Origin of the sequence: Sphingomonas sorbitolis, from assembly GCF_036663875.1 — a bacterium.
In the GTDB taxonomy this organism is placed as follows: Bacteria; Pseudomonadota; Alphaproteobacteria; order Sphingomonadales; family Sphingomonadaceae; genus Sphingomonas.
In genome coordinates this window covers 602,651-660,321 of the sequence record NZ_JAXOJS010000002.1, presented here as the reverse complement: position 1 = coordinate 660,321, position 57,671 = coordinate 602,651, and the positions used below count along the sequence as shown (strand labels likewise).

The 57,671-nt window shown below is 66.9% G+C and carries 51 protein-coding genes, 1 tRNA gene and 1 riboswitch (2 of these 53 running past the window's edge); of the genes, 34 read left to right on the top strand and 18 right to left on the bottom strand.

Annotated elements, in window-relative coordinates; all coding sequences use genetic code 11:
- Positions 1-537, bottom strand: the 5' end (the start) of a protein-coding gene (locus U1763_RS08345; RefSeq protein WP_443026903.1) for an efflux RND transporter periplasmic adaptor subunit. Its footprint begins 687 nt before the window's first position; the window shows 537 of its 1,224 coding nt (coding positions 1-537); its start codon is at positions 535-537; its stop codon lies beyond the left edge, outside the window.
- Between the two features lie 547 nt (positions 538-1,084).
- On the opposite strand from U1763_RS08345, the gene rpiA reads away from it, so the two are divergent.
- The 14 genes from rpiA to U1763_RS08275 all read left to right on the top strand — a co-directional run bounded on the left by rpiA (position 1,085) and on the right by U1763_RS08275 (position 15,923).
- Positions 1,085-1,759 (top strand): ribose-5-phosphate isomerase RpiA, encoded by a 675-nt coding sequence (rpiA, locus tag U1763_RS08340; protein WP_332754830.1) that lies wholly within the window; start codon positions 1,085-1,087, stop codon positions 1,757-1,759.
- A 69-nt stretch (positions 1,760-1,828) separates the two neighbouring features.
- Positions 1,829-3,919, top strand: coding sequence for a transketolase (gene tkt, locus U1763_RS08335; protein ID WP_133018638.1), 2,091 nt, complete (start codon positions 1,829-1,831; stop codon positions 3,917-3,919).
- Complete coding sequence (tal, locus tag U1763_RS08330; RefSeq protein WP_133018639.1) at positions 3,919-5,043, top strand: transaldolase; 1,125 nt, start codon at positions 3,919-3,921, stop codon at positions 5,041-5,043. The genes tkt and tal overlap by 1 nt, the downstream gene beginning before the upstream one ends.
- 127 nt (positions 5,044-5,170) lie before the next feature.
- On the top strand, positions 5,171-6,154 hold the full coding sequence (gnd, locus tag U1763_RS08325; protein WP_332754829.1) for a phosphogluconate dehydrogenase (NAD(+)-dependent, decarboxylating): 984 nt from the start codon (positions 5,171-5,173) through the stop codon (positions 6,152-6,154).
- A gap of 8 nt (positions 6,155-6,162) precedes the next feature.
- On the top strand, positions 6,163-6,978 hold the full coding sequence (locus U1763_RS08320) for a Cof-type HAD-IIB family hydrolase (RefSeq protein ID WP_332754828.1): 816 nt from the start codon (positions 6,163-6,165) through the stop codon (positions 6,976-6,978).
- On the top strand, positions 6,975-7,718 hold the full coding sequence (locus U1763_RS08315; protein ID WP_056055166.1) for an HAD-IIB family hydrolase: 744 nt from the start codon (positions 6,975-6,977) through the stop codon (positions 7,716-7,718). The genes U1763_RS08320 and U1763_RS08315 overlap by 4 nt, the downstream gene beginning before the upstream one ends.
- A 22-nt stretch (positions 7,719-7,740) precedes the next feature.
- Positions 7,741-8,208 carry a GreA/GreB family elongation factor gene (locus U1763_RS08310; RefSeq protein WP_332754827.1) on the top strand — a complete coding sequence of 156 codons (468 nt, stop codon included), beginning with the start codon at positions 7,741-7,743 and terminating at the stop codon, positions 8,206-8,208.
- Complete coding sequence (locus U1763_RS08305) at positions 8,208-8,390, top strand: hypothetical protein (RefSeq protein ID WP_332754826.1); 183 nt, start codon at positions 8,208-8,210, stop codon at positions 8,388-8,390. Before U1763_RS08310 ends, U1763_RS08305 begins: the two co-directional genes overlap by 1 nt.
- 529 nt (positions 8,391-8,919) lie before the next feature.
- Positions 8,920-10,092, top strand: a complete 1,173-nt coding sequence (locus U1763_RS08300; RefSeq protein ID WP_332754825.1) for a BaiN/RdsA family NAD(P)/FAD-dependent oxidoreductase — start codon at positions 8,920-8,922, stop codon at positions 10,090-10,092.
- A 57-nt stretch (positions 10,093-10,149) separates the two neighbouring features.
- Positions 10,150-11,919 carry a DEAD/DEAH box helicase gene (locus U1763_RS08295; RefSeq protein ID WP_132895547.1) on the top strand — a complete coding sequence of 590 codons (1,770 nt, stop codon included), beginning with the start codon at positions 10,150-10,152 and terminating at the stop codon, positions 11,917-11,919.
- A 297-nt stretch (positions 11,920-12,216) separates the two neighbouring features.
- Positions 12,217-12,687: a YaiI/YqxD family protein gene (locus tag U1763_RS08290; protein ID WP_132895546.1), complete on the top strand. Its 471-nt coding sequence runs from the start codon at positions 12,217-12,219 to the stop codon at positions 12,685-12,687.
- Positions 12,688-12,910: 223 nt separating this feature from the next.
- The gene (locus U1763_RS08285; RefSeq protein WP_443026896.1) at positions 12,911-14,209 is read left to right on the top strand and encodes an Hsp70 family protein; all 1,299 of its coding nucleotides are present in this window, start codon (positions 12,911-12,913) and stop codon (positions 14,207-14,209) included.
- Positions 14,206-14,868: a spermidine synthase gene (locus U1763_RS08280; protein WP_132895545.1), complete on the top strand. Its 663-nt coding sequence runs from the start codon at positions 14,206-14,208 to the stop codon at positions 14,866-14,868. The genes U1763_RS08285 and U1763_RS08280 overlap by 4 nt, the downstream gene beginning before the upstream one ends.
- A complete protein-coding gene (locus U1763_RS08275) occupies positions 14,865-15,923 on the top strand; it encodes an AbrB family transcriptional regulator (protein WP_132895544.1) in 1,059 nt (352 codons plus the stop codon). The genes U1763_RS08280 and U1763_RS08275 overlap by 4 nt, the downstream gene beginning before the upstream one ends.
- A 124-nt stretch (positions 15,924-16,047) precedes the next feature.
- On the opposite strand, the gene U1763_RS08270 is transcribed toward U1763_RS08275, so the two are convergent.
- Complete coding sequence (locus U1763_RS08270; RefSeq protein ID WP_132895543.1) at positions 16,048-17,373, bottom strand: sigma-54-dependent transcriptional regulator; 1,326 nt, start codon at positions 17,371-17,373, stop codon at positions 16,048-16,050.
- On the bottom strand, positions 17,370-19,154 hold the full coding sequence (locus U1763_RS08265) for a sensor histidine kinase (protein WP_332754824.1): 1,785 nt from the start codon (positions 19,152-19,154) through the stop codon (positions 17,370-17,372). Before U1763_RS08265 ends, U1763_RS08270 begins: the two co-directional genes overlap by 4 nt.
- Positions 19,155-19,359: 205 nt before the next feature.
- Between U1763_RS08265 and U1763_RS08260 the strand changes: the two genes are divergently transcribed.
- From U1763_RS08260 to U1763_RS08245, 4 genes are all read left to right on the top strand, one after another.
- Positions 19,360-20,703 carry a dicarboxylate/amino acid:cation symporter gene (locus tag U1763_RS08260; protein WP_443026895.1) on the top strand — a complete coding sequence of 448 codons (1,344 nt, stop codon included), beginning with the start codon at positions 19,360-19,362 and terminating at the stop codon, positions 20,701-20,703.
- Between the two features lie 66 nt (positions 20,704-20,769).
- Positions 20,770-22,308 carry an alginate export family protein gene (locus U1763_RS08255; RefSeq protein WP_332754823.1) on the top strand — a complete coding sequence of 513 codons (1,539 nt, stop codon included), beginning with the start codon at positions 20,770-20,772 and terminating at the stop codon, positions 22,306-22,308.
- Between the two features lie 259 nt (positions 22,309-22,567).
- Positions 22,568-23,764: an acyl-CoA dehydrogenase family protein gene (locus U1763_RS08250; RefSeq protein WP_307089381.1), complete on the top strand. Its 1,197-nt coding sequence runs from the start codon at positions 22,568-22,570 to the stop codon at positions 23,762-23,764.
- A 4-nt stretch (positions 23,765-23,768) separates the two neighbouring features.
- Positions 23,769-24,851, top strand: coding sequence for an acyl-CoA dehydrogenase family protein (locus U1763_RS08245; RefSeq protein WP_332754822.1), 1,083 nt, complete (start codon positions 23,769-23,771; stop codon positions 24,849-24,851).
- A 105-nt stretch (positions 24,852-24,956) separates the two neighbouring features.
- On the opposite strand, the gene U1763_RS08240 is transcribed toward U1763_RS08245, so the two are convergent.
- Positions 24,957-25,274, bottom strand: coding sequence for a hypothetical protein (locus tag U1763_RS08240; RefSeq protein ID WP_132736294.1), 318 nt, complete (start codon positions 25,272-25,274; stop codon positions 24,957-24,959).
- Positions 25,275-25,315: 41 nt separating this feature from the next.
- The gene (locus U1763_RS08235) at positions 25,316-26,230 is read right to left on the bottom strand and encodes a LysR family transcriptional regulator (RefSeq protein ID WP_332754821.1); all 915 of its coding nucleotides are present in this window, start codon (positions 26,228-26,230) and stop codon (positions 25,316-25,318) included.
- A gap of 107 nt (positions 26,231-26,337) precedes the next feature.
- Here U1763_RS08235 and U1763_RS08230 point away from each other — a divergent pair, with 107 nt between their 5' ends.
- A complete protein-coding gene (locus U1763_RS08230) occupies positions 26,338-27,864 on the top strand; it encodes a CoA-acylating methylmalonate-semialdehyde dehydrogenase (protein ID WP_060527230.1) in 1,527 nt (508 codons plus the stop codon).
- A gap of 94 nt (positions 27,865-27,958) precedes the next feature.
- On the opposite strand, the gene U1763_RS08225 is transcribed toward U1763_RS08230, so the two are convergent.
- On the bottom strand, positions 27,959-28,270 hold the full coding sequence (locus U1763_RS08225) for a GIY-YIG nuclease family protein (RefSeq protein WP_132895537.1): 312 nt from the start codon (positions 28,268-28,270) through the stop codon (positions 27,959-27,961).
- 128 nt (positions 28,271-28,398) lie between these two features.
- Between U1763_RS08225 and U1763_RS08220 the strand changes: the two genes are divergently transcribed.
- The 4 genes from U1763_RS08220 to mmsB all read left to right on the top strand — a co-directional run bounded on the left by U1763_RS08220 (position 28,399) and on the right by mmsB (position 32,575).
- On the top strand, positions 28,399-29,544 hold the full coding sequence (locus U1763_RS08220; protein ID WP_332754820.1) for an acyl-CoA dehydrogenase family protein: 1,146 nt from the start codon (positions 28,399-28,401) through the stop codon (positions 29,542-29,544).
- Between the two features lie 115 nt (positions 29,545-29,659).
- Complete coding sequence (locus U1763_RS08215) at positions 29,660-30,703, top strand: enoyl-CoA hydratase/isomerase family protein (RefSeq protein ID WP_332754819.1); 1,044 nt, start codon at positions 29,660-29,662, stop codon at positions 30,701-30,703.
- 91 nt (positions 30,704-30,794) lie between these two features.
- Positions 30,795-31,571: an enoyl-CoA hydratase gene (locus U1763_RS08210; protein WP_332754818.1), complete on the top strand. Its 777-nt coding sequence runs from the start codon at positions 30,795-30,797 to the stop codon at positions 31,569-31,571.
- A 128-nt stretch (positions 31,572-31,699) separates the two neighbouring features.
- Complete coding sequence (mmsB, locus tag U1763_RS08205) at positions 31,700-32,575, top strand: 3-hydroxyisobutyrate dehydrogenase (protein WP_332754817.1); 876 nt, start codon at positions 31,700-31,702, stop codon at positions 32,573-32,575.
- A gap of 3 nt (positions 32,576-32,578) precedes the next feature.
- Here mmsB and U1763_RS08200 read toward each other — a convergent pair whose 3' ends face one another.
- From U1763_RS08200 to U1763_RS08160, 9 genes are all read right to left on the bottom strand, one after another.
- Complete coding sequence (locus U1763_RS08200; protein WP_332754816.1) at positions 32,579-32,977, bottom strand: MAPEG family protein; 399 nt, start codon at positions 32,975-32,977, stop codon at positions 32,579-32,581.
- A 37-nt stretch (positions 32,978-33,014) separates the two neighbouring features.
- Complete coding sequence (locus U1763_RS08195; protein ID WP_332754815.1) at positions 33,015-33,236, bottom strand: hypothetical protein; 222 nt, start codon at positions 33,234-33,236, stop codon at positions 33,015-33,017.
- Between the two features lie 85 nt (positions 33,237-33,321).
- Positions 33,322-34,695, bottom strand: coding sequence for an MATE family efflux transporter (locus tag U1763_RS08190; protein ID WP_332754814.1), 1,374 nt, complete (start codon positions 34,693-34,695; stop codon positions 33,322-33,324).
- A 463-nt stretch (positions 34,696-35,158) separates the two neighbouring features.
- The gene (locus U1763_RS08185; RefSeq protein ID WP_332754813.1) at positions 35,159-36,247 is read right to left on the bottom strand and encodes an extracellular catalytic domain type 1 short-chain-length polyhydroxyalkanoate depolymerase; all 1,089 of its coding nucleotides are present in this window, start codon (positions 36,245-36,247) and stop codon (positions 35,159-35,161) included.
- 123 nt (positions 36,248-36,370) lie between these two features.
- Positions 36,371-37,630 (bottom strand): adenosylmethionine--8-amino-7-oxononanoate transaminase, encoded by a 1,260-nt coding sequence (locus U1763_RS08180; protein WP_332754812.1) that lies wholly within the window; start codon positions 37,628-37,630, stop codon positions 36,371-36,373.
- Entirely contained in the window at positions 37,627-38,244 is a 618-nt protein-coding gene (gene bioD, locus U1763_RS08175; RefSeq protein ID WP_332754811.1) for a dethiobiotin synthase, read from the bottom strand. The genes U1763_RS08180 and bioD overlap by 4 nt, the downstream gene beginning before the upstream one ends.
- The gene (locus tag U1763_RS08170; protein ID WP_332754810.1) at positions 38,241-39,362 is read right to left on the bottom strand and encodes an 8-amino-7-oxononanoate synthase; all 1,122 of its coding nucleotides are present in this window, start codon (positions 39,360-39,362) and stop codon (positions 38,241-38,243) included. Before U1763_RS08170 ends, bioD begins: the two co-directional genes overlap by 4 nt.
- Positions 39,363-39,790: 428 nt before the next feature.
- Positions 39,791-40,426, bottom strand: coding sequence for a 2-dehydro-3-deoxy-6-phosphogalactonate aldolase (locus U1763_RS08165; RefSeq protein WP_332754809.1), 636 nt, complete (start codon positions 40,424-40,426; stop codon positions 39,791-39,793).
- A complete protein-coding gene (locus tag U1763_RS08160; protein ID WP_332754808.1) occupies positions 40,423-41,286 on the bottom strand; it encodes a 2-dehydro-3-deoxygalactonokinase in 864 nt (287 codons plus the stop codon). Before U1763_RS08160 ends, U1763_RS08165 begins: the two co-directional genes overlap by 4 nt.
- A 208-nt stretch (positions 41,287-41,494) precedes the next feature.
- On the opposite strand from U1763_RS08160, the gene U1763_RS08155 reads away from it, so the two are divergent.
- Complete coding sequence (locus U1763_RS08155; protein WP_443026894.1) at positions 41,495-44,662, top strand: helicase-related protein; 3,168 nt, start codon at positions 41,495-41,497, stop codon at positions 44,660-44,662.
- A 29-nt stretch (positions 44,663-44,691) separates the two neighbouring features.
- Here the strand turns inward: U1763_RS08155 and U1763_RS08150 are convergent, their stop codons facing one another.
- Positions 44,692-45,555 carry an N-formylglutamate amidohydrolase gene (locus U1763_RS08150; RefSeq protein ID WP_332754807.1) on the bottom strand — a complete coding sequence of 288 codons (864 nt, stop codon included), beginning with the start codon at positions 45,553-45,555 and terminating at the stop codon, positions 44,692-44,694.
- Positions 45,556-45,667: 112 nt separating this feature from the next.
- Between U1763_RS08150 and cpdR the strand changes: the two genes are divergently transcribed.
- The 8 genes from cpdR to alr all read left to right on the top strand — a co-directional run bounded on the left by cpdR (position 45,668) and on the right by alr (position 54,735).
- Positions 45,668-46,045 (top strand): cell cycle two-component system response regulator CpdR, encoded by a 378-nt coding sequence (cpdR, locus tag U1763_RS08145; RefSeq protein ID WP_055881295.1) that lies wholly within the window; start codon positions 45,668-45,670, stop codon positions 46,043-46,045.
- A 44-nt stretch (positions 46,046-46,089) separates the two neighbouring features.
- Positions 46,090-46,164: transfer RNA gene (locus U1763_RS08140), tRNA-Val, on the top strand.
- 94 nt (positions 46,165-46,258) lie between these two features.
- Positions 46,259-48,343, top strand: a complete 2,085-nt coding sequence (locus tag U1763_RS08135) for a TonB-dependent receptor (protein WP_332754978.1) — start codon at positions 46,259-46,261, stop codon at positions 48,341-48,343.
- A 316-nt stretch (positions 48,344-48,659) separates the two neighbouring features.
- Positions 48,660-48,858, top strand: a riboswitch (cobalamin riboswitch).
- A gap of 115 nt (positions 48,859-48,973) precedes the next feature.
- A complete protein-coding gene (locus U1763_RS08130; RefSeq protein ID WP_332754806.1) occupies positions 48,974-50,872 on the top strand; it encodes a TonB-dependent receptor plug domain-containing protein in 1,899 nt (632 codons plus the stop codon).
- A complete protein-coding gene (locus U1763_RS08125; protein WP_332754805.1) occupies positions 50,869-51,681 on the top strand; it encodes an ABC transporter substrate-binding protein in 813 nt (270 codons plus the stop codon). The genes U1763_RS08130 and U1763_RS08125 overlap by 4 nt, the downstream gene beginning before the upstream one ends.
- A 157-nt stretch (positions 51,682-51,838) precedes the next feature.
- Positions 51,839-52,807 (top strand): FecCD family ABC transporter permease, encoded by a 969-nt coding sequence (locus tag U1763_RS08120; protein WP_332754804.1) that lies wholly within the window; start codon positions 51,839-51,841, stop codon positions 52,805-52,807.
- The gene (locus U1763_RS08115; protein ID WP_332754803.1) at positions 52,798-53,577 is read left to right on the top strand and encodes an ABC transporter ATP-binding protein; all 780 of its coding nucleotides are present in this window, start codon (positions 52,798-52,800) and stop codon (positions 53,575-53,577) included. Before U1763_RS08120 ends, U1763_RS08115 begins: the two co-directional genes overlap by 10 nt.
- A 102-nt stretch (positions 53,578-53,679) precedes the next feature.
- Positions 53,680-54,735, top strand: a complete 1,056-nt coding sequence (alr, locus tag U1763_RS08110) for an alanine racemase (protein WP_332754977.1) — start codon at positions 53,680-53,682, stop codon at positions 54,733-54,735.
- 11 nt (positions 54,736-54,746) lie between these two features.
- Here alr and U1763_RS08105 read toward each other — a convergent pair whose 3' ends face one another.
- Both U1763_RS08105 and U1763_RS08100 read right to left on the bottom strand, forming a co-directional pair.
- A complete protein-coding gene (locus tag U1763_RS08105) occupies positions 54,747-55,931 on the bottom strand; it encodes an acetyl-CoA C-acetyltransferase (RefSeq protein ID WP_332754802.1) in 1,185 nt (394 codons plus the stop codon).
- Positions 55,932-55,964: 33 nt separating this feature from the next.
- A complete protein-coding gene (locus U1763_RS08100; protein WP_332754801.1) occupies positions 55,965-56,960 on the bottom strand; it encodes an alpha/beta fold hydrolase in 996 nt (331 codons plus the stop codon).
- A gap of 77 nt (positions 56,961-57,037) precedes the next feature.
- Here U1763_RS08100 and phaR point away from each other — a divergent pair, with 77 nt between their 5' ends.
- Together phaR and U1763_RS08090 are read left to right on the top strand one after the other, a co-directional pair.
- Positions 57,038-57,580, top strand: coding sequence for a polyhydroxyalkanoate synthesis repressor PhaR (gene phaR / locus U1763_RS08095; protein WP_107961437.1), 543 nt, complete (start codon positions 57,038-57,040; stop codon positions 57,578-57,580).
- Positions 57,581-57,583: 3 nt separating this feature from the next.
- On the top strand, positions 57,584-57,671 hold the 5' portion of the coding sequence (locus U1763_RS08090) for a hypothetical protein (protein WP_332754800.1). Its footprint extends 98 nt past the window's final position; only the first 88 of its 186 coding nucleotides appear in the window; its start codon is at positions 57,584-57,586; its stop codon lies beyond the right edge, outside the window.

The following is a 57,671-nucleotide window of genomic DNA, read 5'->3' as shown; positions in this document are numbered from 1 at the left end:
CTTGAGGTTGATCTGCGCCGTCTCCAGCGCGGCGCGGGTCTGCGCGACCGAGGCGGTGGCCTGGCGCGAGGTGGCGACCGCGTTGGTGTAATCCTGCTTGCTGATCGCTTCCATCTCGGCGAGCGGCTTGTAGCGCTGTGCGAGGATGGTCTGCGCCTGCTGGTTGGCGCGTGCGCTTTGCAGGTTGGCCTGCGCTTCGTTGGCGGCGGCGCGATAGAGGCGCGGGTCGATCTCGTAGAGCGGCTGGCCCTTTTTGACGAGCGTGCCCTCGGTGAAGAACCGCCGGCGGATGATGCCGGTGACCTGGGGACGGACGTCCGAGCTTTCGAACGCGGTGGTGCGGCCGCTGAGTTCGGTGGTCATCGCGACGCTGGTCGGCTGGACGACGACATAGCCGACGGTTGGCGTGCCTTGGCCCGGTTGGCCGCCGCGGCCCGCCTTGCCCTGGGCCTTGTCATCGCCGCCGGAGCAGGCCGCGAGCGCCAGTGCGGGGACCAGCAGGATGGCGCACTGCCGCGCTGAAAATCGTGTGGCTATCAAGTTTGGTAATCCGCGATCATGTGTTGGTCGGGCTAAACCACGAGGATGTACCAGAAGTATGTCAGTTGAAAAGCAGGGGTGAGAAATAGGGAAGAAAGAGTAACCTGTTTGACTGGTTGGGGGTGTTTTGAGGGGTGGGGCTCTCGACAACTCACAAAAGCTTGTTTCCCCGCGAAGGCGGGGATCCAGACTGGGCTCCCGCCTTCGCGGGAGAGCAAGGAGGGGTGTGCTCCCGCACCCACACGCACGACCATGCAGCCACGGCATTCGAGAACCACCGCACCACCCCGGCGGAGGCCGGGGTCCAATTGGAGAGGTCGTGGTAACGAGGGATGGCGCTTCGTTAGCAACGTTCCCCAATTGGGCCCCGGCCTTCGCCGGGGTGGTGGGTGGGTGGGGGGCTCGCCCCCTTGCGCGCATCCCATCATCCTGACGAAAGTCAGGATCCAGAGTTGCGAGGGGATCGTTTGTGGCTCTGGGTCCTGACTTTCGTCAGGATGACGGTTGGTTCGTTATTGCGATGGATGTTTTCGGGGCGGCTGAGATGATCGATGACGACAAGAAGGCCGCGGCTGTTGCTGCGGTGGCGGAAGTTCGGGACGGGATGCTGGTCGGACTCGGAACCGGATCCACTGCGGCGTTCGCAATCCAGGCGCTCGGCGATCGCGTGGCCCAAGGTCTGCAAATCCACGCCGTCGTCACCTCCGAAGCCTCCGGCAAGCTCGCCCGCGAACTCGGCATCGAGATCCTCGACTTCGCCGCCATCGCCCATGTCGACCTCACGATAGACGGCGCCGACGAGATCGACTCCCGCTGTTTCGCGATCAAGGGCGCAGGCGGGGCGATGCTGCGGGAGAAGATCGTCGCCGCAAGCTCGGCACGGATGGTCGTGATCGCCGACGGCTCCAAGCGCGTCGACCGGATCGGCGCGGCCAAGCTGCCGGTCGAGATGCTCCCCTTCGCCAGCGCCTACGTCAGGCGCGTGCTCACCGACATCGGCGCCGCCCCGATCATCCGCGACAACTACCGGACGGACCAAGGCAATCTCGTCGTGGATTGCCACCTCGCGACCCTCGAAGATCCCCGCGCGACCGCCGCCGCGCTTGCCGCGATCCCCGGTATTCTTGGCCACGGGCTGTTCCTCGACGAGGTCGACGCCGCGTATATTGCAACGAACGGCGTCGTTACGCGACTGGAACGGACGGGTGCATCCGACTAAAGGCATCCTATGTTGGCAACCAGATCGGATGCGCGGCGTTCGGTCACCGTCTAGAGCGAGGCTTCTTCCATGACCGATACCGCAACCGCCCCCACCAAGGCGGACCCCAAGCTGCACGAGGATGGTTCGCCCGAACGCCTCGCGATCGATACTATCCGCACGCTGTCTATGGACGCGGTGCAGAAGGCCAATTCGGGCCATCCCGGCACGCCGATGGCGCTGGCGCCGGTCGGCTACACGCTCTGGTCGAAGTTCCTGCGCTACGATCCCAAGCACGCCGACTGGCCCAACCGCGACCGCTTCGTGCTGTCGGTCGGCCATGCGTCGATGCTGCTCTATTCGCTGATCCACCTCGCCAAGATCGAAGAGATCGACGCGGACGGTAACAAGACCGGCAAGGAGGCCGTCAGCCTCGCCGACATCGAACAGTTCCGCCAGCTGTCGTCGAAGACCCCGGGTCACCCCGAATATCGCCACACCACCGGCGTCGAGACCACGACGGGTCCGCTCGGCCAGGGTTGCGGCAATTCGGTCGGCATGGCGATCGCCGAGCGCTGGCTCGCGGCGCGCTACAACAAGGATGGCTTCACGCTGTTCGACCATGACGTCTACACGATCTGCGGCGACGGCGACATGATGGAGGGCGTCTCGGCCGAGGCCGCGAGCCTCGCCGGCCACCTCAAGCTCAGCAACCTGTGCTGGATCTACGACAGCAACCACATCTCGATCGAGGGCGCGACCGATCTCGCGTTCGACGAGGACGTCGGCCTGCGCTTCGACGCCTATGGCTGGAACGTCATCCACATCGACGACGCGAACGACACCGCTGCGCTGAGCCGCGCGATCGAGACGTTCAAGGCGACCACCGACAAGCCGACCTTCATCGTCGTGCATTCGGTGATCGGTTACGGCAGCCCCAAGGCGGGCAGCGAGAAGGCGCACGGCGAGCCGCTCGGCGAGGAGAATATCCGCCTCACCAAGCAGGCGTATGGCTGGCCCGAGGACAAGTCGTTCTACGTGCCCGACGGCGTGATCGAGCATTTCAACGGTGCGATCGCCGAGCGTGGCGCCAAGCTGCGTGACGAGTGGGTCGCGCTGACCGACAAGTATCGCGGTGCCTATCCCGAGCTGTCCGCCGAGCTCGACCTGCTGCTCAAGGACGAGCTGCCCGAGGGCTGGGATGCCGACATCCCGACCTTCGAGGCGGATGCCAAGGGCGTCGCCAGCCGTGACTCGGGCGGCAAGGTGCTCAACGCGATCGCGGCCAAGGTGCCGTGGCTGATCGGTGGTTCGGCCGATCTCGCGCCATCGACCAAGACTGACATCAAGGGCCAGCCCTCGTTCGAGGCGGAGAATTACGCCGGCCGGAACTTCCACTTCGGCATCCGCGAACACGGCATGGGCGCGATCGTCAACGGCATGGCGCTGTCGCATTTGCGTTCGTACGGCTCCACCTTCCTGGTGTTCGCCGATTACATGCGCGCGCCGGTGCGCTTGTCCGCGATCATGGAAGTCGGCGCGATCTGGGTGTTCACGCACGATTCGATCGGCGTTGGCGAGGATGGCCCGACGCACCAGCCGATCGAGCATCTCGCCACGCTGCGCGCGATCCCCGGTCTCGACACGATCCGTCCGAGCGACGCGAACGAAGTCGTCGCCGCATGGAAGGCGGTTCTGAAGGACGCCAGCACGCCTGCCGCGCTGATCATGTCGCGCCAGGCCCTGCCGACGCTCGACCGGACCAAGTACGCAAGCGCCGATGGGCTCGAGAAGGGCGGCTATGTCCTCGCGGATAGCGACGGCACGCCCGACGTGATCCTGATCGCGACCGGCAGCGAAGTGTCGCTGGTCGTCGAGGCGCACGAGAAGCTGACCGCGGACGGCGTGAAGAGCCGGGTCGTGTCGATGCCGAGCTGGTATCGCTACGAACTGCAGGACGCCGCGTACAAGGAAAGCGTGTTGCCGCGCGAAGTGCGCGCGCGCGTCGCGGTCGAGATGGCCGGGTCGATCGGTTGGGACCGTTATGTCGGGCTCGACGGCGCGACCGTGACGATGTCGACCTTCGGGGCTTCGGCACCGCTCGCCAAGCTGCAGGACAAGTTCGGGTTCACCGTCGACAATGTCGTCAAGGTCGCCCGCCAAGTGATGGAGACCAAGTGATGGGTGCGCTCAACGATCTCGAAGGCTTCGGCCAGGCGGTATGGCTCGATTTCGTCGACCGGAAGTTCCTGGAGGCCGGTGGTCTCCAGAAGCTGGTCGACGAGGACGGCCTGACCGGCGTCACGTCGAACCCGTCGATCTTCGAAAAGGCGATGGGTCACGGCGATGCGTATGATTCGACGCTTGCCGAGTACGACAAGCAGCATGCCGGCGCGGCGACGATCGACCGCTACGAGCATCTCGCGATCCAGGACATCAAGGCGGCGGCGGAGACGTTGAAGCCGGTCTATGACAAGCTCGACGCGAAGGACGGCTATGTCAGCCTTGAGGTGTCGCCGTACATTTCGGACGATACCGACGCGACGATCGCCGAGGCGAAGAAGCTGTGGGGGATGGTCGACCGGCCGAACCTGATGATCAAGATCCCGGGGACGCTCGCGGGTGGTCCGGCGATCTCATCGACGATCGCGAGCGGGATCAACGTCAACGTCACGCTGTTGTTCGCGCTCGACGCGTATATCCGCGTTGCCGAGGCGTATGCGGCAGGGCTCGAGGAGCGCGTGAAGCAGGGGCAGCCGATCGACAAGATTGCCAGCGTCGCGAGCTTCTTCGTCAGCCGGATCGATTCGTCGATCGACAAGGAGATCGATGCGCGTCTGGAGAAGGGCGATGCCGAGGCCGACGCGCTTAAGGCGGTCCGCGGCAAAGTCGCGATCGCCAACGCGAAGATGGCGTATCAATGGTATCTCGACTTCCTGAAGTCGGATCGCTGGCAGGCGCTCGCCGCCAAGGGTGCGCAGCCGCAGCGTCTGCTGTGGGCGTCGACCGGCGTGAAGGATCCGAGCTATCCTGACACGCTCTACATCGACACGCTGATCGGCAAGGACACGGTCAACACGATGCCGCCCAAGACCATGGACGCGTTCCGCGACCACGGCACCGCGGCGGAGACGATCACGCAGGACGTCGAGGGCGCCAAGCACACGCTCGCCGAAGCCGAGCGGCTTGGCCTCGACCTGAATGGCGTGACCGGCAAGCTGGTCGAAGAGGGCGTCGCCTCGTTCGTGAAGGCGTTCGACGACCTGCTCGGCTCGATCGCCAAGAAACAGCCCGCGACGGCGTAAACTTCTGCTCCCTCTCCCTTTCGGGGAGAGGGCCGGGGTGAGAGGCGCCACGAGCGCTGCCCTCCCCAACTGCCCCTCACCCCAACCCTCTCCCCGGCGGGGAGAGGGGGTAAGCAAGGAATTCCCCATGAAGATCGGACTGATCGGCCTCGGCCGGATGGGCGGCAACATCGCGCGCCGGTTGATGAAGGACGGCCATGAGGTCGTCGCGTTCGACCGCGATGCCGAAGCCGTGAAGAAGCTCGCCGCCGATGGCGCGATCGGTGCGGACTCGCTCGACGACATGCACGCCAAGCTCGACACCCCGGCGATCTGGTGGGTGATGGTCCCCGCGGGCGAGCCGACCGAGAGCACCGTCCAGGCGATCGCCGCGAAGTCGAATTCGGGCGATATCATCATCGACGGCGGCAACAGCTTCTACAAGGACGACGTCCGCCGCGCGAAGGAACTGGCCGAGAAGGGCATCCACTATGTCGACGTCGGCACGTCCGGCGGCGTGTGGGGCCTCGAGCGCGGCTATTGCATGATGATCGGCGGCGACAAGGAAACCGTCGACCTGCTCGATCCGATCTTCGAGACGCTCGCGCCGGGCATGGGGACGATCGTCCGCACCCCAGGCCGCGTCGAAGGCCAGGCCGATCCGCGCGCCGAGAAGGGCTATATCCACGCCGGCCCCTCGGGCGCCGGCCACTTCGTCAAGATGGTCCATAACGGCATCGAATACGGCCTGATGCAGGCCTATGCCGAGGGCTTCGACATCCTCAAGGGCAAATCGGGCGAGCATGTCGTCGAGGAGGAGCGCTTCGACATCAACCTGACCGACGTCGCCGAAGTCTGGCGTCGTGGCAGCGTGATCTCGTCATGGCTGCTCGACCTGTCGGCGATCGCGCTGGCGAAGGACGGCACGCTCGAAGGCTTTAGCGGCAGCGTCGCGGACTCGGGCGAGGGTCAGTGGACGATCGACGCGGCGATGGAGGAGAAGGTGCCGGCCAACGTGCTGAGCGCGGCGCTGTATGCGCGCTATCGCAGCCGGGTGGACCATACGTTCGGCGACAAGCTGTTGTCGGCGATGCGCTATGGCTTTGGCGGTCATGTCGAGATGCCACAGTGAGCGCCCAGGTGAGCGGTAATATCAAGCTGCTGGTCTCCGATGTCGACGGCACGCTCGTCGACAAGGAGAAGAAGGTTACGCCCGCGACCGTCGATGCCGTCAAGCGGTTGAAGGCGGCGGGTCTCGGCTTCACGATCATCAGCGCGCGGCCGCGCTCGGGGATGATGCCGATTGCGGAGTTGCTCGGCATCGACGAGCCGATGGGCGCGTTCAACGGCGGGATCGTCTTCAAGCGCGACGGTACCGTGATCGAGCACCACATGATCGACGTCGACGTCGTGCGCGGTGCGATGGAGATCATCGGTGACGCGCCGGTCGACACGTGGTTCTTCGCGGACGATGTCTGGTATGCCAGCACCGACCAGGGGGGCCATGTCGGCAGTGAGAAGAAGGCCTCCGCGCAGGACCCGGTGATCGTCTCCGACTTCACCGCTCTGCTCGCCAAGGCGGACAAGGTAACGTTCGTCAGCGATGACGAGGACTTGTTGCGCGATCTGCACGCCAAGGTCGCCGCCAAGTTCGATACGCAGGCGACGATCGTTCAGTCGCAGACCTACTACCTCGACATCACGCCGGTGGCCGGGAACAAGGGCAGCGGGATCGAGGAACTGGCGGACGCGTTTGGCATCAGCTTGACGCAGACCGCGGCGATCGGCGATCAGGCCAACGACATCGCGATGCTCAAGCGCGCCAAGCTGGCAATCGCGATGGGCAACGCACCACAGACTGTCCGCGACGTCGCGCACGAGATTACCAGCGCGAACGATGCCGACGGCGTCGCCCACGCGATCGACACGTTTATCCTTACTGGAGTTTCCGCATGAAAGACCTCGTTGCCTTCGACCTCGACGGAACGCTGGCCGAGAGCAAGCAGCCCTTGCAGGAGCCGATGGGCGAGGCGTTGGCGAACCTGCTCGACGTCGCGCATGTCGCGGTGATCTCGGGCGGCGACTGGCCGCAGTTCGAAAAGCAGGTCGCGTCGCGGCTGCCCGAGCGCGCCGATCGCACCAAGCTGTGGCTGATGCCGACCACCGGCACCAAGCTGTACCGGTTCGATGGCGAATGGCGCGCGGTGTATGCCGAGCTGTTCGAGGACGACGAGAAGCAGAAGATCCTCAAGGCGTTCGACGAGTCGTTGGAAGCCACTGGCTTCGTGCCGGAGAAGACCTGGGGCGAGCGGATCGAGGATCGTGGCAGCCAGATCACGTTCTCGGCACTCGGCCAGGAAGCGCCGATCGACGCGAAGCACAGCTGGGATCCCGATTTCGCCAAGCGGAAAGTGATCCAGGCCGATCTGCAGAAGCGCCTGCCGGGGCTGTCGATCAACATGGGCGGCGCGACCTCGATCGACATCACGCGTGAGGGTGTCGACAAGGCGTATGGCTTGAAGAAGCTCAACGAGGCGAGCGGCATCGCGCTCGACAAAATGATGTTCATCGGCGACGCGATCTTCCCGGGCGGCAATGATTATCCGGCCGAGCAGCTTGGGCTTGACGTCGTGAAGGTGAAGAACGTCGACGGCACGCTGGCGGCGATCGCCGGGATCGTCGCGTGCCTGAAGTAAGAACCATGGTTGAAGCCGGGTCATGAGCGTCGCCTTCCGTCGCGAGAGTGACGAGGAACATCTCGAGCCGAAGTTCGAACAGCCGATCGCGCCGGGGCCTAATCTGGTCACGGCGCGGGGGTTGCGGTTGCTTGGCGAGCGGGTGACCGAGATCGAAGCGGCTGTTGCGGCGGAGACGGATGAGGAGGCGCGCAAGCTGTTGCTGCGCGACCTGCGTTATTGGCACACGCGCCAGACGACCGCCGAACTCGCGCCTTCGCCGGAAGAGGACGAGGTTGGGATCGGATCGCGCGTTCGTGTTCGGATGAACGGGGTTGAGCGGGTTATTTCTATCGTTGGTGGCGATGAAGCTGAGCCTGGCGAGGACCGGCTGGCGTTCTCGGCACCACTGGCGCGCGCGCTGATGGGGGCGGCAGTTGGCGAGACGGTTGCGTTTGCGGGCAAGGCGGATGCGATCGAGGTGTTGGCGATCGACAAGGATGACGGCTGATGGCTGAGGCGAAATTCGAGCGGCACCGTCAGGCTTGGACGCAGGACGAGATCCAGAAGCTTCATACGCTTGCGAAGAAGGGCATGGCGTTGAAGGCGATCGCCAAGGCGCTGACCCGGAGCGAGGAATCGGTGAAGGTTCGGGCGAAGGAAGACTCGTTGAATATTTCGAAGCTGCGGTAGTTTGTGGGTGATTAGCCTTCTCCCCTCCGGGGAGAGGGTTGGGTGAGGGGCTGTTCCGGGCGATGCACTGCTTGGCTGCCCCTCACCCCGACCCTCTCCCCGGAGGGGAGAGGGAGCAGAAGGGGCGTTATCGTGCTCTTCCACGCCGTCGGAGGCTTCCGCGCCCCCGCATGGCGCCATTTCGAACAGCACCACCGTGAGAGACATTGCCGCGATAGGCACCACCCCCGCCCGAATGGCACCACCCCGGCGGAGGCCGGGGCCCAATTGGAAAGGTCAAGGTAACGACGCGCGACCTGCGTCATCGCCGTCCCCCAATTGGGCCCCGGCCTTCGCCGGGGTCGTTATAGTGTTGAGCGCGGGTGTGGCCGACGGATATGCGGGTTACCGCCTATGTAGCCACGCCCGAACTCGCTACAGCAGCCACCCCTTGTTCTCCCGCGAAGGCGGGAGCCCAGTCTGGGTCCCCGCCTTCGCGGGGAAACATTCTTGATTGGCGGCCCCTGACCGAAGCCGCACGGAGCGACACTTGTCCGACTACGACGCGATCATCCTCGGCGCAGGAGCCGCCGGCCTCATGTGCGCCGCGGTCGCAGGCCAGCGCGGCAGAAAAATCCTGCTCGTCGATCACGCCGACCAGGCGGGTAAGAAAATCCTGATCTCCGGCGGCGGGCGGTGCAATTTCACCAACGTCCACACCGCCGCCGACCGCTACATCTCCGCCAACCCGCATTTCGCCAAGTCCGCACTCGGCCGCTACACCGCGCAAGACTTCCTCGCGCTCGTCGAGTCCTACGGCATCGCGTGGCACGAGAAGACGCTCGGCCAACTCTTCTGCGACGGCTCGGCACGCCAGATCGTCGAGATGCTGCTCGACGAATGCGACAAGGGCCGCGTCGACCTATCGCTCGGCCGCGCGATCACCGGAGTCGACCACGCAGACGGGCGATACCGCGTCTCGCTGGACGGCCGCACCGTCACCGCCCCCGCGCTGGTCATCGCGACCGGAGGCCCATCGATCCCGAAGATGGGCGCGACCGGCTTCGCCTATGATCTCGCGCGACAGTTCGGGTTGAAGGTCGTCGAGCCACGCCCCGCACTCGTACCGCTGACGCTAGGCGGCGACGAGACGTTTTTCCGCGAACTGTCCGGAGTCGCCGCCGAAGTCGTCGCGACCGCAGGCAAGACCGCGTTCCGCGAGGCGGCGCTGTTCACGCACCGCGGCTTGTCCGGCCCCGCGATCCTCCAAGCATCGTCTTATTGGCGCAACGGCCAGCCCGTCGGGATCGATTTCCTCCCCGATCGCGAGTCCGGCTGGCTCCCCGCCGCCAAGCGTACCACGCCGCGCGCGACTCTGCGGAAACTGCTCGGCAGCACGCTGCCGGACCGACTCGCGGAGACTTTGAGCGAGCGTTTGGGCATGACGAGCGAGATTTCCGCGCTCACCGACCGGAAACTCCAGGACGCCGAGCGCGCGCTAAGTCACTGGCAATTCACGCCAAATGGCTCGGAGGGCTATGCCAAGGCCGAGGTCACGGCTGGCGGCATCAGCACTGCGGAACTATCTTCGCAAACAATGCAAGCCAAACGCGTACCAATGTTGTATGCGGTCGGCGAAGCGGTCGATGTCACAGGGTGGCTCGGCGGCTACAACTTCCAATGGGCATGGGCGAGCGGGTGGGCCGCGGGCCAAGTCCTGTAGGGACCACCACGCCAGTGCTTTGCCGTAGCGTCAAGCCGGCCACCAATTAGGACGTACATGCCTTTTACAAATATTCCGTCGCTTCTCTCCGAGGCGCTCGAAGCGCGCGGCTATACCGCGCTCACCCCCGTCCAGGCTCATGTGATCGAGGACAATGCGATCGGTCGCGACCTCGTCGTGTCGGCGCAGACCGGCTCGGGCAAGACCGTCGCGTTCGGCCTGGCGATGGCCGGCGAACTGCTCGGTGAAGCGGGCGAGGACGGCGTCCAGCGCCTGCCCGCGCCGCACAAGCCGCTCGTCCTCTGCATCGCGCCGACTCGTGAGCTCGCGCTCCAGGTCAGTCGCGAGCTGATGTGGCTCTATGCCAAGGCCGGTGCGCGCATCTCGACCTGCGTCGGCGGCATGGACGCCTCGAAGGAGCGTCGTTCGCTTGCACACGGCGCGCATATCGTCGTCGGTACGCCGGGCCGTCTGCGCGATCACCTCGAGCGTGGCGCGCTCGACCTGTCGGCCCTCAAGGTCGCGGTGCTCGATGAGGCCGACGAGATGCTCGACATGGGTTTCCGCGAGGACCTCGAGCAGATCCTCGACGCGTCGCCTGAAGCGCGTCGCACGCTGTTGTTCTCGGCAACGATGCCGCGGCCGATCGTCGCGCTCGCCAAGCGCTACCAGAAGGATGCGCTGCGCATCTCGACCGTCGGCGAGGATCGCGGTCATGGCGACATCTCGTACCAGGCCGTCACGGTCTCGCCGTCCGAGATCGAGCACGCGGTGATCAACCTGCTGCGTTTCCACGAGGCGGAGACGGCGATGCTGTTCTGCGCCACGCGCGACAATGTGCGTCATCTGCATGCGAGCCTGGTCGAGCGTGGCTTTGCCGCCGTGGCGCTGTCGGGCGAGCATTCGCAGAACGAGCGTAACGCGGCGCTTCAGGCTCTGCGCGATCGTCGGGCGCGCGTCTGCGTCGCGACCGACGTCGCGGCTCGTGGTATCGATCTGCCGACGCTGTCGCTGGTCGTGCACGTCGAACTGCCGCGCGATGCCGAGACGCTCCAGCATCGCTCGGGTCGTACCGGTCGTGCAGGCAAGAAGGGCACTGCCGTCCTGATCGTGCCGTTCCCGCGTCGCCGTCGCGTCGAGATGATGCTCCGTGGTGCCAAGATCAACGCGGAGTGGGTCAACGCCCCCACCGCGGAGGACATCCGCAAGAACGATCACGAGCGCTTGATCGGCATGCTGTTGCAGCCGGTCGAGGTCGAGGAAGAGGATCGCGCACTCGCCGTCCGCCTGATGGCCGAGAAGACGCCTGAGGATATCGCCGCCGCGCTGGTGCACATGCACCGTGCGACGATGCCGCAGGCCGAGGACCTGATCGACCAGAGCAAGCAGCCGACTCAGGACGAGCGCTCGCAGGGGCCGCGCGCGGGCTTCGAGGACACCGTCTGGTTCCGGATGGATATCGGTCGTCGCCAGAACGCCGATCCGCGCTGGATCCTGCCGCTGATCTGCCGTCGTGGGCACATCACCAAGTCGGAGATAGGCGCGATCCGGATTGGGCCGAACGAGACGGCTTTCGAGATTCCGCGCGCGGTGGCGTCGCGGTTCTCGGCGGCGATCCAGCGCACGGCGCAGGCTGGCGAAGAAGAGAGCGGCGTCGCGATCGAGGCGATGCAGGGCGCGCCGGAGAGCGGTGCGCGGCATGACGGCGGTGGCGGTGGTCGCAGCAACGCGAGCGGTCCCCGCTCGACGCTGCACCGTGCGGCCCCGCGTGGCGGTCCGGCTCCGGCGCGGAAGCCTCCGTACCGTGGTAACCGCGACCGGACCTGAGGGATCGGGTTGGCGAACCGAGCTTACTAAGTCTCGAATTCCCCTCCCGCCGTCCAACCCCAAACCCAAACCCAAACCCAAACCCAAACCCAAACCCGTCACCCCAGCGAAAGCTGGGGTATCCCACGTGGCTCGCGACACGCGCCAAACAGGGAGATCCCAGCTTCCGCTGGGATGACGGAATTGGGGTGGCGGTACTCTTTGGATGTGCGGCGGCGGGCAACGGGCCTGGAACGACGGATTTAGCGCGCTGAATAAGGATACGGGGATGGCCGGCATTCGATCGCGAGGGTTCAGGTGACTGCCGACACCCCCACCACACTCCGCATCCTCGTCGACGCCGACGCGTGCCCCGTCAAAGACGAGATCTACAAGGTCGCGTGGCGCCACGAAGTCCCCGTGACGATCGTCGCCAACAGCCATTTCCGCATCCCCGTCCACCCGCTGATCTCCCGCGTGGTGGTCAGCGACGGATTCGACGCCGCCGACGACTGGATCGCGGAACAGGCCGATGCGAACTCGGTCGTGATCACCGCGGACATCCTGCTCGCCGATCGCTGCGTGAAGGCCGGCGCGACCGTGCTGGCCAACACCGGCAAGCCGTTCACCACCAGTTCGATCGGCGGCGCAATCGCGACGCGCGCGATCATGGCTGATCTGCGCGCCGGTGGCGACATCATCGGCGGGCCGGCGCCGTTTTCGAAGACCGATCGGTCGAGCTTCCTGTCGGCGCTCGATGCGGCACTGGTGCGGTTGAAGCGCCTCTAAGGTCGCATGCCGATCCTCCCCTATGAGGGGAGGTGGCAGGCCGCAGGCCTGACGGAGGGGTAGCCCGGCATCGAGAACGCGATACCCCTCCGTCTGGCAAGCGCCAGCCACCTCCCCTTGCAGGGGAGGATCTAGATAGGGTTTACCGCCCGCCGAAGCACGCACGGGGTTGCCATCCTGCACTCCGCATCGCCATAGGCGCGCGTTCATACAAGGACGACGCATGCAGATGGACGCTGGCGGCCCCGCGCTGGGGCTGGATTTCGGCACGACCAACAGCGTCGTGGCACTTGGGACCAAAGACGGTACCCCGGAACTCGTGACGTTCGCCGCCCCTGCCGAAACGAGTCCGGTATTCCGTTCGGCGCTCTGTTTCTGGCAGGACGACAGCGGCAAGGGGCTCGCGTCGGATGCGGGGCCGTGGGCGATCGCCGAATATATGGAGTACCCGCTCGACAGCCGGTTCATCCAGTCGTTCAAGTCGGTCGCGGCGATGAAGACGTTCGAGCAGGCCTCGGTCTTCGACAAGCGCTATCGCTTCGAGGAGATGGGCCAGCTGTTCCTCGAAAAGCTGATCGCGCACGCTGGCGGCAAGCTTGACACGCGGCCGCACCGGATCGTCGTCGGCCGGCCGGTAGAATATGCCGGTGCGCGACCTGACGAGGCGCTCGCCCGCACACGCTATGACGCGATGTTCAAAGGTTTCGGCGCGGAGATCCATTACGTCTATGAACCGCTCGGCGCGGCCTACAGCTATGCGACGCGGTTGACCGAGCCGGCGACGATCCTTGTGGCGGATTTCGGTGGCGGTACGAGCGACTTTTCGGTGGTGCGCGTTGCCGAGCCGGGGGCGGCGCGGCGGTGTATGCCGCTCGGGCATGCAGGCGTCGGGATCGCGGGCGACCGGTTCGATTACCGGATCCTCGACCGGCTGGTGCTGCCGATGCTGGGCAAGGGCGGCGCCTACAAGTCGTTCGGCAAGGAACTGGAGATTCCGCGCGCGTATTTCGCCGATTTCGCGGACTGGTCCAGGCTCGCGCTGATGCGCAACCGCAAGACGATGACCGAACTGGAGCGGTTGCAGAAGACCGCCGTGGATCCCGACGCGATCGGGCGGATGATCGCGGTGATCGAGAACGAGCTGGGGTACCCGCTGTACGATGCGGTCGGCTCGCTCAAGCGTGCGCTGTCGAGCGGCGAGGATGCGCATTTCCACTTTGCGGGCGCGGGGCTTGAGATCGAGGCGGATGTGACGCGCGCGCAGTTCGAGGGCTGGATCGCCGACGACGTCGTGCGGATCGAGGCGGCGGTCGACCGGGCTTTGGAGGTGGCGAACGTCAGCGGAAGCGAGATCGACCGGGTGTTCCTGACCGGCGGATCGTCGCTGATCCCGCGCATCCGCCGGATATTCGTCGAGCGGTTCGGCGAGGCGGCGATCATGAGCGGCGGCGAACTGACGTCGATTGCGCATGGCCTCGCGCTGATCGGCGAGCAGGACGATATCGCGGCTTGGTCGGCATGATCCCACGTGTGCTTCTCGGGACGGCGCAGGTGCCGGGTGGGGGTGAGCTCCGGTTGCTCCAGCGTGGTGCCGAGTTCTCGATCATGCTCGGCGCGAACGAGTTGATGAACAGCCGGCTTAGCGGGTCGGAAGAGGCGCTGGCGGAGCAGGCTTGCGATCGGATCGGTGGGCGGCCCGGCGTGCGGATGCTGATCGGTGGGCTTGGGATGGGGTTTACGCTTCGTGCGGCGCTGGCCCGGCTTGGGCCTGACGCGGAGGTGGCGGTTGCGGAGATCGTGCCGGCGGTGATCGAATGGGCGCGGGGGCCTATGGCAGCGCTGCACGGGGACAGTCTGACCGATCCGCGGACCCGGGTTTTCGAGGGCGACGTCGCCGCGGCAATCGGCGAGGGTGATTGGGACGCGATCCTGCTCGACGTCGACAACGGGCCCGACGGCATTTCGCGGCCGGGTAACGATCGGCTTTACGGGGCGCGGGGATTGTCTTTGGCGCGAGCGGCTTTGCGGTTGGGCGGGGTGCTTGCCGTGTGGTCGTCGGCACCGAGCAAGCCGTTCGCCACACGCCTTGCCGAAGCCGGTTTTGCAGTCGACGAAGTGATCGCGCGGGCGACGCGGAAGGGCGGCGCGCGGCACACGATCTGGTTCGCTACCAAGCCATGATCTGGCGGTGGGCCGTCTTGATCGCGCTGTCGGCGGTGATCGCGGGGCTGCTGGAGATGGTCGGGCTGCCCGCCGGGTTGCTGCTCGGGCCGATGGTTGCGGCGGTCGTGCTGGCGGTGCGCGGGTGGTCGCTGAGCGTGCCGACGTCGGCGTTTCGGGGCGCACAGGCGGCGGTCGGGACGCTGATCGCGGGGTCGATCACGACCGGGATCGTCGCGACGGTGGCGGATCACTGGCCGGTGTTCCTGATGGTCAATTTCGTCACGCTCGCGGCCAGCAGCGTGCTTGGCTACCTGCTGAGCCGGTGGCAGGTGTTGCCGGGGACCGTCGCGGTGTGGGGATCGACGCCGGGTGCTGCGAGCGCGATGGTGTTGATGGCGCAGGCGTACGGCGCGGACTCGCGGCTGGTCGCGGTGATGACGTACACGCGGGTCGTGAGCGTGGCGGTGGTCGCGTCGGTGTTGGCGGCGGTAATGGTCGGGGGCGGGAGCGGGCATCATGTTGCCGCGACGTGGTTTGCGGCGGTCGATCCGGTTGCCGTGCTGCGGACGATCGCGATTGCCGGTGTTGGTGCGAGCGTTGGCGTCGTGCTGAAGCTTCCCGCCGGCGCCTTGCTGGGGTCGCTGGTCGCGGGGGCGGCGCTCAATATTACTGGGGTCGCGCAGCCTGTGTTGCCGCAGTGGCTGCTCGCGATCAGCTATGCGGTGGTCGGGTGGCGGATCGGACTGTCGTTCACGCGCGATACGCTGCGGGTGGCGGGCAAGGCGATGCCGCGGATACTGCTGTCGGTGGCGCTGCTGATCGCGTTCTGCGGCGGGATTGCGGCGGTTTTGACACGGTGGTGGGGGATCGATCCGGTTACCGCATATCTGGCGACGAGTCCTGGCGGGATGGACTCGGTCGCAATCATTGCGGCGTCGAGTCCGGTCGATGTGCCGTTCGTAATGGCGCTTCAAGTGTTGCGGTTTCTGGGGGTGTTGCTGATCGGGCCGCCGCTCGCGAAGTTCGTGGCGACGCGGCAGGGCGGTGTGCCGCCGCCGGTCATCCCGACTTAGATTGATCCTCCCCTGCAAGGGGAGGTGGCGCGAAGCGACGGAGGGGTATCGCGCTATCGGGAGCGGATCACCCCTCCGTCAGCGCTTCGCGCTGCCACCTCCCCTTGCAGGGGAGTATCTGCGGTCAGCCCTTGGTCGGACGATACGCCTCCACGTCGATGTCGTGGCGCTTGAGCTTGTCGTAGAACGTCTTTCGCGGGATGCCGAGTGCGGCTAGCGCCGAGCGGACATCGCCGCTGACCTGTTGGAGCACGGCACGGATCGTCGCTTCCTCGAACTTGTCGACGCGGGCGGGGAGAGGGATGTCGCTGTCTTCGTCGGCCGCTTCTTCCGCCTCGACTCGGAGCACGAGACGCTTGGCGAGGTTGTCGAGTTCGCGGACATTGCCGGGCCAGTCGTGCTGGCCGAGATAGGCGAGCGTCGCGGTGTCCACTGTCGGCACCTCACGGCCGAACCGTTCCGCCGCCTGGTGGAGCAAGTGGCCGAACAGCAGCGGTATGTCGTCGCGGCGTTCCCTCAGCGGCGGGATGCGCAGGCGTACCGCATCGAGGCGGAAGAGGAGGTCGGCGCGGAAGCGGCCGTCCTCGACCGCCTGTTCGAGGCCGGGTTTGGCCGCTGCGATCACGCGCAGGTCGAGTGCACGCGGCAGGTTGCCGCCGACCGGCATCACCTCACGTTCTTCGAGCACGCGGAGCAGTTTCGCCTGGAAGGCCGGCAGCGTGCTCTCGATTTCGTCGAGGAACAGCGTGCCGCGGTTCGAGGCCTCGATCCGGCCGGTGCGCGGCAGGCGGGAGTCGCCGTCGTGGCCGAACAGCTCGATTTCCGCGACGGCCTCGGGCAGCGCGGCGCAGTTGACTGCCACGAAGGGCCGTGACCGTCGGTTGCTCCAGCGGTGGAGCAGGACGGCGACGAGTTCCTTGCCGGTGCCGGTCTCCCCCTCGATCAGAACGTCGATGTCGGCCTGCGCGATCTGGCGCATGGTTTCGCGGAGGCGGACCATCACCGGGGTTTCGCCGATCAGTGGCTCGGCGCCGATCGTTTCCTCTGCAGCGGCGCGGAGTCGGCGGTTGTCGAGGACGAGGCGGCGCATTTCCAGTGCACGCCGCGCGCCGGCGATCAAATGGTCCGTCGCGAACGGTTTCGGGATGAAGTCGAACGCGCCGTTCTTGAGCGCGGCGACCGCCATCGCGACGTCACCGTGGCCGGTCATCAGCAGCACCGGGATCTCATGGTCGATCGCGGCGATCCGGCGGAAGAGTTCGAGGCCGTCCATCTTCGGCATGCGGATGTCGGACACCACCGCGCCATCGAACCCGGCGGTCACGCGGGCCAGCGCGACGGTCGGGTCGCGCTCGGCGATCACCGCGATGCCCGCGAGTTCGAACGATTGCTCGAGCGCACCGCGCAACACGTCGTCGTCGTCGACGAGCAAGACGGCTTGCTCGCTCATGCCTTCACCAGGATCATACGGAAAATGGCGCCTTCGGGTGCTGGGATGAGGTCGAGCGTGCCGCCGAACTCGGTCATGATGTCTCGCGCGATGCCGAGGCCGAGGCCGAGGCCGTCCTTCTTGCTCGTCGCGAACGGGGTGAAGAGGTGGTCGGCGATGTCGGCTTCGATGCCGGGGCCGTTGTCGGCGACGGTCAGCACGACGTCGCGGCCTTTACGCCCGACCGTGACGCTGACGCGGGCATCGCGGCGGTCGGCGACCGCGTCGAGGGCGTTCTGGAGGAGATTGACCAGCACCTGCTCCAGGCGGACGCGGCCGGCGATCACCGTCAGTCGCGCCTCGGGGCCATTCGGCAGGTCGAGCATGACCCCCTTCGCGCGGAAGCGGTCTCCGATCAGCAGGCGGACGCCGTCGATCGCCTCGTCTAGCGCCACCGGGCCGATCGAGCCTGCGCCGCGCCGGGCATAGCGCCTCAACCCAGCGGTGATGGTGCCGATCCGGCTGGTGAGATCGACGATCGACTGGAGGTTGGTCGCCGCACGCGCGGGTTCTCCGCGGTCGAGGAAGGCAGCGGCGTTGTCGGCGAAGGTGCGGATCGCGGCGACCGGCTGATTGATCTCGTGCGCGACGCTGGCGGTGATCGTGCCGATCGAGCCGACGCGGTTGGCATGCGCCAGTTCCTCGCGCGCCTGGCGGAAACGCTGGTCGGACGCCTCGCGCTGCTCCACCTCGATCTGGAGACGGTCGGCGGTCGCGCGGAGTTCGGCGGTGCGGCGCGCGACCTCTGCTTCGAGTTCTGCGCGCGCGCCAACGTTGCGCTTGCGCCGCTCGTACAGCCACCACGCGCCGAGCATCGTCGCGATCGTCAGCATTGCGGCGATCGCGGTGGCCCAGCGCGTGCGTGCGGCGGCGGTGCGCAAGGCAGCGTCGAGCGGCTCCATATGCACCAGCCGCCAGCCGGAGATCGGTACCGGCAACGACACCGTGATCGCAGGCGATCCTTCGGGTAGCCGTGAAACCCCGTCGGCTAGCGTGAGTGGGGCGGGGGCCAGTGGCGATGACCCGAACTGGCGCGTCTCGACCAGCTCGGCGCGACGCGAAGGCGAGAGTGGGCGGGTGGTCCTAAATTCGAGCTTCGGATCGCTGGAGATCAGGATGACGCCGTCGGGATCGGTGACGAAGGTCGCCATCCGGTCCTGGATCCACGCGCGCGCGATCTTCTCGAACTCGACCTTGACCACGACCACGCCGAGCGGTCGACCGGCGCGGTCGATCCGCCGTGACAGGTACAGGCCGGGTCGCCCGCTGACGCTGCCGAGTGCGAAGAACTCGGTCGCGCCCGACGCCATCGCCTTGGTGAAATATTCGCGGAACCGATAGTCGTGGCCGAGGAAGCTGTCGGGCCGGGCGGCGTTCGACGCGGCGATCGTCATACCCTGCGTGTCGAGTGCGTAGATCACGGGGGCGCCGGTGCGCTCCGCCAGCATCGCCAACTTTTCGTTGAGCGCACGGTCGACTCGTCCTGATGCGAGCGCGGCGCGCACCGCGGGATATTCGCCGAGCATGACTGGGAGCAGGCGATAGGTCTGCAACTCGGCTTCGAGCAGGCGGAGGTTGCTCCGTGTCTGCTGCACCGCGCGCATCCGCACCGTGGCAGTCACGTCCGCCACCGCGCGCGGGCCATAGATCGAGGCGACTCCGGCGACGATCACGCCCAGCGCTGCAAACGCCAGCAGCACCGCCAGCGCGGTCACGAAAAGAGGGGATCGGAGCCGCGCCATTTGTGCGGATTATCACACACGAACCGGGTTCGCCATCACCGAAGCACGGCATTTTTCACACATCTGAAAACTCGGTATGCTCACAAACCACGCAAAACCAACGTTTTATGCCGAATGCGACGTAGTCTTGTAGTCCCCGGTTCGGCCCGGCATTACCGTCGCCATAACGTCCCGTGGCAGTGGACGAGAGTTTCAGGAGGCGATGTTGACCCTACCATCCCAGACATATGGCGTCGCGGAAACGCCCGCGCGCAAGCGCTGGAGCGGCCAGCTGTATATCCAGGTGCTGATCGCGATCGCGCTCGGCGCGGCGCTCGGGCATTTCTATCCGACCTACGGCGCGGCGCTGAAGCCGCTCGGTGACGCATTCATCAAGCTGGTGAAGATGATCATCGCACCGGTGATCTTCCTGACGCTCGTCACCGGCATCGCGGGCATGAAGGAGCTCGGCTCGGTCGGCCGCGTCGCCGGCAAGGCATTCGCCTACTTCCTGTTCTTCTCGACGCTCGCGCTGATCGTCGGGCTGATCGTCGCCAACGTTGTCCAGCCGGGCGCGGGGATGAACATCGACGCCGCTACGCTCGATACCAAGGGCATCGCGGACTATACCGTGAAGGCGCACGAGACGACGATCACCGGGTTCCTGATGAGCATCATCCCGGACACGATGGTCAGCGCGTTCACCGAGGGCAATATCCTCCAAATCCTGCTCGTCGCGATCCTGTTCGGTATCTCGCTGAGCTTGGTCGGCGAGCCTGCCAAGCCGGTGCTGAACTTCCTCGAGCGCCTCAGCCTGATCGTGTTCAAGCTGGTCGGCATCCTGATGCGCGCAGCACCGCTCGGTGCGTTCGGCGCGATCGCCTTCACGATCGGCAAATACGGGATCGGCAGCCTCGCCAATCTCGGCGCGCTGGTCGCCACCTTCTATCTCACCGCGGCACTGTTCGTGGTGGTCATCCTCGGCACCGTCGCGCGGCTGACGGGCTTCTCGATCTTCAAGCTGATCAAGTATCTGAAGGCCGAGCTGCTGCTGGTGCTCGGGACGTCGTCGTCGGAAGCAGCCCTGCCGAACCTGATCCAGAAGATGGAAGCGGCAGGCTGCGAGAAGTCGGTCGTCGGGCTGGTCGTGCCGACCGGCTATTCGTTCAATCTCGACGGCACCAACATTTACATGACGCTGGCGGCGCTGTTCATCGCGCAGGCGACCAACACGCACCTGACGCTCGGCCAGGAGTTGCTGCTGCTGGTCGTCGCGATGATCTCCTCGAAGGGTGCGGCGGGCGTTACCGGCGCAGGGTTCATCACCTTGGCCGCGACGCTGTCGATCGTGCCGACCGTGCCGATTGCGGGCATGGCGCTGATCCTCGGCGTCGATCGCTTCATGAGCGAGTGCCGCAGCCTCACCAACTTCATCGGCAACGCGGTCGCGACGATCGTCGTGGCCCGCTGGGAAGGTGCGCTCGACCGCGACAAGCTCAACGCGGCGCTATCGGGCAAGCTCCCCGAGTTCGTGCCGGCGGCAATCCCCGCCGCTGCCACCGCCCATTGATGCCGACGGGGACGGCCAGCCCGTCCCCGCCCGCCCGTCCCCGTTCGCCAGTACCGGAACTTGCTTATGACCTCGATGACGATGCGCCGCTTGCGGCACGCGGCTGGCTTTGCCACGTCCGCATTCTCGATCTTCGCGTTCGCGAACGTTGCCACCGCCCAGGCCGAGGCGCCCCCTTCGCGTCAGGCCAATGTCGGCGCCAAGGACGTGTCGAGCACCGCCGAAGCCTCGCCGATCGCCGAGAGCTATCCCAACGCCGCGATCGGCGACGGGACGACGTCGGGCGGCTATAACCAGTCGCGCTGGGCGGAGGATTGGTCGAAGCTGCGCGATCCGAAGAAGCGCAAGGACATCGTCGACCAGCTGAAGTTCATTTCCCTCGCCGGCGATGGCGACGTCTATTTGACGCTGTCGGGCGAGGCGCGATTGCGCGTCAACCAGACGACCAACCCCAATCTGCGCGACTCGGAAGCGCAGCGGCAGGACATTCTTCGCCTGTTCGGTGGTGCCGATCTGCATGTCGGTCAGCATCTTCGCTTCTATGGCGAACTCGCGCACGGCACGCTGGAAGGGGAGAATCTCGGCACCGCGCTGCCGAACCTCCGCAACAAGCTCGCGGTGCAGCAGGCGTTCGTCGACCTGACCGGGACCGTCGCCGATGTCGATGTCGGCGTGCGCTATGGCCGCCAGACGTTTGCGGACGGTCCTAACCTGCTGGTCGTGCCGCGCGACAACAACACGCTGTTCTTCGGTTTCAACGGCTTCCGGGCTTGGGCGCGTGCCGCCGGCGTCCGCGCCGACGTGTTCGACTTCAAGCCGACCGCCTATGGCAATGGTGGTACTCAGGACGACAACGCGGAGAGCGCGCGGCGCTTCTCGGGTATCTCGACCGGGATCGTCGTGCCCGAAACGCTGTTCGGGGGCTCGAAGCTGTACGTCGATCCGTTCCTTTGGCGGCTGCGTAATCGCACGGCGGTATGGGGCACCGACACCGCGCGCGAAGTCCGCAATTTCTACGGCCTGCATGTCTGGGGTGACGCGGGACCGGTCAATCTCGACTGGACGATCAACTATCAGGGCGGCAGTTACGACAACCGCTCGATCAAGGCGTGGCTGATCCTGTTGGCGCAGACCTACAAGATTGGCGACGGCAAGTCCGCGCCGCGGGTCGGTTTCCATGCGGACTATGCCAGCGGTGGTGGTGCATACGGGAAGGGCACGCTGCGCAACTCGCTCGCGCCGTTCGGCAACAACATCTATTACAGCTACCAGCTGTTCGCGACGCCGACCAACCTGATTGCGCTGGCACCGAACGTGACCTTCACGCCGTTCGGTAAGCTGCGCATGACCGCGGAATATCAGCTGTCGTGGCGCGATACGACGAGCGATGCGGTGTACCGCGCGAACGGCTCGGCGTTTGCGGGCACGCAGAATTTCGGGGGCAAGAAGATCGCGGATACGATCCGGTTCCAGGCGGTGTACCCGTTCACCTCGCGGCTGTCGTTCACCGGGCGGTACGAGCATTTGATCGCCGGGCCTGCGCTGACCAATGCCGGGTATAAGAACTCCGACTTCCTGGCGGGCTGGATCAGCTACCGGTTCTGATCATTCTGATCCTCCCCTCTGAGGGGAGGTGGCAGCCCGCAGGGCTGACGGAGGGGTAGCGCGCCATCGAGAGCGCGACACCCCTCCGTCTGGCAAGAGCCAGCCACCTCCCCCGCCAGGGGAGGATCAAGATGTGGCGATACCGTTCGGATTAACCTGCGTCGCACCACGCAACAAATTCGGTTATCTTGACCATACCGGTCCTTCAATTCTTCGATCGACTGTGGCACATGGGCTCCAACATCAGGAGCACATGGCCATGGATCTCAGCTTCACGCCCGAGGAAGAATCGTTCCGCGACGAAGTCCGCGCTTTCTTCCGCGACAAACTTCCCGCCCGCCTCTCGACACTGGTCCGCGAGGGCAAGCGCCTTCGCAAATCGGACATGGAGGAATGGCACGCGATCCTCAACGAACGCGGCTGGCTGGCGAACCATTGGCCCGAGGAATGGGGCGGTCCCGGCTGGAGCGTGATCCAGCGCTTCATCTTCGATAACGAGTCCGCGCTCGCGCACGCGCCCCGCGTCGTCCCGTTCGGCGTCAACATGCTCGGCCCGGTGCTGATAAAATACGGCTCCGAAGAGCAGAAGAAGCACTGGCTGCCGCGCATCCTCGATGGCTCCGACTGGTGGTGCCAGGGCTATTCGGAGCCGGGCGCAGGGTCCGATCTCGCGGGCCTGAAGACCACCGCCGTTCGTAAGGGCGACGTCTATGTGGTCAACGGTCAGAAGACCTGGACGACGCTCGGCCAGCATGCCGACATGATCTTCTGCCTCGTCCGCACCGACCCGGCGGCGAAGAAGCAGGAAGGTATCTCGTTCCTACTGATCGACATGAAGTCGCCCGGCATCGAGGTTCGCCCGATCACGCTGATCGACGGCGAGCAGGAAGTGAACGAGGTGTTCTTCACCGATGTCGAGGTGCCGGTGGCGAACCTCGTCGGCGAAGAGAATATGGGCTGGACCTACGCCAAGTATCTGCTGACCTATGAGCGCACCAACATCGCCGGTGTCGGCTTCTCGATCGCGTCGTTCGAGCGGCTCAAAGAGGTCGCGCAGATGCAGAAGAAGGGCGGGCGTGCCCTCGCTGACGATCCGTTGTTCGCGGCGCGGATGGCGCGGGTCGAGATCGATCTGGCGAACATGCAGACGACCAACCTTCGCGTGCTTGCGGCGGTCGCGGGCGGTGGTGCACCCGGCGCGGAGAGTTCGATGCTCAAGATCAAGGGTACCGAAATCCGCCAGGAGATTACGTCGCTGACGCGTCGTGCCTACGGCTCGTACGCGGCGCCCTACATACCCGAAGCTCTGGAGGCTGGGTGGAACGGCGAGGATGTCGGCCCGGAGGACGCGGCGATGGCGGCGCCGAGCTATTTCAACAACCGCAAACTGTCGATCTTCGGCGGGTCGAACGAGATCCAGAAGAACATCATCTCCAAAGCCATCCTGGGTCTCTGATCACATGAACTTCGAACACACCGACGACCGCCGCATGCTCGCCGACACGCTCGTCCGCGCGCTGCGGGACGGCTATCCGATCGATACGCGCAATGCGGGGGCGTATAGCGAGGCGGGGTACGACCCGGCGGTCTGGACGCAGTTGAACGAGCTGGGCATCGTTTCGGCGCTGTTCAACGAGGCGGCGGGCGGCTTCGGCGGCAGCGGGTTCGACATCATGGTGGTGTTCGAAGCGCTCGGTCGCGCGCTGGTGGTTGAGCCGTTCCTCGGCGCGCTGATGGCCGGGCGTGCACTGGCGGCGGGCGGCGGGCATGACGATGCGCTGGCCGGGATCGTGTCGGGCGAGACGATCGCCGCTTTTGCACATGACGACGGGGCTAATCCTGTGACTGCGACGAAGAGCGGCGACGGCTGGACGCTGAGCGGCACCAAGGCGGTCGTTCCGCAGGCGGGCGCGGCGTCGGTGTTCGTAGTGACGGTCGAGCAGGATGGCGATCCGCTGGTGTTCCTCGTGCCCGCGGACACTGCGGGCGTTTCGGTACGGAGCTACAACGTTGTCGAGGGCGGTGGAGCCGGCGACGTGACGTTCGAGAACGTGGCGCTCGGCGCGGACGCGCGCGTCGGCGGCGAAGGGCAGGGGCAGGCGATCGTCGATGCGGCGGTCGGGGCAGGGTTGCTCGCGCTGTCGGCCGAGGCGGTCGGCGCGATGGAGTTCGTCAAGGAAGCCACGCTCGGCTATCTCCGCGACCGCAAGCAGTTCGGTGTGCCGATCGGCAAGTTCCAGGCGCTCCAGCACCGCATGGCGACGGTGCTGCTCGAGATCGAGCAGGCACAGTCCGCGGTCATCAACGCTGCGTCGGCATTCGACGGCGAAGATGCGAAGGCGCGTGAACGTGCTCTGTCAGCGGCGAAATACACGATCGGTCGGACTGGTGCGCTGGTCGCGGAAGAGTCGATCCAGCTTCATGGCGGCATCGGCATGACTTGGGAATACGCGGTGTCGCATTACGCCAAGCGCTTGGTGATGATCGACCACCAGCTCGGTGACGAGGACTATCACTTGCAACGCTACATTGCGCTAGGCTGACTATTTTTCGTCATCCTGACGAAAGTCAGGACCCAGGGTCGCGGGCGTTATCGTCGGTGGCTCTGGATCCTGACTTTCGTCAGGATGACGGGCGGCTAGTGGGCTCTACCGCCCGCGCTTCCCGATCATCGGCCGCAGCCGCACGCCGAGGCAGATCACCGTCGGCCACAGCAGCGTGTTGAGGATATCCAGCGAGGTATCCTCCCACCGCCACGACCCGAAGGTCATGCGGTCCATGATCTCGTTGAACGCCTCGCCCGCGACCACCACCCACCACGGAATGAACGTACCGAACGACCGCCGCGTGATCAGCCGCGCGATCATCAGCAGCGCCATCCCGGCATGGATGTGCAGGATCGTATCGGGCAGCCCGGTGCCATCGCCGATCCAGTCGATCATCTTGTGGTAGAGGGTCGGGATCACGCTGTTACTCCGGGCGAACTGCCGCGGGGGCTATACGGCGCTCAATTCCGAGCGGCAATCGCAGGCGTCGTGCCCAACATCAGCGGCTTCAACTCGCCGATGGTCGCGTCCAGCCAGGCGATGAACCGGTCGATCCGCGCGATCCGGCGGACGTCGCGGTGGACGACGAGCCAGAACGAGCGCGCGATGTCCACCGCGTCGGGCAGCACGCGGACCAGCCCCGGCATCCGGTCGCCGATGAAGCAGGGCAGAATCCCGCATCCCGCTCCCGCGGCGATCAGCTCGGCCTGCGCGACGATGCTCGAACTGCGGATCGAGGCGTCGAGGCGGCCGTCGATCTCGGCAAGATACCGAAGTTCGGGGGCGTAGATCATGTCGGGGACATAGCCGATCAGTCGGTGCCGCATCAGATCCGCGGTTGTCGCGATCGGCCCCGTCCGCGCAAGATGATCCGGGTGCGCATACAGTCCGAGGTGATAGTCCGTCAGTTTGCGCGCGACCAGCGGTCCGCTTTTTGGCCGCGCGAGCATGACCGCGATATCCGCCTCGCGCCGCGACGGATTGAGGAAGCCGGTCGATGCGATCAGGTCGACGGCGATCCGCGGATGCTGGTTGGTGAACGACGCGAGGCGCGGCGCGAGGATGCGGCTGCCGAACCCTTCCGAGACGCTCAACCGGATCGGGCCGGCGAGTACCCCTGCATCATTGCCGACGACTTCCTGGATGCCGAGCGCGGACGCCTCCATCGTCTCGGCGTGTTCCAATAGCGCCGCGCCGCGTTCGGTCAGCGCGTAGCCGGCGACGGTCTGTTCGAACAGCGTCGTCTGGAGTCGCCGCTCGAGGCGTTGCAGCCGCCGCGACACCGTCGTCGCGTCCTGCCCGAGCAGTTTTGCGGCCGGTCCGAGCCGGTGCGCGCGCGCCAGAGCGAGGAAATATCGGACGTCGTCCCAATCCATGAACGCCTCACCCTATGCTGCATATTCGCAGAGCGATTCTGCAAACAGCCCCACTTGGCTGCGAAAGCCTTATGGCCGACGGTGCGGATAACTAGAAGAGGATGCCCATGCGGACGATCGAGAATTTCGTGAGCGGTGCGGCCAGCACGGCCGAGCGCTTCGGCGACGTGTTCGACCCGAATTCGGGCGAGGTGCAGGCGCGGGTACGGCTGTCGGGCGCGACCGATCTGGACCGCGCCGTCGCCGCCGCGCAGAAGGCACAGCCGGGCTGGGCCGCGACCAACCCGCAGCGTCGCGCCCGCGTCATGTTCGAGTTCAAGCGGCTCGTCGAAGCGAACATGGACGAACTCGCGCGCCTGCTGTCGTCCGAGCACGGCAAAGTGATCGCGGATTCGAAGGGCGATATCCAGCGCGGGCTCGAGGTGATCGAGTTCTGCTGCGGCATCCCGCACATCCTCAAGGGTGAATACACGCAGGGCGCGGGGCCGGGGATCGACGTCTATTCGATGCGCCAGCCGCTCGGTATCGGTGCCGGCATCACGCCGTTCAACTTCCCGGCGATGATCCCGCTGTGGATGTCGGGCGTCGCGATCGCCACGGGCAACGCGTTCATCCTCAAGCCCAGCGAGCGCGATCCTTCGGTGCCGGTGCGACTCGGCGAGTTGTTCGTCGAGGCGGGGCTGCCCGAGGGGATCTTCCAGGTCGTCCACGGCGACAAGGAGATGGTCGACGCGATCCTCGATCATCCCGCGATCTCGGCGGTGAGCTTCGTCGGATCGTCCGACATCGCGCATTACGTGTACCGTCGCGGCGTCGAGGCGGGCAAGCGCGTCCAGGCGATGGGTGGCGCGAAGAACCACGGAATCGTCATGCCCGACGCGGACCTCGACCAGGTCGTCGCCGACCTGTCGGGCGCGGCGTTCGGGAGCGCCGGCGAGCGCTGCATGGCGCTGCCGGTGGTGGTCCCGGTCGGCGAGAAGACCGCGATTGCTCTGCGCGAGAAACTGATCCCGGCGATCGCGGCTTTGCGCGTGGGCGTGTCGACCGACAATGATGCGCATTACGGCCCGGTCGTGAACGCAGCGCATCGCACGCGGATCGAAAACTGGATCCAGACCGGCGTCGACGAGGGCGCGGAACTGGTCGTCGATGGGCGCGGGTTTGCATTGCAGGGGCATGAGAAGGGCTTCTTCATCGGCCCGTCGCTGTTCGATCACGTGACGACTGAGATGTCGGCGTACAAGGAGGAGATCTTCGGGCCCGTCCTTCAGATCGTCCGCGCCGCCGACTTCGAGGAGGCGGTACGCCTGCCGAGCGAGCATCAATACGGCAACGGCGTCGCGATCTTCACGCGCAACGGCCACGCGGCGCGCGAGTTCGCGGCGCGGGTGAACGTCGGGATGGTCGGCATCAACGTGCCGATTCCCGTGCCGGTGGCGTATCACACGTTTGGTGGCTGGAAGCGCAGCGCGTTCGGCGACACCAACCAGCACGGCATGGAGGGCGTGAAGTTCTGGACCAAGGTCAAGACGATCACGCAGCGCTGGCCGGATGGGTCTGCGCTGCCGGCGATGGCCGAGGATGGCGGGCCGGCGCGCAACAACGACGCGTTCGTCATCCCGACGATGGGGTGAGTGGTTTGCCATCCCCGGATCCCGTCATCCTGGACTTGATCCAGGATCCAGAGTTACGGAGCGCGACGCTTTTGACTCTGGATCCTGACTTTCGTCAGGATGACGGGAGGGGATCGAAACCCCAGTCTTCGGCCAGATCGCGCCACGTAGGATTGTCGGTCTCGATAAGCTCGATCTTCCACGAGCGCTTCCAGACCTTGAGCTGCTTCTCGCGCGTGATCGCCCCCTCCATCGTGTCGGCCATTGCGAACCACACCAGCCGGTTAACCGCGTATCGCTTAGTAAACCCAGCGAACGCGCTCTCACGATGCTGAACGATCCGTGCCATCAGGTCGGAGGTTACGCCGATGTACAGCGTTCCGTTACGCCAGCTCGCCATGATATAGACCGCGGGTTGTCTAGCCATATCATTCCCCCCACCCCGTCATCCTGACGAAAGTCAGGATCCAGAGCCACGAGCATCAGCATTCGCCGCTCTGGATACTGGGTCAAGCCCAGTATGACGGACGCAGTATGACGATTCAGGAAAGTCCGATGACCAACCAGTTCGACCTCACCGACGACCAGCGCGAAATCCAGGAGCTGGCACGCCGGTTCACCGCCGACCGGATCACGCCGCATGCGGCCGAGTGGGACGAGAAGCACATCTTCCCGCGCGAGACGATCAAGGCCGCCGCCGAACTCGGCTTCGCGGCGATCTACGTTAGCGAGGAGAGCGGCGGGATTGCGCTCGGGCGGCTCGATGCGGCGCTGATCATGGAAGCGATGTCGTACGGGTGCCCTTCAACGTCCGCTTTCATCAGCATCCATAACATGGCGGCGTGGATGATCGATCGGTTCGGATCGGTCGCGGTGAAGGACAAGTATCTGCCCGATCTGGTGACGATGGACCGGCTGGCGAGCTATTGCCTGACCGAGCCGGGCTCCGGCTCCGACGCCGCCGCTTTGAAGACCCGCGCGGTGCGCGATGGCGACGACTGGATCGTGACCGGCTCGAAGCAGTTCATCTCGGGCGCGGGCGAGAACGAGGTCTATGTCACCATGGTCCGCACCGGTGAGGACGGGCCCAAGGGCATCTCGTGTCTCGTGATCGAGAAGGACATGCCCGGCGTGTCGTTCGGCGCGAACGAGAAGAAGCTCGGCTGGCATTCGCAGCCGACGCGGCAGGTGATCTTCGACGGCGTCCGCGTACCGGCGGCGAACATGGTCGGGGGCGAGGGCGAGGGCTTTCGGATCGCGATGATGGGACTCGACGGCGGGCGGTTGAACATCGGCGCGTGCTCGCTCGGCGGTGCGCAGCGGTGTCTCGACGAGGCTATTGCGTACACGAAGGACCGGAAGCAGTTCGGTAAGGCGATCGCGGACTTCCAGAACACGCAGTTCATGCTGGCGGATATGGCGACCGAACTCGAGGCGGCGCGTGCGCTGCTGTATATCGCGGCGGCCAAGGTGACGGCGAATGCGCCCGACAAGACCAAGTTCGCGGCGATGGCGAAGCGGCTGGCGACCGATACGGGCTCGTCGGTGGTCGACCGCGCGCTACAGCTGCATGGCGGCTACGGGTATCTGCAGGACTACCCGATCGAACGTTTCTGGCGTGATCTGCGCGTGCATTCGATCCTTGAGGGGACGAACCAGGTCATGCGGATGATCGTCGGTCGTGAACTGACGCGGCAGTGAGTCCGCGCAGCTTCAAGTCTTTCTTCTGCTCCGCGCCTCTGCGCCTCTGCGCGAAAAAGTCTCTTGTTCGCGCAGAGGCGCAGAGGCGCGGAGATGATGTTCGGGAGGTGAACGCGTGACCGATGATCTGATCGTCGAGAGTAAAGGGCCTGTCGGCCGGATTCGGTTGAACCGCCCGAAGGCGCTGCACGCGTTGAACCTAGCGATGTGCGAAGGCGTGCTTGAGGCGCTGGAAGCGTGGCGTGGCGACGCGGCGGTCGAGGCGATCGTGGTCGATCATGCCGAGGGGCGCGGGTTCTGTGCTGGCGGGGATATCCGCATGCTTGCCGCGTCCGGCGCGACCGATGGCGTCGAGGCGCGGGCGTTCTTTCATGCTGAGTACCGCATGAACCATCGGCTGTTCACCTATGCCAAGCCGATCGTCGCGTTCATGGACGGGATCACGATGGGCGGTGGCGTCGGGCTGGCCTTGCCGTGCCGGTATCGGGTCGCGACCGAGAATACCAAGTTCGCGATGCCGGAGACGGGGATCGGGCTGTTCCCGGATGTCGGCGGTGGCTGGTATCTGTCGCGGTTGCCGGGGCGGATCGGGCAGTATCTGGCGCTGACCGGGCACCGGCTCGACGGCTCGGAGTGCCTCGCGCTTGGGTTGGCGACGCATTTTCTAGCGAGCGATACGCTTGATACGGCCAAGGCGGGGATCGCGGAGACGCCGCAGGATATCGCGGGCGTGTTGGATGCATTGGGCACGTCGGCACCCGACGCGAAGATCCTCGCGCGCAAAGACGATATTGACCGCCTGTTTGCGTCGGACGTGCTGGAGGACATCTACGCCGCGCTCGACGCCGATGGCGGGGAATGGGCGACGCAGACGCTTGCGACGCTGAAGACCAAGTCGCCGCAGACGATGAAGGTGTCGCTCCGGCTGCTCCACGAGGGCGCGGCGATGGCGAGCTTCGCGGACGAGATGCGGCAGGAATATGCGGTTGGCGCGCATGTCGTGCAGCGGCATGACTTCATTGAGGGCGTGCGCGCGGTAATCGTCGACAAGGATAACGCGCCGCGCTGGGATCCGGCGACGCCCGAGGCTGTGACCGATCACGTGATCGACCAGATCTTCGCGCCGTTGCCGGAGCATGAGGCGTGGACGCCGGGCTGAACAGAAAACACGTCGCCCCAGCGGAAGCTGGGGTCTCATCATTATCGAGAGACCCCAGCTTCCGCTGGGGTGACGGGATAGGAGAGATTGAATGGCCGACTACGAAACGATCCTGGTCGAGCAGCGCGGTGGCGTAACGCTTGTCACGCTGAACCGGCCCCAGGCGCTGAACGCGCTCAATTCGCAGGTGCTCGCCGACCTGATCGCCGCGTTTGCCGCGTTCGATGCGGACGCGTCGCAGGGGTGTGCTGTGCTGACCGGTTCCGCCAAGGCGTTCGCGGCCGGGGCGGACATCAAGGAGATGCAGTCGCAGGGCTTCGCCGACATGTATGCGAGCAACTTCTTCGCAGGCTGGGAGAATTTCACGCGGACGCGCAAACCCGTGATCGCGGCGGTGGCGGGCTATGCGCTCGGTGGCGGGTGCGAGCTGGCGATGATGTGCGACTTCATCCTCGCTGCCGATACCGCCAAGTTCGGCCAGCCCGAGATCAAGCTCGCCGTGTCGCCGGGCATGGGTGGATCGCAGCGCCTCACGCGCGCGGTCGGCAAGGCGAAGGCGATGGAGATGTGCCTGACCGGTCGGATGATGGACGCCGAGGAGGCCGAGCGCGCAGGGCTGGTGTCCCGTATCGTCCCCGCCGCGGACCTGGTCGAGGAGGCGGTGAAGACCGCCGCGACGATCGCCGCGATGGCGCCGCTGGCGGTGCTGGCGAACAAGGAAATGGTCAACGCGGCGTTCGAGACGGGGCTCGCGATGGGCGTCCAGTTCGAGCGGCGGCTGTTCCACGGGCTGTTCGGGACGGCGGACCAGAGCGAAGGCATGGCCGCGTTCGTCGAGAAGCGCGCCGGGACCTGGACGGGGAAGTGATCCGACAAACGTCCGTATCAACCCCGTCACCCCAGCGAAGGCTGGGGTCTCCCCGTTGGCGGTCGAAACGCTAGCCCCACAAAGATCCCAGCTTTCGCTGGGATGACGATCGTTAAAGAGGATAAGCAATGGCACGGATCGGTTTCATCGGGCTCGGCAACATGGGCGGCGGGATGGCGGCGAACCTCGCGAAGAAGGGCCACGACGTCCGCGCGTTCGATCTGAGCGCCGACGCGCTTGCCAAGGCGAAGATCGCAGGATGCCTGCCGGTCGCGTCTGCTGCCGAGGCCGCAGACGGTGCCGAGGCGATCGTGACGATGCTCCCCGCCGGCAAGCACGTCGCCGAGGTCTACGACACGCTGTTCGGCGTCGCCCCCCCGTCCGCGATCCTGATCGACTGCTCGACGATCGACGTCGCCACCGCCAAGCAGGTTGCCGAAGCTGCGCAGGCCAAGGGGCTAGCCGCGGTCGACGCGCCGGTGTCGGGCGGGATCGGTGCGGCGAATGCGGGCACGCTTACCTTCATGGTCGGCGGCTCGGCCGAGGCGTTCGAGCGGGCACAGGCTATCCTCGCCGACATGGGCAAGGCCGTCATCCATGCCGGCACAAACGGCGCGGGGCAGGCGGCGAAGATCTGCAACAACATGATTCTCGGCGCGACGATGGTCGCGACATGCGAGGCGTTCGTGCTGGCGGAAAAGCTCGGGCTCGACGCGCAAGCGTTTTACGATATCGCCAGTGTGTCCTCGGGTCAGAGCTGGTCGATGACCACCTATGCGCCGTTGCCGGGGATCGGCCCCGATACCCCCGCCGATCACGACTATCAGGGCGGTTTCGCGACGGCGCTGATGCTCAAGGACCTGCGGCTCGCGATGGCCGCGGCAAAGGACGTCGGCGCGGACACGCCGATGGGCGCGAAGGCCGCCGAGCGCTACGAGACGTTTGCCACGGACGGGCAGGGTGGCCTCGATTTCTCGGCGATCATTCGCACGTTACGAAACTGAGCCTTAGAGGAAGCGGATCAGCATCAACAGCAAGCCGAGGATCGATACCATCCAGCACAGGCTGCGGACATATTTGATGCCGAACAGATACAGCGGGACGTACGCGATCCGCGCGCCGAACCAGAGCCAGGCGCCGATCGCACCGAGCCCGCCGGTGCGATCGGTCACCGCCAGCCCCAGCGCGAGCGCGACGAACACGGGGTAGGTTTCCTGGAAGTTCTTGAGCGCGCGTTCGGCGCGGCCCGCCATCGCGCCGAGCGGCTTCTGCTCGCCGTCGCGCGGCCCCGCGTTCCAATCGAGCCCGCGGTCGCGCGTGGCGGTTTGCCCCTGGATCATGACGTACGCAAACAACAGAACCGTCGACCAGCCGAGCAGCAGTAATTCGGTAGGCAAATGCGTCATGATCGATCTCCGCTAAGGTAGCGGGTGTCGAACGCCGCTATCGCGCCGATGTTGCGACCGTGATCTGCGGATTGGCAAGCGATTGGCGGGCGTCGTGCGCGCGGTGGAACGCGCGGTCGGCATCGTCGATCGCCCCGAGCAGCGCGCCGAAGCACGGCACTTCGTCGATCGGATAGACGCGTGACAGATCGTGGCCGAGCGCGAAGACGTCGCGCTGCGTGAGGAGCCCGATCGCGACGATACGGTCTTGGTCGGACATGTTAGGCTCCCGTGATGCAATGTATGTTAACGCACTCAACCAGGTAACGGTACCGTCATAGGTGCGAAACGGGGCCAGTGGAGCCTCAACCGAGGCCGAGCCGCTCGCGGGCGTGCCATCGCGCCATCATCAGCACCGAAACCACGGCCAGACCGGTCGCAAGTCCGGTCCATATCCCCACCCCGCCCCAGCCGCGCCCGAATGCGAGCCATGCGCCGACACCGATGCCGATCCCCCAATAGCCAATCGCCGCGAAGATCATCGGCACCGTCGTATCGCCGAGCCCGCGCAACATCCCCGCGCCGATCACCTGCGCGCCGTCGACCACCTGGAACACCGCGGCCACCGCGAGCAGCGAGATCGCCAGCGCGACGACCGGCGCGTTCGCAGGCGCATCGACGTCGAGGATGATGCCGATCAGGAGTTGCGGCGCGAGGATCAGCAACGCGGCGGTGAGCACCATGAAGCCTTCGCCTATCGCGAACGCCGCCCAGCCTGCACGGCCGATCCCCGCGCGGTCGCCGCGTCCGGTCGCGAGACCGACGCGAATCGTGGCGGCCTGCGCGATGCCGAGCGGGACCATGAAGGTGACGCTGGCGATCTGGATCGCGATCGCGTGCGCGGCGAGCGGCACGGTCCCGAGCAGGCCCATCAGGAAGACCGCAGCGATGAACACGGTCGATTCGAACCCGAGCGTGATCGCGATCGGCAGGCCGAGCGTCCACACCGCACGGTATCGCGGCCAGTCGGCGCGCCAGAACCGGCCGAGCAGGCGATAGCGGCGGAACGGCTTTGCGTAGACGATCACGGTGGCCATCGCGACGAAGCTGAGGCCGTTGGCGATGCTGCTCGCGGTGCCGGATCCAAGCAGGCCGAGCGCGGGCAGGCCGGCATGACCGAAGATCAGCAGCCAGTTGAGCCCGGCGTTGACGATTAGCAGCCCGACCATCACCACCAGCGACCAGGCCGGTTTTTCGAGCGCGGCGACGAACGCGCGCAGCACGAGGAAGGCGAGGCTCGGCAGCATCCCCCACATCACTGCGCGGACGAACCTCGCCGCCTCGTGTGCAAGCTTCGGATCCTGGTCGAGCAGGTGGACGAGGATCGTTTCGGCGTTCCACAGCACGATCCACGACGGGATACAGAGCGTGGCGGCGACCCATATGGTCTGGCGCACGGTCCGCCGGATATCGCGCACCGCATGCGGCCGCGCACCCCGCTCGCGCGCGATCATCGGAACGGCGGCGGTGGTGAGTCCCATGCCGAAGACGAGGAACACGAGATAGAGGTTCAACCCCAGCGTCGCCGCCGCCAGCGTATCGGGCCCGAGCCGCCCCAGCATCGCCACGTCGGTCGCACCGACCAGCGCCTGCGCGAGATTGGTCGCGACCAGCGGCCAGGCAAGCTTCAGCGTGGCCGCGAATTCGGTTCGCCAAGGGCGGGGCGGGGTGGACGTCATGCGTAGGCTTTAGCCGGGTTCACGGCCAAGTCGATGACCGTGAACTTTGAAGGAGAGCGTGGCAGTCTCGGTCGTCGAAGCTTACGATCCTCTCCCGCCTGGGGGGCTAGCGTTTGCCAGATGGAGGGGAGGCGACAACCGCTGTGCCGTACCCTCCGTCGCCTTCGGCGCCACCTCCCCCTGGTAGGGCAGGGTCGATCCGGTTGTGACGGCGACGATCGAGTAACCGCGTGACTTAAAAAGACGCGTGTTACGCCAATTCCGTCATCCCAGCGAAAGCTGGGATATCATCGTCGTGGCGATTGTCATCTGCCCCGCAGGATACCCCAGCTTCCGCTGGGGTGACGGATATTTTGAGGCGACGGCCATGCAGCGGTTAAGGCTTTGCAGGGGGTGACCGGTGGCAAATCCTGACCTCGAAGAAACGGCGTTGTCGACCGTATCGGTGCTCTCAGCCGGAACTCTATCGCATCAACCCGGCGGCGCGGAGGGCGTTCTCGATCGTAGCTTGGATACCGGTAGGGGGCTCCGGCCGAGGCTTCGCCGCGGGCTTCGACGAGACCGGGATCGCCATCTTCGCGACGCGTTCGATCGGCACTGACTTTGCCGCAGTCTCCGCCTTCGCCGCCGCAACCAGCCCCCAAGATTTCGCAATCACAGACGTGCTCGAAATCCCGACATCGAGCATGAACGGCCCCGCGGCCCCCAGACGCTCGCCGCGCAACGGATCGATCGGCGTGCCGTGACCCATGCCCGGCACGGTCCAGTCCTCGACCACGTCGCGCCCTTGCGCGTCCGACCAGATCCGGTGGACGGCGGTGCCGACGCGTTCCGTGCGTACCGCGTTCGCATCGACGCCGTGGATACCGCGCCATTGCCGCGCGATCGTGTCCGCATTCGCGACGCTGACCGTTGCGTCCGCGCCGCCGTGCCAAATCGCCAGCGTCGGCCACGCTCCGTCATGGCCGCGCGCGCCGCTGCGAACCTTGTCGATCAAAGCCGTATCGCTCGTATCGCCATGCCCGCGCATCCGGTCGAGCGCCTGCGACACGCCGGTCGCGGTGCCGTAGGCGAGGCCACCGATCGCCGCGCCGCCCGCGAACAGGTCCGGCCGCGTGGCGAGCATCGCCACCGTCATCGCCCCGCCGGCCGACAGCCCGGTGACGTACACGCGGCTGCGATCGAGGCCATGGCGTGCGATCATCGTCTCGGTCATCTGCGCGATCGACTCAGCCTCGCCGCCGGCTCGTGCGGTGTCTTCGGAGGCGAACCAGTTGAAGCAGAGATTGGGATTGTTCGCGCGCGTCTGCTCGGGAAACAACAGCGCGAAGCCGGCGCGGTCGGCAAGATGCGACCAGCCCGACCCGTGATCATAGCCCGCCGCGGTCTGCGTGCAGCCGTGCAGGATGACGACCAACGGCGCGTTCGCCGGCAGGTCGGCGGGGACATAGGCGTATCCGAGCAAGGCCCCCGGATTGGTCCCGAACTCGACCAACGGCGTCAGGCGGCTAGGCGCCGTGGTGCGCGGCGTGGGGGCCCCGGCGCGGGCCATGCGAGCAATGGTATCGGCGATGTTTCTCACGTGAATCGAGCCTTTCGTCGCAAGGCGTACTCGGCCGCGATCTTATCTCAACGTGGGACGTACATCATTTGTTGCTGCACCGCAGCAAAAACGTCAGGAGTCTTGCCCCAGCACGTCGCACGCCTCGCCGATCGCCGCGTAGATTCGATCAAGATCGGCGTCGTCGATGCAATAGGGCGGCATGACGTAGACGGTGTTGCCGAGCGGCCGGAGCAGCAGGTCGCGCGCGCCGAAGAAGGCGAGCAGACGCGGACCTATCTGCGAAAGATAGCCGTCTTCGCCGCGCAGCTCGACCGCGGTGATGGTGCCGATCTGGCGCGCGTTGGCGATGCGGGGGTTCCGGGCGAGCGTCTCCAGCCTTGACGCCTGGCGGGCGGCGAGATCTGCGATCCGTTCGCGCACTGGTTCGTCGCGCCAGATCGCCAGATTCGCGTTGGCGGCGGCGCAGGCGATCGGGTTGGCGGTGTAGCTCGACGAGTGAAAGAACATCCGCGCCCTGTCAGTGCCGTAATGCGCCTGGTAGATCGCCTCGGTCGCCATCGTCACCGCGAGCGGGATCGCGCCCCCGGTCAGGCCCTTCGACAGGCACAGGATGTCGGGCACCACGCCCGCCTGTTCGCACGCGAGCAACGTACCGGTGCGGCCCCAGCCGGTCATCACCTCGTCCGCGATGAACAGCACGTCGTGCGCAGCGCAGATCCGCCGCATCTCGGCGAGGGTGCGCGCGGGATAGATGTGCATCCCGCCCGCGCCGAGCAGCAGCGGCTCGACGATGAACGCGGCCGGGTGCGCGGCGCAGGCCTTCTCAAGCGCGTCGAGCGTCGCGTGTTCGAGCCCGGCGGCAGGGAAGGGGATCGTGCCGACATCGAACAGCAGCGGTTCGTACGCCCGGTTGAAGACGCCGCGCGCGCCGACCGACATCGCGCCGATCGTGTCGCCGTGATAGCCGTGCTCCATCACGAGGATACGGTGGCGATCCTCGCCGCGATCGAGCCAATAGCCGAGCGCCATCTTCAGCGCGCACTCGACGCTGGTCGAGCCGGAGTCCGAGAAGAACACGCGGGTCAGTTCGGGCGGCATGATCGCGGTCAGTCCGCGCGCGAGGTCCTCGGCAGGCTGATGCGTCCAGCCGGCGAAGATGATCTGGTCGAGCTTGCCCGCCTGCTCCGCGATCGCCGCCATGATCTTCGGGTTGGCATGGCCATGCGTTGTGACCCACCAGGACGAGATCGCATCGACGATCCGCCGGCCATCCGAGGTGTAGAGTGCGGCGCCCTCGGCATGTGTGACGAGCGGGATCGGCTCGTGCAGGCCATGCTGCGTAAACGGATGCCAGACGGGGGAGTCGCTCACCGGAACGCCTCCAGGTCGAAATTCGCGGCGAACGCCGCGGCCAGCGTCGCGGCGTTGAGCGGACCGAGGCGGGGCAGGCGGCCGAGCCTCCGGACCTTGCCGAGTGCGGCGATCGTCGCCTCGCTGTCCTCGACCGTGTCGCCGATGAAGGCAATGCCGAGGATCGGTACGCCGCGGCTCCGCAACGCCTCGATCGAGAGCAGGCTGTGGTTGATCGTGCCGAGCCCCGTGCGCGCGACGAGCACCACCGGCTTGCCCCAGCGCGCGAACAGGTCGGCGAAGATCAGGTCGCGCGTGACCGGCACCATCACGCCGCCCGCACCCTCGACCACCAGCGGGGCATCGACTTCGGGCAGCGCGAGCCGGTCGGGATCGATCGTCACACCATCGATCTCGGCGGCGAGATGCGGCGAGCACGGCGTGGTCAGCCGGTAGGCTTCGGGCAGGACGTGGTCTGCGGGAACGCCCAAGGTAACGACCGAAGCCGCATCGCTGCCATCCGCGAGCCCAGCCTGCACCGGCTTCCAATAGCGCGCACCGAGTGCTGCGGTCAGGCCCGCGGCGAACACGGTCTTGCCGATATCGGTGTCCGTTCCGGTGACCACGATCGTCATTGCAGCGCCTCTCCCAAAACCGTTCCCAAAGCCGCGATATCTGCCGCGGTGGCGTTCAAGGTCAACGATATCCGCAACCGCGACGTCCCGTCGGGCACGGTCGGCGGCCGTATGCCGCGCACGTCGAACCCCGCCGCCTGGATCGCGCTCGCGACACGCATCGTCCGCGCCGCATCGCCCAGCACTAGCGGCAGGATCTGCGAACCGGTCGCCGCCACACCGTGCGGCGCCAGCATTCGCTCCGCCGTCGCGATCAGGCCCCACAGCTGGTCCCGCCGCGCGGGTTCGTCGGCCATGATCCGCAACGCCTCACCGACCGCCAGCGCCATCAGCGGCGACGGTGCGGTCGAGAAGATGAACCCACGGCCGCGATTGACGATGAATTCGCGCATCACTGCGGGCCCGCACAGCAGCGCGCCCTCGCAGCCGAGCGCCTTGCCGCAGGTCCGCAGCGTGATGACGTTCGGGCGTCCGTCGAGTCTCTCGACAAGGCCACGGCCATCGGTGCCGAACACCCCGGTCGCATGCGCCTCGTCGATCAGCAGGATCGCGTCGTGGCGGTCTGCGATGGCCGCGAGATCGGCGAGCGGCGCGCGGTCGCCGTCCATGCTGTAGAGGCTCTCGACCGCGATCCACACGCGGCCCGTGCCACCCGTCGCGCGCCATGCGGTAATCGCATCTGCGAACGCATCGGCATCGTTGTGCGCCGCGCTAACGCAGGTCGCCCGTGTGAGACGCATGCCCTCATGCGCGCTCGCATGGATCAGCGCGTCGTGGACGATAAGGTCGCCGCGCTGGGGCAATGTCGCGAACAGGATCGTGTTGGCGATGTACCCGCTGGCGAAGAACAGCGCCGCCTCGGTCCCGAAAAACCGTGCGGCCTCCGCTTCCAGTGTTTCATGCTCGGGCGCATTGCCGCGTAAAAGCCGCGAGCCGCCCGAGCCGACCGGTATGCCCCTCGACAAGGCTTCGATCATCGCGGTGCGCAGGCGGTCCGACCCGGCGAGCCCAAGATAGTCGTTCGAGGCGAAATCGATGCCGGTGCGCGGGCGGAGCGATCGATATCGGTCGGCGGCGGCCAGCTTGGCAAGGTCTCGGTCCTGGTCGGCGAACATCATCGCGCCGCCCTAAACCCTACGCGGCGGGAAGACGATAGCGGGTCGATCATGAGCCCCAATCCCTCACGCCCCAATCCGTCACCCCAGCGAAAGCTGGGGTATCCCTGTTGTCGCGCGGGAGACCCGAACCAGGAGACCCCAGCTTTCGCTGGGGTGACGAACGGGGTGCGCGGCCTAGCGTACGCTGTGCCCAGCTCGACCGGTGCGGCGCTGCGCCGCCCCAAACCCAACGCGCTGCGAAGACGATAGCGGGTCGATCGTGAGCTCAATCGGTCGCCCCCTCCGTCACCCCAGCGAAAGCTGGGGTATCCCTGTTGTCGAGCAGGAGACCCGAACCGGGAGACCCCAGCCTTCGCTGGGGTGACGGACGGGTGTGCGCGGCCTGGCGTATGCTACGCCCAGTTTCAGCGACGCCAACCGGTACGGCGCTACTCCGCCTTCAACGCCGCCATAAACCCGCGCGCCCGCGCGCCGACATCCGCTGCCGTCATCCCCGGCGCATACAGCGCCGAGCCCAGACCGAAGCCAGCGGCCCCCGCCTTGCGCCACTCGGCCATGATCTCCGGCACGACTCCGCCGACCGGCAGAACGCGCGTATCCTTGGGGAGGACGGCGCGCATCGCCTTCAGCACGGCGGGGCTCGCGGCCTCGGCGGGGAAGAGTTTCAGCGCCGCAGCACCTGCCTCCAGCGCCGCGAATGCCTCGGTCGGCGTCGCGATGCCGGGGAGCGCGACATAGCCGCGCTCCGCCGCCGCCGCGATCACCCGCACATTCGCGTTGGGCGCAATGATCAGCGTGCCGCCGGCCGCGCCGACTGCCTCCACATCCTCGACACGCAACACCGTGCCCGCCCCGACGACCGCGCGGCCCTTCAGCGTGCTCACGAGGCGGGCAATGCTGTCGAGCGGCTGAGGCGAGTTCATCGGCACTTCGAGAATCGTGAAGCCGGCCTCGACCAGCGCCTCGCCGATCGCCTCGACCTCCTCCGGCTTCACGCCGCGCAGAATTGCGATCAGCGGACACTTCGCAAAGGCGTCGTCGAAAGCTTGGCGGTGCGTGGTCATACTGCAAGGTCCTGGATGCGGGTGATGCCGGCGACGAACGCGGCCTGACTATCGATATGGTGCGATGTGCCGCCGAGCGCATCGATCGCATCGGCATAGAGTGCGCCGAGGGCCGGGTCGGCGAGGATGTGCACCGTCGTGCCGCGCTCGATCCGTGCCGCGGTATCCGCCCCGATCAGCAGACCGCTCGCGAACGACGCGGCATGCGCGTCGTCGGCGATCCCGAGCACGCCGCGCGCGCGGATCGCGAACAGGCTGGCGGCGAGATCGCGTTTCGCGCCCTCCGTGACGCCGTCGCGGAACGCTGCACCGGGTTCGACCGGATGGCCGAGCTGGCTGGCGAGGATGCCGTGCGTCCGCAACAGCGCGAAAAGTTCGCCGGTCATCGCGGTGGTGAAGCGGGTGATCGCCCCCGCTTCGATCGTCGCCCATTTGCAGTGCGTGCCGGGCTGGCACAGCAGTGCGTCGGCGGGCACCAGCCCGGCGGCGACCGCGCCGAGCAACTGCACCTCTTCGCCGCGCATCACGTCGGCATGCAACCCGTCGCGGTACGACAGCCCCGGCACGATCGCGGTCCGGTCGTCGATCCGGAGGAGCCCTGCGGCGATCTCGGCGAGCCCGGCGGGGGCGGCGACATACGGTACGCTGCGCCAGCCAATGGTCGATCCGACCATCCCTGCGAGGAGCATCGGCAGGTCGCCAAGCCGGTGACGGATGCCCATGACCTCGGCCGCATAGTCCGCAGGCGCGACCGTCGCTGCGCCGCGATCGTCGCGTTCCGAGGCGATGACGAGCCCCGCCTCGATCCGGAACGCGCGGCGGTTCGAGGTGCCCCAGTCGACCGCGATGAAAGACGTCATGTTCGCCACCTCACTCCCGTCGCGATGCAACGGTATTGATCGCAGGAATTATACGACAAATCTTCGATGTCCAGCACCGACCGCGTTGAGCACCCCGACAGCGACACGCATCGGCGGCACCCACCGGCAAACGCACTGATCGAGGATAGCGTCGCAGGAACACGCGTCGATGCGTCTCGTTCAGTTCGGACCAGCGAGAGGAATGCGTGTGCTTCAAACCAGCCGTCAGGCCGATACCGAAACCGGCATCATACCGGCCGCGCCCCTTGCAGCGCCCCCCGCGGCGATCGCGGCGGCGATCGCCGATCGGCTCGCACAGGGTAATCTCGTCTACGTCGCGCTGGATGATCAGCGCGCGACTGATATTGCGGCGATCGCCACGGCGCTGGTGCCCGACGCGGTGGTCGTCCAGTTGCCGTCGAGCGATGCCTTGCCCGGTGACGACGCGCCCGCGTCGCCGGCCAATGTCGGATTGCGCGTCGCGGCCTTGCGTCGCGTGCGCGCGGCGACCTTGGGCGATACCGGGCCGGTCCTGCTGGTGACCACGGCGGAGGCGACCGCCGTACGCTACCCCGAGCCAGCGATGTTCGACGCCGCCCCGCCCCGGCTCACGGTAGGCGATGCGATCGACGTCGAGGCGTTCGCGGCGACCGCAGCGGAGATCGGTTACATCGTCGACGATCGGATCGACGAGCCGGGCGAGATCGCGGTGCGCGGCAACGTCATCGACATTTTTCCCGCCGATCGTGCGACCCCCGTCCGCATCGAATTCGCCGAGGGCCGGATCACCGCGTTGCGCGAATATGATCCCGTCTCGCAATTGGGATCGGCCGATATCGCCTGTATCGAGGTCGGCCGCGCGACCGAGCCCGTGGTCGAGAAGGGGGTCGCCCTCCTCGCGCATCTGCCCGACGCGGCAATCGCATGCGACCCCGGCGTCGATCGCCGGCGCGCGCGGTTCATGGATCTTGCCGCCGATGGCCTGCCGCGTCGCAAGGCCAGTGCCGATCTGGTCGCGACCCGGTCTTGGGATGCGGCGGTCGCCAAGCGTGACATGGTCGCGATCGATCCGGGTGACACGCCGTCGCCCCGCTTCGTCGAGCACCGCGATCCCGCCCGCGCGTTTGCCAAGCTCGCGCGCGACGTGCTTGCCGATTCGCGTCTCGTCCTGGTCGGCTCGCCGCGCGACCTGCGGTTCCTCCAGCCGCGGCTCGAGCATCGCACAAAGGTCGCGTTCACGGCGATCGAGCGATGGTCGGACGTCGCCGCGGCCAAGCCCGGCAGCGCGATGCTGTTGGTCGCGCCGATCGACCGCGGCTTCGTGGCGCCCGGCGCCACCGTCATCGCGGGCGCCGACCTGCTTGGCGGCCGCGCCCGCGGCGACGAGATCGGTGCAAGCGGCCTTGGCGCGCTGGCCGGCCTGTCGAGCGAACTGCGCTGCGGCGACGTCGTGGTCCACGAGGAGTTCGGTATTGGCATCGTCCGCGGGCTTGAGGCGCTGCCCGACGCGGGCGGTGACGCGATCGTGCTGGGCTATGCCAAGGACGGCCGCCGCCTCGTGCCGGTGGCGGAAGCCGATCGGATCTGGCGCTATGGCGCGGATGCCGACGCCGTGACTCTCGACGCGCTGGACGGTTCGTCGTGGCAGAAGCGACGTGGCGCGATCGATGCGGCGATCGCCGAAAGCGCGCGTGATCTTGCGGCGATCGCGGCGGAGCGCGCGGCGCGCACCACCGACCCGATCGTCCCCGACCGCGCGGCCTATGAACGCTTCGCCGCCGGCTTCGCGTTCACCGAAACGCCCGATCAGGCACGCGCGATCACGACCACGCTGGCGGATCTGGCCAGCGGCAAGCCGATGGACCGTCTGGTGATCGGCGATGTCGGCTACGGCAAGACCGAGATCGCCTTGCGCGCGGCGGCGGCGGTTGCCTTGTCGGGCCGACAGGTCGCGATCGCCGCGCCGACGACCGTGCTCGTGCGGCAGCATATCGAGACCTTCGCGCGGCGCTTCGAAGGGACCGGCATCACCGTCGCCGGGCTGTCCCGCCTGTCGAGCACGGCGGAAAAGACGCGTGTGAAGGCGGGGCTCGCGGATGGCTCGATCGGCGTCGTCATCGGCACCGGGGCGATCGCCGGCAAGGGAGTCGCCTATAAGGATCTCGCGCTGGTCGCGATCGACGAGGAGCAGCGGTTCGGGGCGGCCGACAAGGCCAAGCTGCATGCGCTCGGGGCCGGTCACGTGCTGACGCTCAGCGCGACGCCGATCCCGCGGACGCTGCAATCGGCGATGATCGGGCTTCAGGGCATGTCGGTGATCGCCACCCCGCCCGCGCGCCGCCAGCCGATCCGCACCGCGGTCGCCAGCTTCGACGACGCCACCGTCCGCGCTGCGCTTCGGCGCGAACGCGCGCGCGGCGGGCAGAGCTTCGTCGTGGTGCCGCGGATCGACGACATGGCGCCGCTCGCCGCAAAGCTGGCCAAGCTGGTGCCCGAACTCGGGCTCGTCCAGGCGCATGGCAAGATGCCTGCGGCCGAGATCGATGAGGCAATGGTCGGCTTTGCGGCCGGCGACGGCGATGTGCTGCTCGCCACCAACATCATCGAGGCGGGGCTCGACGTGCCGCGCGCCAACACGATGATCGTCCATCATGCCGACCGGTTCGGCCTGTCGCAGCTCCACCAGTTGCGCGGCCGGGTCGGGCGCGGCGGGCGACGCGGGCAGGTGATGCTGTTGACCGACGGCGATGCAACGATCGCTGAGGCGACGCTGAAGCGGCTGCGGACGTTGCAGGCGTTCGACCGGCTTGGCGCAGGCTTTGCGATCAGCGCGCGTGATCTCGATCTGCGCGGTGCGGGCGACCTCGTCGGCGAGGCACAGGCGGGGCATATGAAGCTGATCGGGATCGACCTGTACCAGCATCTGTTCGGCCGTGCGTTGCGGCTGGCGCGGGGGGAGGCTGTCGACGACTGGGTACCCGACCTGCACCTCGGGGTTGGGGGCAGCCTGCCCGACGCCTGGATACCCGAGGAGGAGGTGCGCCTGTCGCTCTACGGCCGGTTGGCACGGCTGGAGGACGTCGCGGCGCTCGACCAGTTCGAGGCGGAGCTGGAGGATCGCTTCGGTGTGGTACCCGATTCGGCGCGTCGGTTGCTGTTGCTGGCGCGGATACGGTTGCGCGCCTGTGCTGCCGGTATCCGGCGGATCGACGCCGGTCCTGCCGCGATCGCGTTCACCCCGAACGACCGTCGCGCCGACGCGCCGCTTGAGGATCTGGTCGAGAAGAATGGTCGCTGGATCGCGCAACGGGCGGTGGCGGATCCGGTCGAGCGCGCCGCGCAGGTCGAGGCGTTGCTCGATGCGTTGACCGACTGATCGGCCTACCAGTTGGGATCAGGCGAGGCTTATTCAGCCGCCGCGGCGAGCGGTGTCGAAAGGGCCTCGTCGGCAAGTCCGGCAAGCATAGCGCCCACCATATCCACCACCCGCGCGAAACCGGCACCGGGCGCGTGCAGTTTGCGATCGAGATAGATGGTGCGGTCGAGCTCGAGCTGGATCGCGTGGATGCCCAGGTCGGGGCGGGCATGGCGTTCGAGGATGTGCCCCCCCGCATACGGCGTGTTGCGCGCGACCGAAAAGCCATGCGCGGTGCAGACCGTTTCCGCGCGGTCGACGAAGCGTGGCGCGGCGGCATGGCCGAACCGATCGCCGAGCACGATCCGCGTCCCACCAGGGCCGAGCGGGGGCATCGAATGCACGTCGAGCAGCACCGCCACCCCGAACCGCGCATACGCCGCCTGCAACGCGGCTGCGACCGCTGCGTGATAGGGCCGGTGGTCGTTGACGATCCGCGCGGTCACTTCGGCATCGGTGAAGCGGCGTGCCCACAGGTCGCCGGCGCCCGAGACGCGGCGCGGCACCAGGCCGAGGCCGCTGCGCAATTTGGCGGACTGTTGCGCGGGCGGGATCGATCGCGCGCCTTCGTCGAGTTGGGCGTCGCGTTCGTCTTCACCGCGGTTGAGATCGATCCAGGCGCGTGCGCGACGCTGGATAATCATCGCCTGATCCGTTCGCGCGCTCCGTGCCACCGCATCGACCAGCCGGTCCTCGAGCGGGAGCAGCGCCGCCAGCGGCACGCGCAACGCGGTCTTGAGCGAGAGCGGATAGTCGCGTCCGGCATGGGGTACGGAGATCACGACCGGGTTGGTCGGCGGCGCGGTATCTTGGTGTTCGAAAGGGGGCAAGCGCTCGAAGGGGGGCGATGACATGGCGAGCACGCTAGGGCGACGCGTCGGAACGGGCAATCGATCTGGAAATGTTAACCACTTTGCGCGTAGGGAAAGCGCGTCAATGTACGCGTGAAAACAGGACTTTAGATCGATGTTGCGAATTCTGCTGGCCGAGGACGATCAGGTCATGCGCGAATATCTGACGCGGGCGCTCGAGCGCTCTGGGTATGCCGTCACCGCAGTGGACCGCGGGACCGCGGCGATTCCGCTGCTCGAGACCGAGACGTTCGACCTGCTGCTCACCGATATCGTGATGCCCGAGATGGACGGGATCGAACTGGCGCAGAAAGCCGGCGAGATGTGCAAGGACCTGCGCGTGATGTTCATCACCGGCTTTGCGGCGGTCACCCTGAAGGCCGGGCGGGCGATGCCGCAGGCCCGCGTCCTGTCGAAGCCGTTCCACCTGCGCGACCTGGTCGCCGAGGTCGATCGGCTGTTCGAGATGGATAATGTCACCGGCATGCATTGAGCGCTTGCACCCCGCGATAAGCGCGGCTAGTGGAGCGCTCCGGCGGGCGTGTAGCTCAGTGGTAGAGCACTGTGTTGACATCGCAGGGGTCGCAAGTTCAATCCTTGCCACGCCCACCATAGAAAGCCCCGCTAACCTCCGGGTTAGCGGGGCTTTTTGCTGTCTGGGCGTTTCCGACCTTCCGGTATCGTGAAAAGCTGTCATGCGGCACGGATGATCCGCTTCTCGATTTCCGCCACCGCTATCCTGTCATCCAGCGTCCTGCTGTCGCCTGGCGCCGTGCTTGCGCAGTCCGACGTGCCGCCGCCGCCCGCCGCCGACAGTCCGGCCGAGATCGTCGTGACCGGGCGCGGATTGGCCGACGCACCCGGCGACCGCGCCTATTCGATCGTCACGATCGGGCGCGACCGGATCCAGGCGAATGCGAGCAACCGGCTGGAGAGCGTGCTGGCCGACGTCGCCGGGTTGCAGCAGTTTCGTCGTTCGGATTCGCGCAGTGCCAACCCGACCAGCCAGGGGATTTCGCTGCGCGGGATTGGCGGCAACGCCTCCAGTCGCGCGCTGCTGATCTTCGACGGCGTGCCGCAGGCGGATCCGTTCGGCGGCTGGGTCGCATTCCCGGCCTATGCGACGGGGCGGCTAGGGCGCATCCGCGTGACGCGCGGCGGTGGCAGCGGCTATCAGGGACCGGGCGCGCTGGCCGGGACGGTCGAACTGGAGAGCGCGACGCCTGACGACCTGACACCGTTCCAGGGCAGCGTCGCCTATGGCAGCCGCGATTCGGTCGATGCGCAAGGGTCGGCGGCGCTGGTGCGCGGGTCGGGGTTTGCGACCATGTCGGGCGCGTACGCGCGCGGTGACGGCTTTACGCCGACCGTCGCGGAGAGCCGCGGGATCGTCGATCGGGCCGCGCCATACGAGCAGGCGTCGGGCGCGTTGCGGACCGTCGTCGGGATCGGCGCGAAAACCGAATTGCAGATGAATGCGAGCGCGTTCACCGATCGGCGCGACCGGGGGAGCGACTTCACCGCGAATAAGAGCGAGGGGGCCGATGCGAGCATCCGGCTGATCGGGCGGGGCGCGTGGGGCTATTCGGCGCTGGCGTATCTGCAGACGCGCGCGTTCGCGAGCAGCTTCAACAGCATCACTGCCGCGCGCACGACCGCGATCCAGTCGCTGAACCAGTACAATACGCCGGCGACAGGGCTTGGCGGGCGGATCGAGATCGCACCGCCGCTGGGCGAGAGCATCACGCTCAGGCTGGGCGCGGATATCCGCGACGTGAGCGGCAAGACGCAGGAGCTCTATACGTTCGTCAACGCGGCGCCGACGCGGCGGCGGGAAGCTGGCGGGAGTACGACGACGACCGGCGTGTTCGCCGATGGAAGCCTCGTCGCGGGCTACCTCACGTTCAGCCTAGGTGGGCGGGTCGATTGGTGGTCGATCGATGGCGGCTATCTGACGGAACGGCCGCTCGCGACCGGCGCGGCGCTGACCGACCTGCGCTACGCGAACCGCGACGGCAGCGAGACTACCGGGCGGGCAGGCGTCGCGTATCAGCCTATCGAGGCGGTCACGCTGCGGGCCGCCGGCTATCGCGGATGGCGACTGCCGACGCTCAACGAACTGTACCGCCCGTTCCGGGTCGGCAACGACGCGACCGCGGCGAACGCGTTGCTGTCGCCGGAGCGACTGACCGGGGTCGAGGGTGGCGTCACGCTGACGCCGACGCCGGGCGTGAGCATCGCCGCGACCTATTTCTACAACCGGCTGAAGAACGCGATCGCCAACGTCACGACGACCAACCCGCCGCAGGTGCTGCCGGGGGTCGCCACCTACCGTGTCCGCCAGAATCTCGACGCGATCCGCGCGCATGGCTTCGAACTGGATGCGTCGTATCGACCGGGTCCGCTGGGCGTGCAAGCATCGTGGTCGCACACGAACTCGAAGGTCGAGGGTTCGGGGATCACCGCCGCTCTGGACGGATTGCGACCGGCGCAGACCCCGCGCGACCAGGTGTCGGGGACGGTCGACTGGCGGCACGATGCGGCGGCGCTGTCGCTGACCGTGCGTCATGTCGGCCGGCAGTATGACGACGACCAGAACACACGGGTGCTTGGGGCCGCGACGACGCTGGATGCGTATGCCGCGCTGCCGATCCTGGGCTCGCTGGTTGCCGAGTTTCGGGCGGAGAATTTCCTCAACGAGCGCGTCGAGGCAGGGATCAGCGGCGCGAACATCGTCGAACGCGCAACGCCGCGGACGATCTGGGTGGGGCTGCGCTACGGGGGGCGCTGATATTCGATCCGTCGCTTGCCAAGAGAAACGAAGACAGCATGTTTCCCCGCGAAGGCGGGGACCCAGTCTGGGCTCCCGCCTTCGCGGGAGAACAATTTCGGGGAACGTCACCATTTGGTACTAGTCACCACCCCGGCGAAGGCCGGGGCCCAATTGGAAAGGTGGAAATAACGGGGCACTGCGCTCGGTTATCGCCGTTCCCCACTTGGGCCCCGGCCTTCGCCGGGGTGGTGCGATAGACCATGAGTCTACTGAACCACGCCCCGGGTGGGGAGCATGAGTAGGCGCTGCGTTGACCCGTGTCTGGCGTGCGACTAATGCCACTCCCGTGAAGGGTTCCCGGCGACGGGATCAAAAGGGAAGTCGGTGCGCGGGAATCCGCAAGACCGGCGCTGTACCCGCAACTGTGACCGGATAGCGGCCACCCCGAATATGCCACTGGGTTTCGACCTGGGAAGGCGGGGTGGGCGCGATGACCCGGAAGCCAGGAGACCTGCCTTTCACGGTCGATCCACTGCGCGGGCGGGTGTCCGGCGCGGACGAGTGCTCCGGTCCAGCCGGGTTTCCTCGAGCGAGAGACGTCTGGCCGCCCCGCGAATGGTCGCAGGCGGTTCTGCTTAGGACGTACCCATGACGAAATTCTTCCTTCTGCTCGGCGCCGCGGCGATCGCAGCGCCTGCTTTTGCCCAGACCATCCCCGATCCCGACGCTTCCGAAGTCGTCGTCACCGCGACCCGCGCCGCGCAACCGCTGAGCGAGATCGGCCAGGCAGTAACGGTCATCGACCGCGCCGAGATCGAGCGCCGGCAAACCACCGTGGTGTCCGACCTGCTCGCGACCACGCCCGGTGTCACCGTCACGCGCAATGGCACCATCGGCGCGCTGACCAGCGTCCGTATCCGCGGCGCCGAGGCGGACCAGACGCTCGTCGTGATCGACGGCGTCCGCGTCAACGATCCCTCGTCGACCGGCGGCGGCTTCAACTTCGGCAACCTCCTGTCGAGCTCGGTCGAGCGGATTGAAGTTCTACGCGGGCCGAACTCGGTGCCATGGGGCAGCCAGGCGATCGGCGGCGTCGTCAACATCATTACCGCTGCGCCGACACAAGGCATTCAAGCGCGTGCCAACGCCGAATATGGCTATGCCGACAGCGTGTTCGCGAGCGCGGGCGTCTCGGGCAAGTCCGGTCCGGTGTCGGGCTCGCTGACCGGCGGCTATCTGCGCACCGACGGCATCTCGTCCGCCGCCAGTGGCACCGAGCGCGACGGCTATCGCCAATATGGCGCGACCGGACGAGTGGGCGTCGAGTTCGCGCCGAGAATCGGCCTCGACCTGCGCGGCTATTTCGCCGACAGCCGCGTCGAGATCGACGGCTTCCCGGCCCCCGATTACGTGCTCGCCGACACGCCCGAATATTCGAAGACGCGCGAGGCATACGGTTACGCAGGGCTGCACGCGAACTTCGCTGACGGGCGGATTAACAACCGCGTCGCGTTCACGATCGCCGACATCAACCGTGACAATTACGACCCGAGCTTCGGCAGCGATCCAACCTTCATCGGTCGCGGCCGCAGCGAACGCTACGAATACCAAGGCGACTTCCGCCCGCTCGACCAGGTCCGCGTGGTCGCCGGAGTTGAGCGCGAGAACAGCCGTTTCAATGACGGCTTCACCTTCGCGGATACCGGGATAACCAGCGTCTACGGCCAGCTGATCGTCAAGCCGCTCGACATCCTCACGATCACCGGCGGCGTCCGCAACGACGATCACGACGATTTTGGCAGCCACACCACGTTCGGCGCGAACGCCGCGCTGGCATTGCGCACCGGCACGACAATCCGCGCAAGCTATGGCGAAGGCTTCAAGGCGCCGACGTTGTACCAGCTCTTCTCCGACTACGGGAACCGCGGCCTCGATCCGGAGACCGCGCGCAACTTCGACGTCGGGGTCGAGCAGGCGTTCCTCGCCAACCGGGTCCGCGCAGGCGTGACCTATTTCAACCGCCGTACGCGCAACCAGATCGACTTCCGCGATTGCAGCCCGGCGGAGCAGACGAACGCCGGTTCGATCTGCGTCGACCGCCCGTTCGGCGTCTACGACAATATCGCCCGCGCCGAGGCGGACGGCGTCGAGTTCACCTTGGCGCTGCGCCCGGTCGACGCGCTGACGCTGACCGCGAACTACAGCTATATCGACACCGAGAACCGCTCGATCGGCAGCGATTTCGGCAACGACCTCGCGCGCCGTCCCAAGCAGACCGCGAGCGTCGACGCCGATTACCGGTTCGCGTTCGGACTGTCGGTCGGCGGCACCGTGACGATGGTCGGCGACAGCTTCGACGACGCCGCCAACACCGTGCGGCTCGACGGCTATGCGCTGGCGGGTGTCCGCGCGGAAATGCCGATTACCGACCGGATCGCGCTGTACGGCCGCGTCGATAACCTCACCGACTCGCGGTACGAGACGATCGCGGGCTACGGCAATTACGGTCGCGCGGCGTATGGCGGCGTGCGGTTGCGGCTGAAGTGAGGCGCGGGGCGATCCTCCTCGCGCTCCTGCTCGGGGGCTGCGCGCAATCCCCGGGCGCGGGCGGCGGCGGGGGGATCGTCTCGACCAATCCGTGCGTGGATTCGGTGCTGGTCCGGATCCTGCCCGCATCGCGGATCGCCGGGATCAGCCATTATTCGCAGGACCCGTCCGCGACCTCGATCCCGCTCGCCGTCGCGCGCCGGTTTCGCGGCATCGCCGGGACCGCCGAGGAGGTGATCGCGCTCCACCCCGATCTCGTCATCGCCAGCACGTATACGCCGCCGGCGACCCAGGCGGCCTACGCGCGGGCCGGGCTGAAGACATTGCTGCTCGGCATCCCGGACTCGATCGAGGAGAGCCAGGCACAGATGAAGCAGATCGCCGACGCGGTCGGTGCGCCCGCGGGTGGCGCGCGGATCAACACCGATATCGATCGCGCGGTGGCGCGCTGGAGTCGCAAGGATGGGCCCAAGGATGACATGCCGCCCAGCGCTCTGCTCTATATCAGCGGCGATCTCGCAACCGGGGGGAGCACGTTGCTGAACGAGATGATGACCCGCGTCGGCTTCCGCAACGCCGCCGCGAGCTATGGCCTGACGCATACCGGCACGCTGTCCGCGGAGACGATCGTGACGCAACCGCCGGCCATCGTGATCGCCCCCGAACGCGCCAGCCGCGGCACCGCACTGCGTCACCGCCTGTTGCCGACCACGCCGCAAGCCGTCTTCCCCCGCGTCCTGATCAACTGCGGCGGCCCGACCATTCCACCCGCGCTAGAACGCCTCGCCGCGATCAGGGCCGGGCTGTGATGCGACACCCATACCAAAGCCACCCCGGCGGAGGCCGGGTCCCAATTGGAATGGCGGAAATAATGGAGCGCTGCACGCCGTCACGATCGTCCCCCAATTGGGCCCCGGCCTTCGCCGGGGTGGCGGCAGTCGTCGGTATGCTTGCGGTGGACCTGTGATGACCCGCACGCCCAAACTCATCACCCTCGGCGTCCTTGTCATCCTCCTGTTCGGCCTGTCGCTCGGCTGCGGGAAAGTCTGGGTGCCGCTCGACGCGTGGTTCTCGAGCGACCCGCGCTGGTGGATCATCCTCGAACTCCGCCTGCCACGCGCGGTACTCGGCCTCGTGCTCGGCGCCACGCTCGGGCTGTCGGGCGCGGTCCTGCAAGGCTATCTCCGCAACCCGCTCGCCGACCCCGCCGTCGTCGGCATATCGTCGGTCGCAGCACTCGGCGCGGTCGCCGCGATCATTTTCGGGCTTGGGTCGGGACCTGCCATCTTCGCCGCGGCGATGCTCGGCGCCGGCGGCGCGGTCGCGCTGCTCGCCGCGTTGACGTGGCGGTCGCCGAGCGCGATCACCTTCATCCTCGCCGGCACCGTGCTCGCCAGCCTCGCCGGTGCGCTGACCGCATTCCTGATCTCGATCGCGCCGAACCCCTATGCGGTCGCCGAGGTGATCGACTGGATCATGGGTGCCCTCACCGATCGCGGCTGGGATGATATCACGCTCGCCCTGCCGCCGATGCTGCTCGGCGGCGTACTGCTCATGCTCACCGGTCGCTCGCTCGACGCGCTTTCGCTGGGCGAGGCGGCGGCGCGATCGCTCGGGATACGGATGGGCCGTGTCCGATGGCTGGTCGTACTCGGCACCGGGCTCGTGGTCGGCGCCGGCGTCGCGGTGACCGGCGTGATCGGTTTCGTCGGCCTCGTCGTCCCGCATCTGCTGCGTCCGATCTTCGGCCACCGCCCGAGCGCCCTACTGCTCCCCTCGGCGCTCGGTGGAGCCGCGCTCGTGCTCGCCGCCGACAGCCTCGTCCGCCTCGCCCCCGGCGCCGGCGAAGTCCGGCTCGGCGTCGCGATGGCGCTGATCGGCGCGCCGTTCTTCCTGGGGTTGCTGGTCAAGGAACGAGGCCGCGCATGGATCTGATCGTCGACGCGCTGAGCGTGAAGCTCGGCAAGCGCACCGTCCTCCACGACGTCTCCGCGCATCTCCGCCCCGGCCGAGTCACCGCGATCCTCGGCCCCAACGGCGCCGGCAAGAGCACGCTCGTCAAGGCCGCCGCCGCGCTCGTCGACCGGAGCACCGGCAGTGTCCGGCTCGACACGCAGGACGTCGCGACGATGGACCCGCGCGCCCGAGCCCGCGCGATCGGCTACCTCCCGCAGGACGCGACGGTGCACTGGAACATCGTCGCGCGTGACATCGTCGCGCTCGGCCGCCTTCCGCACCTAGGCGCCCATGCTGCCCCGTCGCCCGAAGACCGTGACGCCGTCGACCGCGCGATGGACGATACCGAGACCACGCACCTCGCCGATCGCCCGGTCGGCGAACTCTCCGGCGGTGAGCGCGCCCGCGTCCTGCTCGCGCGCGTGCTGGCAGGCGAACCGCGCTGGCTGCTCGCCGACGAACCGCTCGCCAGCCTCGACCCCGCGCACCAGATCGACCTGCTCGCCCGCCTGCGCGCCTACGCGGGCGGCGGGGCAGGGGTGGCGATCGTCCTCCACGACCTCGTCCAGGCGCAGCGCGCTGCGGACGACGCGCTGCTGATCGCCGACGGTCGCGTCGTCGCGTTCGGCCCGGTCGCCGAGGTGATGACCGCCGACATCCTCGCCCGCGTGTTCGGCGTCCGCGTCGCGCCGCTCGACGATGGCGGCCGCCGCCTGCTGGTCCCGGTCGGGCGTGTCGAGGTCGGCTAGCCACGCGACACGTCCGGTGGATCGGGGCCAAGTCGGGGCTGGCGGGGTGAAAGATCATCGACGCGCCGGGCCCGGTTCACTATCCCGCGCCGGGTGATCGACATTCCCGCCCCCCTCCGCCTGCGCCTCGACGGCGACGCCCTCGTCCAGAACTGGCGTACGCTCGACCGCATGAGCGGCACCGCGGCATGCGGCGCGGCGGTCAAGGCGAATGGCTACGGCCTCGGCGCGATCGAAGTCGCCCGCCGCCTCGCCAACGCCGGCTGCCGCGACTTCTTCGTCTCGAACTGGCAGGAAGCCGCCGAACTCGCGCCCTTGGGCCTAACGATATCCGTCCTCCACGGCGTCCGCGACGAGGACATGCCCGCCGCCACCGCCGGTTTCGCCCGCCCGGTCCTCAACACCTCCACCCAGGTCGCCCGCTGGAAAGCCGCGGGGGCAGGCCCGTGTGACGTCATGGTCGACACCGGCATGAACCGCCTCGGGATCTCGACAGACGACATCGCCAGCGGCCTGCTCGACGGTGTCGAAATCGAAACGCTGATGAGCCACCTCGCCTGCGCCGACGAAGACTCGCCGATGAACGCGGTCCAGCGTGCGGCGTTCGCCGGGCTGGCCGGACGAACATCGGCGCGTCGGATGAGCCTCGCCAACTCCGCGGGTATCGCGCTCGAAGGCTATGCATTCGACCTGACCCGGCCGGGATTGGCGCTGTACGGCGGCATTCCCCGTGGTGAGCTGGCCAGCGTGGTCCGGCCGGTCGTGACCCCCGAAGCGCAGATCCTGCAACGCCGTCGCGTCGCGGCAGGTGATACCGTTGGCTACAACGCGACTTGGACCGCCTCCCGCGACACCGAGGTGGCGATCATCAATCTGGGCTATGCTGACGGCTATTTCCGCGGGTTTTCGGATCGCGGTAGCGGGTCGGTTGGCGGCAGCGGCGTACCCGTGATCGGCCGGGTGTCGATGGACCTTCTCGCGATCGACGTGACGGGGGCCGCGGATATTGGGGAAGGCGCATGGATCGCGCTCGACTTCGCACTGCCCGACGCCGCGGCACTGTCGGGCATGTCGCAATATGAGCTGCTGACCGGTATGGGCGCGCGCTATTGCCGATCATGGTCCTCTACCGGCCGCCCCGGGAAGAGCGGCCGGTAGAGGAGAGGCCCTTACCGCTCGATACACATTGCGATGCCCATGCCGCCGCCGATGCAGAGCGTGGCTAGTCCCTTCTTCGCGTCGCGCTTCTGCATCTCGTAGATCAGCGTCGTCAGGACGCGCGCGCCGCTCGCGCCGATCGGGTGGCCGATCGCGATCGCGCCGCCGTTGACGTTGACCTTGCTCGCGTCCCAGCCGAGTTCCTTGCCGACCGACAGCGCCTGCGCGGCAAACGCCTCATTGGCTTCGATCAGGTCGAGATCGCCCAGCGTCCAGCCGGCCTTTTCCAGCGCGCGCCGGGTGGCGGGGACGGGGCCGATCCCCATCACCGACGGGTCGACGCCGGCCGAGGCCCAGCTCCTGATCGTCGCGAGGATGGTCGAGCCGCGGCGTTCGGCTTCGTCGCGGCGCATCATGACCAGCGCGGCGGCGCCGTCGTTGAGGCCGCTTGCGTTCGCCGCCGTCACCGTGCCGTCCTTCTTGAACGCGGGTTTTACGCCCGAGACGCTCTCGATCGTCGCGCCGGCGCGGATGTATTCGTCGTCGGCAACGACCGTGTCGCCCTTGCGGCCCTTGATCGTGACGGGGGCGATCTCGTCCTTGAAACGGCCCGATCCGCGCGCCGCCTCGGCCTTGTTCTGCGAGGCGACCGAGAAGGCGTCCTGTTCACCGCGCGTGACCTGGTATTGCTCGGCGAGGTTTTCGGCGGTGATGCCCATGTGATAGCCGTTGAAGACGTCGGTCAAGCCATCGCTGACCATCGTGTCGACAAGGGCAAGGTTGCCCATCTTCTGCCCGCCACGGATCGACTGTGCGTGCGCGGAGAGCGACATCGATTCCTGGCCGCCCGCGACGACGATGGTCGCGTCGCCGGTCTGGATCGCCTGTGCCGCGAGCGCGACCGCGCGCAGGCCCGAGCCACAGACCTGGTTGACCCCCCAGGCGGGGATTTCCTTCGGTACGCCCGCCGCCATCGACGCTTGGCGCGCGGGGTTCTGGCCTTGCGCCGCGGTGAGGACCTGGCCGAGGATCACTTCGGAAACGTCCTCGCCGGCAACGCCTGCCTGTTCGAGCGCGGCCTCGATCGCGATGCGGCCGAGTTCGTGCGCTGGCGTGGTGGCGAAGGCCCCCAGGAAGCTGCCGACGGGCGTGCGCTTGGCAGCGGTGATGACGACGTCGGTGGGGAGATCGGTCATGTCAGGATCCTCTATGGTTGGACCCCATGTAGGTCACCCGAGCGCGGCGATCCAGTTGGCGAGCGGCTCCCAGAGGCGCGCGCGGGCGCTGCGGCTGACGATCATGCCGACATGCCCTGCGCCAAGATCGCGGCGGTCGGCGAGGCCGATCGCGGTGGCGGCGGGGACGATACGATCGCTCAGCGAGACGAACTCGACGGTCGGGCAGGCGAGTGTGAGCGGATCGACCGAGGTGCCTGCGATGACCCAGCCGCCTTTGCCGGGAAGATCGTCGGCGATGCAGTCCTCGAACAGCGACGCGGCGGCAGCGTAGGGGAGGGGGGCGCCCGCGTTCGCCCAATCCTCGAGTCGGACGAACGCGCGCGCTGCGTCGCTGTCGGGGGCGAGATCGGCTAACGCTTCGTATTTGGCGATCGTACGGGCCGGGTCGAGCTGCCAGAAGCCGGCTTGCAGGACTTCCATCGGCAGCAGGCCGAGCATCGCCGCGGCGGGTTTTACCGCGGCCCAGGTTGCGGCGAGTGTGGGACGGCCTTCGTCATAGCCCGCGAAATGCCACGGTGCCGCGATCGTCGCGACGCCGGCCACAGGGGTAATCGCGGCGGCGCCCAGCGCCAGCGTACCACCGAGGCAATAGCCGACCAGTACCGGCGGTTCGGGCAATGCCTGGAGCAACGGGACCAGCAAGCGCTCGACATGCGCCGCCAGATCGAGGTCGCGGTCGTCGCTGCCGGGCGATCCCCAGTCGACCAGCCAGACACGAAATCCCTGCGCGGCAATCCATCGCACCAGCGAAGTCGCGGGCGAATGGTCGAGGATGTCAGGCGGATTTATCAGCGATGGGACGAACACGATGGGGCGCCCACTGCCACCGTAATCGCGCAACGAAACTCGACCTGCGCGGTGAATTGCGGGCATCGGATCGGCCCGCTTCTCTCGTGGTGCGGCCTGATAGGCGCGCAATCCGGCTAGCGCGCGCGCCATCCGTTCGGGCGATGCTGCGGTCTCGCTGCGCAGCACATTGAGGAACAAGGGTAAGGGCCTCGGACCTTGTTGCGGTGCGTCATCAAAGACTGTAGCCTCCGTTTCAAACATAAGACGGGGGATCCATGAAGAAGCAACCGGCTGCCGACGGAATCGTCATCATCAAGAAGTACGCCAACCGGCGGCTCTATAACACCGAGTCGTCATCCTACATCACGCTGGATCATCTCGCGACGATGACCCGCGAGGGGCGCGACTTCAAGGTGGTCGATGCGAAGACCGACGAGGACATCACGCACAACGTCCTCACGCAGATCATCATGGAGGAGGAGAGCCGCGGCGAGACGATGATGCCGGTGAACTTCCTGCGCCAGCTGATCTCGATGTACGGCGACTCGATGCAGACGATGGTGCCGGGCTATCTGGAAGCGTCGATGGACAGCTTCCGCCGCAACCACGATCAGTTCAAGTCCGCGGTCGAGGGTGCGTTCGCCAACTCGCCGTTCGCCGATATCGCCAAGCGCAACCTCGCGATGTTCGACGTCGCCGCGCAGGCGATGACGCCGGCCGCGACGACGCCGGCCCCAGCCGCCAGCAAGGACGACGAGATTGCAGCATTGCGCAGCGAACTCGCCAAGTTGCAGGAAAAGGTCGAGAAGCTCGGCTGAACGATGAGCGCGGTGTTGTGGAGCGCGAGTGGCGGGCTCGCCGCATTAGCCATCGCCGCCGGGTTCGGCGAACGACGCCGGCGACGGCGCC

Coding starts and splice junctions, on each gene's coding strand:
- rpiA (WP_332754830.1), top strand. CDS start 1,085: ATGATCGATGACGACAAGAAGGCCGCGGCTGTTGCTGCGGTGGCGGAA.
- tkt (WP_133018638.1), top strand. CDS start 1,829: ATGACCGATACCGCAACCGCCCCCACCAAGGCGGACCCCAAGCTGCAC.
- tal (WP_133018639.1), top strand. CDS start 3,919: ATGGGTGCGCTCAACGATCTCGAAGGCTTCGGCCAGGCGGTATGGCTC.
- gnd (WP_332754829.1), top strand. CDS start 5,171: ATGAAGATCGGACTGATCGGCCTCGGCCGGATGGGCGGCAACATCGCG.
- U1763_RS08315 (WP_056055166.1), top strand. CDS start 6,975: ATGAAAGACCTCGTTGCCTTCGACCTCGACGGAACGCTGGCCGAGAGC.
- U1763_RS08310 (WP_332754827.1), top strand. CDS start 7,741: ATGAGCGTCGCCTTCCGTCGCGAGAGTGACGAGGAACATCTCGAGCCG.
- U1763_RS08305 (WP_332754826.1), top strand. CDS start 8,208: ATGGCTGAGGCGAAATTCGAGCGGCACCGTCAGGCTTGGACGCAGGAC.
- U1763_RS08295 (WP_132895547.1), top strand. CDS start 10,150: ATGCCTTTTACAAATATTCCGTCGCTTCTCTCCGAGGCGCTCGAAGCG.
- U1763_RS08285 (WP_443026896.1), top strand. CDS start 12,911: ATGCAGATGGACGCTGGCGGCCCCGCGCTGGGGCTGGATTTCGGCACG.
- U1763_RS08280 (WP_132895545.1), top strand. CDS start 14,206: ATGATCCCACGTGTGCTTCTCGGGACGGCGCAGGTGCCGGGTGGGGGT.
- U1763_RS08275 (WP_132895544.1), top strand. CDS start 14,865: ATGATCTGGCGGTGGGCCGTCTTGATCGCGCTGTCGGCGGTGATCGCG.
- U1763_RS08270 (WP_132895543.1), bottom strand. CDS start 17,373: ATGAGCGAGCAAGCCGTCTTGCTCGTCGACGACGACGACGTGTTGCGC.
- U1763_RS08265 (WP_332754824.1), bottom strand. CDS start 19,154: ATGGCGCGGCTCCGATCCCCTCTTTTCGTGACCGCGCTGGCGGTGCTG.
- U1763_RS08255 (WP_332754823.1), top strand. CDS start 20,770: ATGACCTCGATGACGATGCGCCGCTTGCGGCACGCGGCTGGCTTTGCC.
- U1763_RS08250 (WP_307089381.1), top strand. CDS start 22,568: ATGGATCTCAGCTTCACGCCCGAGGAAGAATCGTTCCGCGACGAAGTC.
- U1763_RS08245 (WP_332754822.1), top strand. CDS start 23,769: ATGAACTTCGAACACACCGACGACCGCCGCATGCTCGCCGACACGCTC.
- U1763_RS08235 (WP_332754821.1), bottom strand. CDS start 26,230: ATGGATTGGGACGACGTCCGATATTTCCTCGCTCTGGCGCGCGCGCAC.
- U1763_RS08230 (WP_060527230.1), top strand. CDS start 26,338: ATGCGGACGATCGAGAATTTCGTGAGCGGTGCGGCCAGCACGGCCGAG.
- U1763_RS08225 (WP_132895537.1), bottom strand. CDS start 28,270: ATGGCTAGACAACCCGCGGTCTATATCATGGCGAGCTGGCGTAACGGA.
- U1763_RS08220 (WP_332754820.1), top strand. CDS start 28,399: ATGACCAACCAGTTCGACCTCACCGACGACCAGCGCGAAATCCAGGAG.
- U1763_RS08210 (WP_332754818.1), top strand. CDS start 30,795: ATGGCCGACTACGAAACGATCCTGGTCGAGCAGCGCGGTGGCGTAACG.
- mmsB (WP_332754817.1), top strand. CDS start 31,700: ATGGCACGGATCGGTTTCATCGGGCTCGGCAACATGGGCGGCGGGATG.
- U1763_RS08200 (WP_332754816.1), bottom strand. CDS start 32,977: ATGACGCATTTGCCTACCGAATTACTGCTGCTCGGCTGGTCGACGGTT.
- U1763_RS08195 (WP_332754815.1), bottom strand. CDS start 33,236: ATGTCCGACCAAGACCGTATCGTCGCGATCGGGCTCCTCACGCAGCGC.
- U1763_RS08190 (WP_332754814.1), bottom strand. CDS start 34,695: ATGACGTCCACCCCGCCCCGCCCTTGGCGAACCGAATTCGCGGCCACG.
- U1763_RS08185 (WP_332754813.1), bottom strand. CDS start 36,247: ATGGCCCGCGCCGGGGCCCCCACGCCGCGCACCACGGCGCCTAGCCGC.
- bioD (WP_332754811.1), bottom strand. CDS start 38,244: ATGACGATCGTGGTCACCGGAACGGACACCGATATCGGCAAGACCGTG.
- U1763_RS08170 (WP_332754810.1), bottom strand. CDS start 39,362: ATGATGTTCGCCGACCAGGACCGAGACCTTGCCAAGCTGGCCGCCGCC.
- U1763_RS08165 (WP_332754809.1), bottom strand. CDS start 40,426: ATGACCACGCACCGCCAAGCTTTCGACGACGCCTTTGCGAAGTGTCCG.
- U1763_RS08160 (WP_332754808.1), bottom strand. CDS start 41,286: ATGACGTCTTTCATCGCGGTCGACTGGGGCACCTCGAACCGCCGCGCG.
- U1763_RS08150 (WP_332754807.1), bottom strand. CDS start 45,555: ATGTCATCGCCCCCCTTCGAGCGCTTGCCCCCTTTCGAACACCAAGAT.
- cpdR (WP_055881295.1), top strand. CDS start 45,668: ATGTTGCGAATTCTGCTGGCCGAGGACGATCAGGTCATGCGCGAATAT.
- U1763_RS08135 (WP_332754978.1), top strand. CDS start 46,259: ATGATCCGCTTCTCGATTTCCGCCACCGCTATCCTGTCATCCAGCGTC.
- U1763_RS08130 (WP_332754806.1), top strand. CDS start 48,974: ATGACGAAATTCTTCCTTCTGCTCGGCGCCGCGGCGATCGCAGCGCCT.
- U1763_RS08120 (WP_332754804.1), top strand. CDS start 51,839: ATGACCCGCACGCCCAAACTCATCACCCTCGGCGTCCTTGTCATCCTC.
- U1763_RS08115 (WP_332754803.1), top strand. CDS start 52,798: ATGGATCTGATCGTCGACGCGCTGAGCGTGAAGCTCGGCAAGCGCACC.
- U1763_RS08105 (WP_332754802.1), bottom strand. CDS start 55,931: ATGACCGATCTCCCCACCGACGTCGTCATCACCGCTGCCAAGCGCACG.
- phaR (WP_107961437.1), top strand. CDS start 57,038: ATGAAGAAGCAACCGGCTGCCGACGGAATCGTCATCATCAAGAAGTAC.